This is a genomic window from Pseudomonas sp. OV226 (genome assembly GCF_003148705.1).
GTDB lineage: Bacteria > Pseudomonadota > Gammaproteobacteria > Pseudomonadales > Pseudomonadaceae > Aquipseudomonas.
Genome location: NZ_QGGS01000032.1, coordinates 1 through 55,198, shown reverse-complemented (window position 1 = coordinate 55,198; position 55,198 = coordinate 1). Strand labels below are relative to the sequence as shown.

The 55,198-nt window shown below is 59.4% G+C and carries 51 protein-coding genes; 28 read left to right on the top strand and 23 right to left on the bottom strand.

Annotated elements, in window-relative coordinates; all coding sequences use genetic code 11:
* Window positions 1–232: 232 nt before the first annotated feature.
* Complete coding sequence (locus C7534_RS30425) at window positions 233–1,111, bottom strand: acyl-CoA dehydrogenase family protein (protein WP_109788049.1); 879 nt, start codon at window positions 1,109–1,111, stop codon at window positions 233–235.
* A gap of 154 nt (window positions 1,112–1,265) precedes the next feature.
* Between C7534_RS30425 and olsB the strand changes: the two genes are divergently transcribed.
* Together olsB and C7534_RS30415 are read left to right on the top strand one after the other, a co-directional pair.
* Window positions 1,266–2,021: an L-ornithine N(alpha)-acyltransferase gene (gene olsB, locus C7534_RS30420; RefSeq protein ID WP_046029403.1), complete on the top strand. Its 756-nt coding sequence runs from the start codon at window positions 1,266–1,268 to the stop codon at window positions 2,019–2,021.
* Entirely contained in the window at window positions 2,021–2,815 is a 795-nt protein-coding gene (locus C7534_RS30415) for a lysophospholipid acyltransferase family protein (RefSeq protein WP_109788048.1), read from the top strand. The genes olsB and C7534_RS30415 overlap by 1 nt, the downstream gene beginning before the upstream one ends.
* A 107-nt stretch (window positions 2,816–2,922) precedes the next feature.
* Here the strand turns inward: C7534_RS30415 and C7534_RS30410 are convergent, their stop codons facing one another.
* Entirely contained in the window at window positions 2,923–3,492 is a 570-nt protein-coding gene (locus C7534_RS30410; protein WP_109788047.1) for an acyl carrier protein phosphodiesterase, read from the bottom strand.
* A 171-nt stretch (window positions 3,493–3,663) separates the two neighbouring features.
* Here C7534_RS30410 and C7534_RS30405 point away from each other — a divergent pair, with 171 nt between their 5' ends.
* From C7534_RS30405 to C7534_RS30395, 3 genes are read left to right on the top strand one after another with little or no spacing between them, the layout of a single operon-like run.
* On the top strand, window positions 3,664–3,966 hold the full coding sequence (locus C7534_RS30405) for an ArsR/SmtB family transcription factor (protein ID WP_046029399.1): 303 nt from the start codon (window positions 3,664–3,666) through the stop codon (window positions 3,964–3,966).
* A 35-nt stretch (window positions 3,967–4,001) separates the two neighbouring features.
* A complete protein-coding gene (locus tag C7534_RS30400) occupies window positions 4,002–5,168 on the top strand; it encodes an MFS transporter (RefSeq protein WP_109788046.1) in 1,167 nt (388 codons plus the stop codon).
* 21 nt (window positions 5,169–5,189) lie between these two features.
* Window positions 5,190–6,239: an alkene reductase gene (locus C7534_RS30395; RefSeq protein ID WP_109788045.1), complete on the top strand. Its 1,050-nt coding sequence runs from the start codon at window positions 5,190–5,192 to the stop codon at window positions 6,237–6,239.
* Between the two features lie 244 nt (window positions 6,240–6,483).
* Here C7534_RS30395 and emhR read toward each other — a convergent pair whose 3' ends face one another.
* A complete protein-coding gene (emhR, locus tag C7534_RS30390) occupies window positions 6,484–7,116 on the bottom strand; it encodes an efflux system transcriptional repressor EmhR (protein WP_046029395.1) in 633 nt (210 codons plus the stop codon).
* Between the two features lie 265 nt (window positions 7,117–7,381).
* Between emhR and C7534_RS30385 the strand changes: the two genes are divergently transcribed.
* From C7534_RS30385 to C7534_RS30370, 4 genes are all read left to right on the top strand, one after another.
* Complete coding sequence (locus C7534_RS30385) at window positions 7,382–8,539, top strand: efflux RND transporter periplasmic adaptor subunit (protein ID WP_046029394.1); 1,158 nt, start codon at window positions 7,382–7,384, stop codon at window positions 8,537–8,539.
* A 3-nt stretch (window positions 8,540–8,542) separates the two neighbouring features.
* On the top strand, window positions 8,543–11,707 hold the full coding sequence (gene emhB / locus C7534_RS30380; protein ID WP_046029393.1) for an efflux RND transporter permease subunit EmhB: 3,165 nt from the start codon (window positions 8,543–8,545) through the stop codon (window positions 11,705–11,707).
* Window positions 11,704–13,164 carry an efflux RND transporter outer membrane subunit EmhC gene (emhC, locus tag C7534_RS30375; protein ID WP_046029392.1) on the top strand — a complete coding sequence of 487 codons (1,461 nt, stop codon included), beginning with the start codon at window positions 11,704–11,706 and terminating at the stop codon, window positions 13,162–13,164. Before emhB ends, emhC begins: the two co-directional genes overlap by 4 nt.
* Window positions 13,165–13,576: 412 nt before the next feature.
* On the top strand, window positions 13,577–14,836 hold the full coding sequence (locus C7534_RS30370) for an OprD family porin (protein WP_109788044.1): 1,260 nt from the start codon (window positions 13,577–13,579) through the stop codon (window positions 14,834–14,836).
* A 136-nt stretch (window positions 14,837–14,972) separates the two neighbouring features.
* Here C7534_RS30370 and pcaC read toward each other — a convergent pair whose 3' ends face one another.
* The 11 genes from pcaC to pcaR form a co-directional block, all read right to left on the bottom strand.
* Window positions 14,973–15,365, bottom strand: a complete 393-nt coding sequence (pcaC, locus tag C7534_RS30365) for a 4-carboxymuconolactone decarboxylase (RefSeq protein ID WP_046029390.1) — start codon at window positions 15,363–15,365, stop codon at window positions 14,973–14,975.
* Window positions 15,366–15,375: 10 nt separating this feature from the next.
* Window positions 15,376–16,167, bottom strand: a complete 792-nt coding sequence (gene pcaD / locus C7534_RS30360; protein WP_109788043.1) for a 3-oxoadipate enol-lactonase — start codon at window positions 16,165–16,167, stop codon at window positions 15,376–15,378.
* Between the two features lie 11 nt (window positions 16,168–16,178).
* Window positions 16,179–17,543 carry a 3-carboxy-cis,cis-muconate cycloisomerase gene (locus tag C7534_RS30355; protein ID WP_046029388.1) on the bottom strand — a complete coding sequence of 455 codons (1,365 nt, stop codon included), beginning with the start codon at window positions 17,541–17,543 and terminating at the stop codon, window positions 16,179–16,181.
* 45 nt (window positions 17,544–17,588) lie between these two features.
* A complete protein-coding gene (locus C7534_RS30350) occupies window positions 17,589–18,893 on the bottom strand; it encodes an MFS family transporter (RefSeq protein ID WP_046029387.1) in 1,305 nt (434 codons plus the stop codon).
* A 206-nt stretch (window positions 18,894–19,099) separates the two neighbouring features.
* Window positions 19,100–19,666 carry a protocatechuate 3,4-dioxygenase subunit alpha gene (gene pcaG, locus C7534_RS30345; RefSeq protein ID WP_046029386.1) on the bottom strand — a complete coding sequence of 189 codons (567 nt, stop codon included), beginning with the start codon at window positions 19,664–19,666 and terminating at the stop codon, window positions 19,100–19,102.
* 1 nt (window position 19,667) lies between these two features.
* Window positions 19,668–20,372: a protocatechuate 3,4-dioxygenase subunit beta gene (pcaH, locus tag C7534_RS30340; RefSeq protein ID WP_109788042.1), complete on the bottom strand. Its 705-nt coding sequence runs from the start codon at window positions 20,370–20,372 to the stop codon at window positions 19,668–19,670.
* 37 nt (window positions 20,373–20,409) lie between these two features.
* Window positions 20,410–21,615, bottom strand: a complete 1,206-nt coding sequence (gene pcaF / locus C7534_RS30335) for a 3-oxoadipyl-CoA thiolase (protein WP_175649016.1) — start codon at window positions 21,613–21,615, stop codon at window positions 20,410–20,412.
* On the bottom strand, window positions 21,612–22,391 hold the full coding sequence (locus C7534_RS30330; RefSeq protein WP_046029383.1) for a CoA-transferase subunit beta: 780 nt from the start codon (window positions 22,389–22,391) through the stop codon (window positions 21,612–21,614). The genes pcaF and C7534_RS30330 overlap by 4 nt, the downstream gene beginning before the upstream one ends.
* Window positions 22,391–23,248: a CoA transferase subunit A gene (locus C7534_RS30325; protein ID WP_020798340.1), complete on the bottom strand. Its 858-nt coding sequence runs from the start codon at window positions 23,246–23,248 to the stop codon at window positions 22,391–22,393. Before C7534_RS30325 ends, C7534_RS30330 begins: the two co-directional genes overlap by 1 nt.
* A gap of 280 nt (window positions 23,249–23,528) precedes the next feature.
* On the bottom strand, window positions 23,529–24,875 hold the full coding sequence (locus C7534_RS30320; protein WP_109788041.1) for an MFS transporter: 1,347 nt from the start codon (window positions 24,873–24,875) through the stop codon (window positions 23,529–23,531).
* A gap of 140 nt (window positions 24,876–25,015) precedes the next feature.
* The gene (gene pcaR, locus C7534_RS30315) at window positions 25,016–25,858 is read right to left on the bottom strand and encodes a pca regulon transcriptional regulator PcaR (protein ID WP_008074568.1); all 843 of its coding nucleotides are present in this window, start codon (window positions 25,856–25,858) and stop codon (window positions 25,016–25,018) included.
* 674 nt (window positions 25,859–26,532) lie between these two features.
* Between pcaR and C7534_RS30310 the strand changes: the two genes are divergently transcribed.
* On the top strand, window positions 26,533–26,733 hold the full coding sequence (locus C7534_RS30310) for a hypothetical protein (protein ID WP_007935837.1): 201 nt from the start codon (window positions 26,533–26,535) through the stop codon (window positions 26,731–26,733).
* 377 nt (window positions 26,734–27,110) lie between these two features.
* Entirely contained in the window at window positions 27,111–28,586 is a 1,476-nt protein-coding gene (locus tag C7534_RS30305) for an inorganic phosphate transporter (RefSeq protein WP_046029381.1), read from the top strand.
* Window positions 28,587–28,869: 283 nt separating this feature from the next.
* Here C7534_RS30305 and ccoM read toward each other — a convergent pair whose 3' ends face one another.
* The 3 genes from ccoM to C7534_RS30300 form a co-directional block, all read right to left on the bottom strand.
* Entirely contained in the window at window positions 28,870–28,983 is a 114-nt protein-coding gene (gene ccoM / locus C7534_RS33170) for a cytochrome c oxidase subunit CcoM (protein ID WP_028622453.1), read from the bottom strand.
* A gap of 144 nt (window positions 28,984–29,127) precedes the next feature.
* Complete coding sequence (locus tag C7534_RS32665; protein ID WP_008074569.1) at window positions 29,128–29,289, bottom strand: hypothetical protein; 162 nt, start codon at window positions 29,287–29,289, stop codon at window positions 29,128–29,130.
* Window positions 29,290–29,361: 72 nt separating this feature from the next.
* A complete protein-coding gene (locus C7534_RS30300) occupies window positions 29,362–29,703 on the bottom strand; it encodes a hypothetical protein (RefSeq protein ID WP_046029374.1) in 342 nt (113 codons plus the stop codon).
* 218 nt (window positions 29,704–29,921) lie between these two features.
* Between C7534_RS30300 and rapA the strand changes: the two genes are divergently transcribed.
* Window positions 29,922–32,768, top strand: a complete 2,847-nt coding sequence (gene rapA, locus C7534_RS30295) for an RNA polymerase-associated protein RapA (RefSeq protein ID WP_109788040.1) — start codon at window positions 29,922–29,924, stop codon at window positions 32,766–32,768.
* A gap of 204 nt (window positions 32,769–32,972) precedes the next feature.
* On the opposite strand, the gene C7534_RS30290 is transcribed toward rapA, so the two are convergent.
* Entirely contained in the window at window positions 32,973–34,322 is a 1,350-nt protein-coding gene (locus C7534_RS30290; RefSeq protein WP_109788039.1) for a spinster family MFS transporter, read from the bottom strand.
* Window positions 34,323–34,612: 290 nt separating this feature from the next.
* Between C7534_RS30290 and C7534_RS30285 the strand changes: the two genes are divergently transcribed.
* The gene (locus C7534_RS30285) at window positions 34,613–34,978 is read left to right on the top strand and encodes a YkgJ family cysteine cluster protein (RefSeq protein ID WP_046029369.1); all 366 of its coding nucleotides are present in this window, start codon (window positions 34,613–34,615) and stop codon (window positions 34,976–34,978) included.
* 86 nt (window positions 34,979–35,064) lie between these two features.
* Here C7534_RS30285 and C7534_RS30280 read toward each other — a convergent pair whose 3' ends face one another.
* Window positions 35,065–35,961, bottom strand: coding sequence for an NAD(P)-dependent oxidoreductase (locus C7534_RS30280; RefSeq protein ID WP_046029367.1), 897 nt, complete (start codon window positions 35,959–35,961; stop codon window positions 35,065–35,067).
* A 197-nt stretch (window positions 35,962–36,158) separates the two neighbouring features.
* On the opposite strand from C7534_RS30280, the gene C7534_RS30275 reads away from it, so the two are divergent.
* On the top strand, window positions 36,159–38,354 hold the full coding sequence (locus C7534_RS30275) for a hypothetical protein (protein ID WP_109788038.1): 2,196 nt from the start codon (window positions 36,159–36,161) through the stop codon (window positions 38,352–38,354).
* Window positions 38,355–38,641: 287 nt separating this feature from the next.
* Here the strand turns inward: C7534_RS30275 and C7534_RS30270 are convergent, their stop codons facing one another.
* Complete coding sequence (locus C7534_RS30270; protein ID WP_046029365.1) at window positions 38,642–38,965, bottom strand: DUF2288 domain-containing protein; 324 nt, start codon at window positions 38,963–38,965, stop codon at window positions 38,642–38,644.
* A 350-nt stretch (window positions 38,966–39,315) separates the two neighbouring features.
* On the opposite strand from C7534_RS30270, the gene C7534_RS30265 reads away from it, so the two are divergent.
* From C7534_RS30265 to C7534_RS30225, 9 genes are all read left to right on the top strand, one after another.
* On the top strand, window positions 39,316–40,443 hold the full coding sequence (locus C7534_RS30265; protein WP_109788037.1) for a branched-chain amino acid ABC transporter substrate-binding protein: 1,128 nt from the start codon (window positions 39,316–39,318) through the stop codon (window positions 40,441–40,443).
* Window positions 40,444–40,675: 232 nt separating this feature from the next.
* Window positions 40,676–41,599 carry a high-affinity branched-chain amino acid ABC transporter permease LivH gene (gene livH, locus C7534_RS30260; protein ID WP_109788036.1) on the top strand — a complete coding sequence of 308 codons (924 nt, stop codon included), beginning with the start codon at window positions 40,676–40,678 and terminating at the stop codon, window positions 41,597–41,599.
* Complete coding sequence (locus tag C7534_RS30255; RefSeq protein WP_046029359.1) at window positions 41,596–42,852, top strand: high-affinity branched-chain amino acid ABC transporter permease LivM; 1,257 nt, start codon at window positions 41,596–41,598, stop codon at window positions 42,850–42,852. The genes livH and C7534_RS30255 overlap by 4 nt, the downstream gene beginning before the upstream one ends.
* On the top strand, window positions 42,849–43,616 hold the full coding sequence (gene livG, locus C7534_RS30250) for a high-affinity branched-chain amino acid ABC transporter ATP-binding protein LivG (protein ID WP_046029357.1): 768 nt from the start codon (window positions 42,849–42,851) through the stop codon (window positions 43,614–43,616). The genes C7534_RS30255 and livG overlap by 4 nt, the downstream gene beginning before the upstream one ends.
* A complete protein-coding gene (locus tag C7534_RS30245; protein WP_007947260.1) occupies window positions 43,617–44,318 on the top strand; it encodes an ABC transporter ATP-binding protein in 702 nt (233 codons plus the stop codon). It abuts the gene before it with no gap.
* Window positions 44,319–44,618: 300 nt separating this feature from the next.
* Window positions 44,619–44,927, top strand: coding sequence for a BufA1 family periplasmic bufferin-type metallophore (locus C7534_RS30240; RefSeq protein ID WP_077430767.1), 309 nt, complete (start codon window positions 44,619–44,621; stop codon window positions 44,925–44,927).
* A 25-nt stretch (window positions 44,928–44,952) separates the two neighbouring features.
* Entirely contained in the window at window positions 44,953–45,807 is an 855-nt protein-coding gene (gene bufB, locus C7534_RS30235) for an MNIO family bufferin maturase (RefSeq protein WP_109788035.1), read from the top strand.
* The gene (locus C7534_RS30230; protein WP_109788034.1) at window positions 45,804–46,565 is read left to right on the top strand and encodes an HvfC/BufC N-terminal domain-containing protein; all 762 of its coding nucleotides are present in this window, start codon (window positions 45,804–45,806) and stop codon (window positions 46,563–46,565) included. The genes bufB and C7534_RS30230 overlap by 4 nt, the downstream gene beginning before the upstream one ends.
* Window positions 46,562–47,044: a DoxX family protein gene (locus C7534_RS30225; protein ID WP_046029349.1), complete on the top strand. Its 483-nt coding sequence runs from the start codon at window positions 46,562–46,564 to the stop codon at window positions 47,042–47,044. Before C7534_RS30230 ends, C7534_RS30225 begins: the two co-directional genes overlap by 4 nt.
* 146 nt (window positions 47,045–47,190) lie before the next feature.
* Here the strand turns inward: C7534_RS30225 and C7534_RS30220 are convergent, their stop codons facing one another.
* Window positions 47,191–48,117, bottom strand: a complete 927-nt coding sequence (locus C7534_RS30220; RefSeq protein WP_109788033.1) for a LysR family transcriptional regulator — start codon at window positions 48,115–48,117, stop codon at window positions 47,191–47,193.
* A 104-nt stretch (window positions 48,118–48,221) separates the two neighbouring features.
* Here C7534_RS30220 and C7534_RS30215 point away from each other — a divergent pair, with 104 nt between their 5' ends.
* On the top strand, window positions 48,222–48,821 hold the full coding sequence (locus tag C7534_RS30215; protein WP_109788032.1) for a short chain dehydrogenase: 600 nt from the start codon (window positions 48,222–48,224) through the stop codon (window positions 48,819–48,821).
* Window positions 48,822–48,833: 12 nt separating this feature from the next.
* On the opposite strand, the gene C7534_RS30210 is transcribed toward C7534_RS30215, so the two are convergent.
* Window positions 48,834–49,190: a hypothetical protein gene (locus C7534_RS30210; protein ID WP_109788031.1), complete on the bottom strand. Its 357-nt coding sequence runs from the start codon at window positions 49,188–49,190 to the stop codon at window positions 48,834–48,836.
* A 173-nt stretch (window positions 49,191–49,363) separates the two neighbouring features.
* Between C7534_RS30210 and C7534_RS30205 the strand changes: the two genes are divergently transcribed.
* Together C7534_RS30205 and C7534_RS30200 are read left to right on the top strand one after the other, a co-directional pair.
* Window positions 49,364–50,029 (top strand): COG3650 family protein, encoded by a 666-nt coding sequence (locus tag C7534_RS30205; protein WP_109788030.1) that lies wholly within the window; start codon window positions 49,364–49,366, stop codon window positions 50,027–50,029.
* 94 nt (window positions 50,030–50,123) lie between these two features.
* On the top strand, window positions 50,124–51,737 hold the full coding sequence (locus C7534_RS30200) for an NAD(P)/FAD-dependent oxidoreductase (RefSeq protein WP_109788029.1): 1,614 nt from the start codon (window positions 50,124–50,126) through the stop codon (window positions 51,735–51,737).
* Between the two features lie 143 nt (window positions 51,738–51,880).
* On the opposite strand, the gene C7534_RS30190 is transcribed toward C7534_RS30200, so the two are convergent.
* Entirely contained in the window at window positions 51,881–52,978 is a 1,098-nt protein-coding gene (locus C7534_RS30190; RefSeq protein ID WP_177412306.1) for a PLP-dependent cysteine synthase family protein, read from the bottom strand.
* A 248-nt stretch (window positions 52,979–53,226) separates the two neighbouring features.
* Here C7534_RS30190 and nhaA point away from each other — a divergent pair, with 248 nt between their 5' ends.
* Together nhaA and C7534_RS30180 are read left to right on the top strand one after the other, a co-directional pair.
* Window positions 53,227–54,414, top strand: coding sequence for a Na+/H+ antiporter NhaA (gene nhaA, locus C7534_RS30185; protein WP_109788027.1), 1,188 nt, complete (start codon window positions 53,227–53,229; stop codon window positions 54,412–54,414).
* A gap of 119 nt (window positions 54,415–54,533) precedes the next feature.
* The coding region (locus C7534_RS30180) for an S-type pyocin domain-containing protein (protein WP_177412304.1) at window positions 54,534–55,198 on the top strand (665 nt) is incomplete at its 3' end.

Genomic DNA, 55,198 nt, shown 5'->3' with positions numbered 1-55,198 from the left:
CAACCGGCCTGACGACAACCCTGAGCTCCTACACGGCTGTAAGGCCGTTCCACTAATTAGGGTCGTTGGGCATCGATTCTCATCGAGGCGCGGGGCGACACCCCCACTCAGACGCCGGATAGATGAAAGCAAGCCAAACACGACATCAAAAACAGTATTGCAGAAAAGGGGGTAACCATAGATGTAGGAGCCGGGCTTGCTCGCGATGGCGGCGTTCCGACGATGAGGCCCGTCAGTTCACCGCGAGTGCCTTGGCCAACCGCTTCCCCCGCGCGCCCGCAGCCAGATCCATCACCGCCCGATCGCGCTGCCACATCTGCGCCCAATGCGCCGGACCATCGGCCATTGCCTGATCAATCTCGGCCTTGAGCCCGTCGAATTGTGCAAACAACCCGCCCAGCAATACATGCCCGGCGGCATTGTTCGGTGCCTGACGGCTGGCTTCCGCGCACCCGGCCAGCAACGCCAGTAACCGCAACTGCAAGGCTTGCGGCCAGTCGCAGTCCTGGCCGACGCCATACAGCCACGACGTCATCGCACTCAGCACATAAACGTCTTCAAGGGTGCGGAACGGTTTGACGTACGCATCCCAGCCATCCCCCCCCAGCAACTCGCACAGGGTGTTGTCGAGAAACAACCGGCCATGGCTGATGTCCGGCATCAATGGGATCGCCGGGAGTTTTTCCAGACGTACGCCCGGTTCGCCGGGATAGACCACCGCCAGGCTCAGGCGCGGCGATTCACCGGTTTCTTCGCTGCGTGCAGCGATCAACAGCCATTCCGCGGCATCACCGGCCGTGACGAAATCCTTGCGCCCGCTCAGGCGCAGGTCGGTAAGGCGGGTTTGCATGTCTGCCGGTCGCAGGCTGCGCTGTTCGGTTGCACACAACGCGCCGAGGCTCAACGGTGCGCTCGGCCAGAGCACGCGCAACGCCGCCTGATACCCCACCAGAAATGCCAGCCCCGGCGTCGCCATCAAACGCCCGCCAGCGACGGCCAACTCAAACGGCGTCACCGTGCCCAACTGGTGCAACAAGGTCACGAAACCTTCCGCCAGATCCGGGTTGGCGGGCAGGCGGTCGTGGCGGTTCAACAGGTTTTGCCAGGGCATAAGAGGCTCCTCGTGGGCTGTCATATAAGCATCACCAAAGCTTAATGGCGATGACACCGGGGCTACATAGCCTGACCTTGCACAAAACGGCTGCATAAAGAAAGTCGATCCGCTGTAACCCAAGACGGGTGAGCAGCCCGCACGGAGAATCGCCATGACTCAGATCGCCCGCATCCGCGACACCGGCAACGACCGCCGCCTGCAAGCCGAACGCCTGATCGGCAGCCAAGCCTTGCAGGAAGCCCAGGCCTTACGCTTCAACGTGTTCAGCGGCGAGTTCAACGCCAAGCTGAAGGGCGCAGAGTTGGGTCTGGACATGGATGACTATGATGTTCACTGCGCCCACATTGGCGTGCGTGACTTGAACACCGGACGTCTGGTGGCGACCACACGTTTACTCGATCACACGGCGGCCAGCAGCCTGGGCAAGTTCTACAGCGAAGAAGAATTCAGCCTGCATGGCCTGGTTCACCTCAAAGGCCCGATTCTGGAAATCGGCCGCACCTGTGTCGACCCGGCGTACCGCAACGGCGGCACCATCGCGGTGCTGTGGGGCGAACTGGCCGAGGTGTTGAATCAGGGCGGCTACAGCTATTTGATGGGCTGCGCGAGCATTCCAATGCAGGACGGCGGCATCCAGGCCCACGCGATCATGCAGCGTTTGCGCGAACGCTACCTGTGCACCGAACACCTGCGCGCCGAACCGAAAAAGCCACTGCCGACCCTGGATATTCCTTCCAACGTCATCGCCGAAATGCCCCCGCTCCTCAAGGCCTACATGCGCCTGGGCGCGAAAATCTGCGGCGAGCCGTGCTGGGACGAAGACTTCCAGGTGGCCGATGTCTTCATCCTGCTCAAGCGCGATGAACTCTGCCCGCGTTACGCCAAGCACTTCAAGGCGGCCATGTGATGATCCGTTTGCGGGTGTACGCGCGGATTGCGCGAGTGCTTGTCGTGGTCGCACTGGGTTTGAGCATGGCCAGTATATTTGGGGCTTTCGAGCGTATGGGCATCGCCCATTCGATGGTCCGCCGCCAGCGCTGGTCGCGATTTTTCATGGCGCGGTTGAGCAATGCCCTGCCCTTCCAGGTCACCGTTCATGGTGAACTGCCCAAGCAACCGATGCTCTGGGTCAGCAATCACGTGTCCTGGACCGACATCCCGCTGCTGGGCATGCTTACGCCGCTGTCGTTTCTGTCCAAGGCCGAAGTGCGCACCTGGCCGGTCGCCGGTTGGTTGGCAGCCAAGGCCGGCAGTCTGTTTATCCGTCGTGGCTCGGGTGACAGCCAGTTGATCCGCAAACAAATGACCCGCCACCTGGAACAAGCGCATCCGCTGTTGATGTTCCCGGAAGGCACCACCACCGATGGCCGTTCGCTGCGCACCTTCCATGGTCGCTTGCTGTCAGCGGCGATTGATTCCGAGGTGCAACTGCAACCGGTGGCGATCCGTTACCTGCGTGACGGTCAACTCGACACGCTGGCACCGTTCATTGGCGATGATGATTTGCTCTCGCACTTGATGCGTTTGTTCGCCAACGACCGGGGGGATGTGGAGATTCACCTGCTCAAGCCGATTGCTTGCGAAGGTCGCGAGCGCGCGGCGCTGGCGTTCGAAGCGCAGCAGGCGGTGCAGAAGGCGTTGTTTGGTGAAGTGGCGAAACCTGCCGAACCGCGTCGTGCTGGCGAACTGATCGCCGCCTAACCGCTTTTCTGTAGGAGCAAAGCTTGCTCGCGATTGGGGCACCGCGGTTTGACTGATGACCGCGTTATCGTTCATCGCGAGCAAGCTCTGCTCCTACAAAATTTGTGTCAGCGGTTTTGGGCGAAATCCTGGAGTTGTGGGTAGAACAACCTGAAGTCCTCGCTCAACGGTTCATACAACCGTCGCAATTCCTGCATCGCCCCCGCCAGTTCCTCAGGTCGGGTCAACCGCTGAGAAATCCCCCGCAGCACCTGCTCCAGCACCTCGAATTCCCGGTAAGAACCCAACCAGTCATTGGCCACCATGTGCGGTGCGATCCTGGCCAGGCGTTCCGGCAATTGCGGCTCGGCGGTCAGTATCCGGTACACATCTGACGTGAACAGTTCCAGCGGCCGATCGGCGTATAGCGTCCAGTCCCGTGCCAGGCAATGGTCGAAAAACACATCGAGCACGATCCCGGCGTAACGCCGGCGCGTCGTGGAGAACCGCGACAACGAGGCATCCACCAGCGGATGGCGATCCGTAAACACGTCAATGCTGCGATGCAGCTGGATGGCTGCTTCGACGTCGGGTTCAAACTGCCCCTGCAACCGTCCTTTGACGAAATCGCCATACAGACTGCCGAGCAATTGGCCGGGACGCTGGCCACCAAGGTGAAGATGTGCGAGATAGTTCATGGGCGCAGCTTAGCACTGCGCCTTTGTTTCTTTACACCCAACGTATCGTTATAACCCGATATACCGATTTACACGATCATCAGATCGAATGCGTATTGGTATATCGTGAAATACCGATTTAAAGTTCGCTTCATCGCGATATAGCGTTTTACACATCACGAGCCCCCGACCATGAACCTTGACCTCGACGAAATAATAAAAGCCCTGGCACACCCGGTACGGCGAGAAATCCTGCACTGGCTCAAAGACCCGACCGTCGAATTCCCTGACCAGTCCCACAGCAACGAGCACGGCGTTTGCGCCGGGCAGATCGATCAACGTTGCGGCTTGTCGCAGTCCACGGTGTCCGCGCACCTGGCCACCCTGCAACGCGCCGGCCTGATCAGCAGCCGCAAAGTCGGCCAGTGGCATTTTTTCAAACGTAATGAGGAAACCATTCAGGAGTTCCTCAAAACCTTCAGTAAAGAGCTCTGACCCTTAACGTCAGCCAGCCCAAAAGGAATTCAACAATGCCCCTCTCGCTCCTCATCCTGGCCTTGAGCGCCTTCGCCATCGGCACCACCGAATTCGTCATCATGGGCCTGCTGCCCGACGTGGCGGCGGATCTCGGCGTGTCGATCCCCGGCGCCGGCTGGTTGGTGACCGGTTACGCCTTGGGCGTGGCCATTGGTGCGCCGTTCATGGCACTGGCCACCGCCAGGCTGCCGCGCAAGGCTGCGCTGATCGCGTTGATGGGCATTTTCATCATCGGCAACTTGCTCTGCGCCCTGGCCAGTGACTACAACGTGTTGATGTTTGCGCGAGTCGTCACCGCGCTCTGCCACGGTGCCTTTTTCGGTATCGGTTCGGTGGTGGCAGCAGGCCTGGTGCCGGCCAACAAACGTGCGTCGGCCGTGGCGTTGATGTTCACCGGTCTGACCCTGGCAAACGTGCTCGGTGTGCCGCTGGGTACTGCGCTGGGTCAGCAAGCCGGCTGGCGTTCGACTTTCTGGGCCGTGACCGTGATCGGTGTCATTGCCCTGATCGGCCTGATCCGCTTCCTGCCGGCCAAGCGCGACGAAGAAAAACTCGACATGCGCACCGAGCTCGCAGCCCTCAAGGGCGCCGGGATCTGGTTGTCCCTGAGCATGACGGCGCTGTTCGCCGCCTCGGTCTTCACCCTGTTCACCTATGTCGCGCCGCTGCTGGGCGAAGTCACCGGCGTCTCGCCCCGTGGCGTGACCTGGACGTTGATGCTCATCGGCCTGGGCCTGACCGTCGGCAATATCATCGGCGGCAAACTGGCTGACAAAGGCATGGCCGCGACGCTGATCGGCGTGTTCATCACCATGGCCGTGGTCTCCACCGTACTGACGTGGACCAGCGTTGCGCTGATCCCGACCGAAATCACCCTGTTCCTCTGGGCCACGGCGTGTTTTGCCGCCGTACCCGCCCTGCAAGTGAACGTGGTGACCTTCGGCAAAGCGGCACCGAACCTGGTGTCGACCCTGAACATCGGCGCTTTCAACATCGGCAACGCACTCGGTGCCTGGGTCGGCGGCAGCGTCATCGCCCACGGCTTCGGCCTGACCAGCGTGCCACTCGCCGCAGCGGCACTGGCGATACTCGCCCTGCTGGTGACCCTGATTACTTTCCGTCAGAGCGGCAATCCCGAACTGGCACCTGCTACCAACTGATCTCCATAAGAGAGCTACTTCATGACGACTATTTTCGATCCGATCAAACTGGGCGACGTTGAGTTGGCCAACCGCATCATCATGGCACCGCTGACCCGCTGCCGCGCCGACGAAGGCCGCGTGCCGAACGCGCTGATGGCCGAATACTACGTCCAGCGCGCCTCCGCGGGCCTGATCCTCAGCGAAGCCACCTCGGTCACGCCAATGGGCGTCGGCTACCCGGACACCCCGGGCATCTGGTCCAACGACCAGGTACGTGGCTGGGCCAACGTGACCAAGGCAATCCACGGCGCGGGCGGCAAGATCTTCCTGCAACTGTGGCACGTCGGCCGGGTTTCGCACTCCTCGTACCTGAACGGCGAAGCACCGGTCGCACCGAGCGCCATCCAGCCTAAAGGCCACGTCAGCCTGGTTCGCCCATTGGCTGACTACCCGACGCCGCGGGCCCTGGAAACCGCAGAAATCGCCGACATCGTCGACGCTTACCGCACCGGTGCCGAGAACGCCAAAGCCGCTGGTTTTGACGGTGTCGAGATCCACGGTGCCAACGGTTACCTGCTCGACCAGTTCCTGCAAAGCAGCACCAACCAGCGCACTGACAATTACGGCGGCTCCCTGGAAAACCGTGCGCGCCTGCTGCTGGAAGTGACCGACGCGGCCATCGAAGTCTGGGGCGCCGGCCGTGTCGGTGTGCACCTGGCACCGCGCGCCGATTCCCATGACATGGGCGACGACAACCTGGCAGAAACCTTCACCTACGTCGCCCGCGAACTGGGCAAGCGCGGTATCGCGTTCATCTGCTCGCGCGAAAAAGAAGCCGGCGACAGCCTCGGTCCACAATTGAAAGAAGCGTTCGGCGGCCCGTACATCATCAACGAACGCTTCACCAAGGACAGCGCCAACGCGTGGCTGGCCAGCGGCAAGGCCGATGCGGTCGCCTTCGGTGTGCCGTTCATTGCCAACCCTGACTTGCCTGCCCGCTTGAAGGCCGACGCGCCGCTGAACGAAGCGCGTCCGGAGTTGTTCTACGGCAAAGGCGCGGTTGGCTACATCGACTATCCGACGCTGTAAACGTTAGCCATTGAAATGCAAAAGCCCCGACTCGTGAGAGCCGGGGCTTTTGGGTTTTCGGAGTGGAGTGCTCACGCTCATTCACACCCAAGACACAATTTCCCTACAAAATACGTAGCTCGCTACCTGTCAACCTGGCGAGCGTCCGTATATAAAAGCACCCCTGGCCATAAATCGAGCCGGCGAAGGATTCAGCGCCCGCCTTGATCGTTGATACAAACGAAGCCAATGACTGACTTTTGTTTCATTTGCGCAGGCTTGGGCTCAAGCGCAGCATGTCCAGCCCGGCCTCGACCCAGCGTTCGGCTTCGGTGTGCAATTGAAAACTGTCGGGCGCCAGCAACCACTGGTACAGGATGCCATCGATGTAAGCGTGCAGGCTGATGGCAGCGCGCGCCGTGTCAAGGTCTTCGGGCATTTGCCCCCGATTCACGGCATTACTCAGGGCCAGGCTGATGCGCACATTGCAATCAAGGCTGGCCGTTCGACGCTGCTGACGCAGGTCACACATTTCATCGGTGAATTCGCACTTATGAAACAAAATCTCATTAATGCGTCGGGTTTTCGGGTCCAGTGCAATTTGATGAAACAAATGAATCAGCAGCTTGCGCATGCAGCCCAGCGGATCGAGTTCCTCTTCGCTTTCACTGGCCCTGGCCAATTCATCCAGTGGCTCATGCAAGGTATCCAACATGGCCTGCACCAGATCGGCCTTGTTGCTGAAATGCCAGTAGATAGCACCGCGAGTCACGCCGGCCAGGGTAGCGATGTCCGCCAGCGTCGTGCGCGCCACGCCCCTTTCATAAAAGGCTTTCTCTGCCGCTTCAAGTATCTGGCTGCGGGTTTCTTGAGCTTCCTCTTTGGTACGACGGACCATGGCAGTAAAACCTCAATCAGGATGCTTCAGCGATGTCTGAACATCAGCTGAATAAAAGTGGAGCGAGCGCTCTTGGGCGCAGTCCCCGTCTTACAATTCGAAGCTTTGAACGGCTTTTGTAATGAATCGGGTACGCAGCCAAGGTGTTTACAAACAACCATGAACGTAAGTATATTCCTTAGCAAGCTACTTATCCACTCAGCACCCTATTTTTAACCTTCCACCTTTCTAGTGCGCATGATGCGCGCCTGACCCGAGGATTTTCATGCAATTCAAGCCAGCTGTTACCGCTCTGGTCACTGCCGTCGCCTTGGCATCGCTGCTCAGCGGATGCAAAAAGGAAGAAGCGCCACCAGCCGCACCGCCTCCTCAGGTCGGCGTCGTTACCCTGCAACCTCAAGCCTTCACCCTGACGTCCGATCTTCCGGGTCGTACCAGCGCGTACCGCATCGCCGAAGTTCGCCCTCAGGTGAACGGCATCATTCTCAAGCGCATGTTCAAGGAAGGCGGCGACGTCAAGATTGGCCAGCAGCTGTACCAAATCGATTCGTCGGTCTATGACGCCACGCTGAAAAGCGCAGAAGCCAACCTGCAACAGACCAAGTCGATCGCGGACCGCTACAAGCAACTGGTCAACGAACAAGCCGTGAGCCGCCAGGAATACGACACCGCCGTGTCTAACCGGATGCAATCGGAAGCGGCCCTGCAAACGGCCCAGATCAACGTGCGCTACACCAAGGTTTACGCGCCGCTCACCGGTCGTATCGGTCGCTCAAATGTGACCGAGGGCGCGCTGGTCACCAGCGGCCAGGCCGACCCGATGGCGGTGATCCAGCAACTCGATCCGATCTACGTCGACGTGACGCAGTCTTCGGTGGAGTTGCTGCAACTGCGCCGCGAACTGGAAAGCGGTCGCCTGCAAAAGTCGGGCGACAACGCGGCGAAGGTCAAGCTGACCCTCGAAGACGGCAGCGAGTACAAGCTGGACGGCAAGCTCGAGTTCTCCGAAGTCTCGGTTGACCAGACAACAGGTTCCGTCACCCTGCGCGCCGTGTTCCCCAACCCTGACCACACCCTGCTGCCGGGCATGTTCGTGCACGCGCAATTGTTGGCCGGTGTGAACGCCGCAGCAATCCTGGCCCCGCAACAAGGCGTGACGCGCGACCTCAAAGGCACCCCGACCGCTCTGGTCGTTGGTCCTGACAACAAAGTCGAGCTGCGTCAGCTCAAGGCCAACCGCACCGTCGGCAACCAATGGCTGATCGAAGATGGCTTGAAGGCAGGCGATCGCCTGATCACCGAAGGGCTGCAATTCGTCAAACCTGGCATCGAAGTCAAAGCCAGTGAAGCGACTAACGTTGGCACAAAGAACCCGGCCCCCGCACAGACAGCTGATAAGGCGTCCAGCGGCAAAGGGGAGTAACCCATGTCGAAATTTTTTATCGACCGTCCGATTTTCGCCTGGGTAATTGCCCTGGTGATCATGCTGGTCGGGGCTCTATCGATCCTCAAGTTGCCGATCAACCAATACCCGAGCATTGCGCCTCCGGCCATCGCCATTTCCGTTGCCTATCCGGGTGCTTCGGCACAAACCGTACAGGACACCGTGGTGCAGGTGATCGAGCAACAGCTCAACGGTATCGACCACCTGCGATATGTGTCCTCGGAAAGTAACTCCGACGGCACCATGACCATCACCGCGACCTTCGAGCAAGGTACCAACTCCGATACCGCGCAGGTTCAGGTCCAGAACAAGCTGAACCTGGCCACCCCGCTGCTGCCGCAAGAAGTACAGCAGCAAGGTATCCGCGTGACCAAGGCAGTGAAGAACTTCCTGTTGGTGATCGGTGTGGTCTCGCGTGACGGCAGCATGACCAAGGACGACCTGTCCAACTACATCGTGTCGAACATGCAGGACCCGATCTCGCGGACCGCCGGTGTCGGTGACTTCCAGGTATTCGGCTCCCAGTACGCCATGCGTATCTGGCTCGACCCGGCCAAGTTGAACAACTTCAACCTGACCCCGATCGATGTCAAAACCGCCATCGCCGCGCAGAACGTCCAGGTGTCGTCAGGCCAGCTCGGCGGCTTGCCTGCCCTGCCCGGCACACAGCTGAACGCGACGATTATCGGCAAGACCCGTCTGCAGACCGCCGAGCAATTCGACAAGATCCTGCTCAAGGTCAACAAGGACGGCTCTCAGGTTCGCTTGAAAGATGTCGCCGATGTCGGTTTGGGTGGTGAAAACTACAGCATCAACGCCCAGTTCAACGGTGCTCCGGCGTCCGGCCTGGCAGTGAAGCTGGCCACTGGCGCCAACGCCCTCGATACTGCCAAGGCCTTGCGCACCACCATCGACAGCCTCAAGCCGTTCTTCCCGCAAGGGATGGAAGTGGTGTTCCCGTACGACACTACTCCGGTGGTGACCGAGTCGATCAAGGGCGTGGTTCACACCCTGGTCGAAGCGGTCGCGCTGGTGTTCCTGGTGATGTTCCTGTTCCTGCAAAACTTCCGCGCCACCATCATCACCACGATGACCGTGCCGGTGGTGTTGCTGGGGACGTTCGGCATCCTTGCGGCAGCCGGTTTCAGCATCAACACCCTGACCATGTTCGGTATGGTCCTGGCCATCGGCTTGCTGGTGGACGACGCCATCGTTGTGGTGGAAAACGTCGAGCGGGTGATGAGTGAAGAAGGCCTGTCGCCCAAGGAAGCCACCAAGAAATCGATGGGGCAGATCCAGGGTGCATTGGTGGGTATCGCCCTGGTGCTGTCGGCGGTTCTGCTGCCGATGGCATTCTTCAGCGGCTCCACCGGCGTGATCTACAAGCAATTTTCGATCACCATCGTTTCGGCCATGGCGCTCTCGGTTCTGGTTGCTCTGATTTTCACCCCGGCGCTTTGCGCCACCATGCTCAAGCCTATTCCCAAGGGTGAGCACGGCATGCCAAAACGCGGCTTCTTCGGCTGGTTCAACCGCAACTTCGACCGTGGCGTCAAAAGCTACGAGCGCGGCGTGGGCAATATGCTCACCCAGAAGGCGCCGTACCTGCTGGCCTATCTCATCATCATTGTTGGCATGATCTGGCTGTTCACTCGTATCCCGACGGCGTTCCTGCCTGAAGAAGACCAGGGTGTACTGTTCGCCCAGGTGCAGACGCCGGCCGGTTCGACCTCCCAGCGCACCCAGGTGGTCGTGGACGAGATGCGTGAATTCCTGTTGCGTCCGGGTAAGGATGGCGGTGAAGGCGATGCGGTGAACTCGGTGTTTACCGTCACCGGCTTCAACTTCGCCGGTCGTGGCCAGAGCTCGGGTATGGCGTTCATCATGCTCCGTCCATGGGACGAGCGTAACGCCGACAACAACGTGTTCAAGGTGGCGGCCCGTGCCCAGCAGCACTTCTTCACCTTCCGTGATGCCATGGTGTTTGCCTTCGCGCCACCGGCGGTACTGGAACTGGGTAACGCCACCGGTTTCGACGTGTTCCTTCAAGACCGTGCCGGTATCGGTCACGAAAAACTGATGCAAGCGCGCAACCAGTTCCTCGGCATGGCAGCGCAAAGCAAGATTCTGACTCAGGTGCGTCCGAACGGCCTGAACGATGAACCGCAATACCAACTGGAAATCGATGACGAGAAGGCCAGTGCCCTGGGCATTACCATCGCGGACATCAACAACACCCTGTCGATTGCTCTGGGCAGTAGCTACGTCAACGACTTCATCGATCGTGGTCGAGTGAAGAAGGTTTACGTGCAAGGTCAGCCCGGCTCGCGTATGAGCCCTGAAGACCTGAAGAAATGGTATGTGCGCAACAGCGCCGGCACCATGGTTCCGTTCTCGGCGTTTGCCAAGGGTGAATGGATTTACGGCTCGCCGAAGCTGGCCCGTTACAACGGCGTCGAAGCGATGGAAATCCTCGGTTCCCCGGCGCCGGGCTACTCCACCGGTGAAGCCATGGCCGAAGTCGAGGCCATTGCCGCCAAACTGCCGGCGGGTGTCGGTATTTCCTGGACCGGCCTGTCGTACGAGGAACGGTTATCCGGTTCGCAAGCGCCCGCGTTGTACGCCCTGTCGTTGCTGATGGTGTTCCTGTGCCTGGCAGCGCTGTATGAAAGCTGGTCGATCCCGATCGCGGTGATGCTGGTGGTGCCTTTGGGGATCATCGGTGCGTTGATGGCGACTAGCCTGCGTGGTCTGTCCAACGACGTGTACTTCCAAGTGGGCCTGTTGACGACTATCGGTCTGGCGGCGAAAAACGCCATTCTGATTGTCGAATTTGCTAAGGAGCTGCATGAGCAAGGGCGTAGCCTGCGCGATGCCGCGATCGAAGCCAGCCGCATGCGTCTGCGACCGATCATCATGACCTCGCTCGCGTTCGTTCTCGGTGTGGTACCCCTGGCGATATCCACGGGTGCGGGTTCCGGTAGCCAGCATGCCATCGGCACCGGCGTGATTGGCGGTATGATCACCGCCACCGTTCTGGCGATCTTCTGGGTCCCACTGTTCTTCGTCACTGTGTCGTCCATCGGTCAGCGCAAAATAGTCGACCAGGATGACGCCACTGAAACTCCTAAAGAGGCTGGCCAATGAGCAAGTCGCTACTCTCCCTAGCCGTCGCCGCGTTCGTGCTCGGTGGTTGCTCGCTGATACCCGATTATCAGCAGCCTGAGGCACCGGTGGCGGGCCAATACCCGCAAGGTCCGGCGTACTCGCCGGCCCAGGCGCCGAGCCAGGCTGCTGCGGAGCAAGGCTGGAAGCAGTTTTTCCATGACCCGGCACTGCAACAGCTGATCCAGGTTTCCTTGGAAAACAACCGGGACCTGCGTGTCGCGGCCCTGAACATCGACGCCTTTGCGGCCCAATACCGCATCCAGCGTGCGGATCTGTTCCCGGCCGTATCGGCCAATGGCAGCGGCAACCGCCAGCGCGTTCCGGAAAACTCTTCGCAGACCGGTCAGTCAGGCATTGTCAGTTCGTACTCGGCCACCGTCGGCATCAGCGCCTATGAACTCGATATGTTTGGTCGGGTTCGCAGCCTGAGCGAAGAAGCGCTGCAGAAGTACTTCGCCACTGAAGAAGGTCGTCGCAGCACGCAGATCAGCCTGGTGGCCAGCGTGGCCAATGCCTACCTGACCTGGCAAGCCGACAAGGAACTGCTGAAAGTCACCCAGGACACCCTCGGTGCGTTCGAGGAGAGCTACAAGCTCACCGCGCGCAGCGCCGAAGTCGGTGTAGCGTCGGCGCTGGACCTCGCTCAGTCGCGGACCTCGGTAGAGAACGCCCGGGCACAACTGGCGAAGTACACCCGTCAGGTCGCGCAGGATGAAAACAGCCTGGTGCTGCTGCTCGGCACTGGCATCCCGGCCAATCTGCAAGCAGCCAAGCCGCTGTCTGACGATTTGCTGAGCGACGTGCCGGCCGGTCTGCCATCGGACTTGCTGCAACGTCGTCCGGACATCCTCCAGGCCGAATACAATCTCAAGGCCGCCAACGCCAACATCGGCGCGGCACGGGCTGCATTCTTCCCGAGCATCAGCCTGACAGCCAACGCTGGCACGCTCAGCCCGGACTTGTCCGGTCTGTTCAAGGGCGGTTCCGGCACCTGGTTGTTCCAACCGCAAATCAACCTGCCGATCTTCAACGCCGGCAGCCTGCGCGCCAGCCTGGATTACTCGAAAATCCAGAAAGACATCGGCGTGGCGAACTACGAGAAGTCCATTCAAACGGCCTTCCAGGAAGTCGCCGACGGCCTGGCCGCCCGCCAGACCTACACCGATCAGTTGCAGGCCCAGCGTGACTTCGTCACCGCCAACCAGGACTACTACCGCCTGGCTCAACGTCGCTACCTCATTGGTGTCGACAGCAACCTGACCTTCCTCGATGCCCAGCGTCAGTTGTTCAGCGCCCAACAAGTGCTGATCACCGACCGTCTGGCGCAGTTGGTCAGCGCGGTCAATCTGTACAAGGCGTTGGGTGGTGGCTGGAATTCGCAGACTGCCAAGCTCGAACCGCTGAAAGAAGAAGCGCCGAAGATGAAGTTGTTCTGATAGCGCTGTGAACACAAGAAGCCCACCGATTGGTGGGCTTTTTGTTGGCTACGGGAAAATGTGTGGCGTGATCACTGCCCTCATCGCGGGCAAGCCCGCTCCCACCCCTTCAAGTCTAAACATACAAGCGGGCTTGCCCGCGATGTGGCCAGTACAGCCACCCAAAAAACCAGGCTAATGTTACGTTCGATAATCGCCCAAAACCCGCTTTCGCCGATTGAACCATTCAGTACATTCACCGCACCATTCGCCCCACAAAACCAATAACAACAGGTTCGATGTCATGCCCCCACGCCCTGTCCTGTCCGGCTGATCTTCAGGTTTCACCCTCATATTTCGATCATTTGTCCGCACCTTCAAAAGTCGCGGCATCGCCCCGTTTCATCCCCAAGAATTAGAGAGACCCGAGCTCATGAAGCCTTCCACCGCGCAGTATTTGTTTCCCGGCCTGATCGCCATCGCCGTGGCCTCAGCGGTCTTGCCCGCCCAGGCCGAGGAATCGGGTTTTGTCGAAGGTGCCAAGGTCAACCTGAACCTGCGCAACTTCTACATCAACCGCAACTTCACCAACCCGACCAAGGCTCAGGGCAAGGCTGAAGAGTGGACACAAAGCTTCATCCTCGACGCCAAGTCCGGTTTCACTCAGGGCACCTTCGGTTTCGGCATGGATGTGCTGGGGCTCTACTCGGTGAAACTCGATGGCGGGAAAGGCACTGGCGGTACGCAGTTGCTGCCGCTGGATCACGACGGACGCCCGGCGGACAATTTCGGGCGCACCAACGTCGCGTTCAAAGCCAAGCTGTCGCAGACCGAAGTGAAGGTTGGCGAATGGATGCCAGTGCTGCCGATCCTGCGTTCGGACGACGGTCGTTCGCTGCCGCAAACCTTCCGTGGCGGGCAGATCACGTCGAAGGAAATCAATGGCCTGACGCTCTACGGCGGCCAGTTCCGCCAGAACAGCCCACGGGACGACAGCAGCATGGACGACATGTCGATGACCGGCAAAGCCGCGTTCACCTCTGACCGTTTCAACTTTCAGGGCGGCGAGTACGTGTTCAACGACAAGCGCACCCAGGTCGGCCTGTGGAATGCCGAACTCAAGGACATTTACAGCCAGCAATTCATCAACCTGACGCACAACCAACCGATTGGCGACTGGACCCTGGGTGCCAACCTTGGTTATTTCTACGGCAAGGATGACGGCAGTGCCCGCGCCGGCGAGCTGGACAACAAAACCATGTACGGTCTGTTCTCGGCCAAATACGGCGGCAACACCTTCTACGTCGGCCTGCAAAAACTCACCGGCGACAACGCCTGGATGCGCGTCAACGGCACCAGCGGCGGGACCCTGGCCAACGACAGCTACAACTCCAGCTACGACAATGCCCAGGAGAAATCCTGGCAAGTACGCCACGACTACAACTTCGTCGCACTCGGCGTACCGGGCCTGACCTTGATGAACCGCTACATCAGCGGCGATAACGTGCACACCGGCACGATCACCGACGGCAAGGAATGGGGGCGCGAATCAGAGCTGGGCTACACCGTACAAAGCGGCGCGCTCAAGGACCTCAACGTCAAATGGCGCAACTCGACCATTCGCCGCGACTTCAGCAACAACGAGTTCGACGAGAACCGGGTGATCATCAGCTACCCGATCAGCCTGCTGTAAATCTCAAGTACGCCATCGCGGGCAAGCCCGCTCCCACAGGTTTTGTGTGTGCCCCAAGATTTGGACATGACATAAAACTTTGTGGGAGCGGGCTTGCCCGCGATGGCGTTAGTTCAATCAACGCAAATCACCGGGATCACTCCCGGGATTCAACTCCCAACTCATCCCAAACCGACTCGGCCAGATGGAACGTCGCATTTGCCGCCGGGATGCCGCAATAGATCGCGCTCTGCATGATCACTTCCTTGATCTCGCCACGGCTCACGCCATTGTTGGCGGCGGCGCGCAGGTGCAGTTTCAGCTCTTCGTTGCGGTTCATGCCGATCAGCATGGAAATGGTGATCAGGCTGCGGGTGTGGCGTGGCAAGCCTGGACGGGTCCAGATGTCACCCCAGGCGTGACGGGTGATCATCTCCTGAAACTCCGAGTTGAACTCGGTCAGGGCATTCAGGCTGCGGTCGACGTGGGCGTCGCCGAGCACCGCGCGACGGACTTTCATGCCTTCGTCGTAACGTTGTTTCTCGTCCACAACAATCCCCTTAATGAGCGTTCAAAAACGCCAAGACGCGCTCGCTGAACGCTGCGCCGGCCTGGACGTTGGACAAGTGCGCAGCGTAGAACTCGGCGTACTCGGCGCCCTGCACATGCTCTTGAATGAAGTGCCCGCCGGACGGCGGTGTCACGGCGTCTTCGGTGCCGGCGATCACCAGCAGCGGTACCTTGATCGAAGGCAACTGATCACGGAAATCGGCATCGCGCACTGCTGCGCAATTGGCCGCATAACCTTCAGGCGAAGTGGCCGCGAGCATGTCGGTGATCCGCTTGGCCGCTGCCGGGTTGGCCTGCGCGAAGTCCGGGGTAAACCAGCGCGCAATCGAGGCATCGCGCAGGGCGACCATGGCCGCTGGACCGTCGCGCAGCACCGTTTCAATGCGCGGGTTCCAGATCGACGGATCGCCGATTTTCGCGGCGGTATTGCACACCACCAGCTTATGCAAACGCTGTCCGGCGTTGATCCCCAGCCACTGGCCGATCAAACCGCCCATGGACAAACCACAGAAATGCGCACGCTCGATGTGCAGCGAATCCAGCAGTGCCAAAACGTCTTGGCCCAGTTGCTCGATGCTGTACGGCCCCGGCGTCACCAGCGATTGACCGTGACCACGGGTGTCGAAACGCAGCACGCGAAAATGCTCGCTGAACGCCGCAATCTGCGCATCCCACATATGCAGGTCAGTGCCCAACGAGTTGGACAGCACCAGCACTGGCGCATCTTTCGGGCCATCCAATTGGTAATGCAGTTCGCCCTCGGCGAGTTGTACAAAAGCCACAGCAATCTCCTTCAGGCAGTCAACGCAATATGTTCAGCCACCGCTCGCTCGACCCAGGTACGGGCCTGACCGAGGTAATGGGCGGGGTCCAGCAAATGATCGAGTTCAGCGCCAGAAAGCTCGGCGGTCACTTGCGGCTCGTCACCGAGGACGGCACGCAGATGACGCTGTTCAGCCACCGCACGCTTGCAGCACTGTTCCAGCAGATGATGCGCAGTGTCGCGGCCGACCCGCTGGGCGAGGACAATGCTCACCGCTTCGGCCAGCACCAGGCCCTGGGTCAGATCGAGGTTGCGCGCCATGCGCTGCGCATCCACTTCCAGGCCCTGCGCGACCAGCAGCGCTTGCTTCAGGCTGCCGGACACCAGGCAGCAAATCTCGGGCAGGGTTTCCCATTCGGCATGCCACAAACCGAGGCTGCGCTCGTGTTCCTGCGGCATTGCGCTGAACAGCGTCGAGAGCAAGCCGGGAACCCGAGTCGCCGCGCCGATCAGCACCGCCGCGCCCACCGGGTTGCGCTTGTGCGGCATGGTCGAGGAACCGCCCTTGCCCGGCGCCGACGGCTCGAACACTTCGCCGGCTTCGGTCTGCATCAGCAAGCTGATGTCGCGGCCGAGTTTGCCCAGGCTGCCGGCGATCAATCCCAGCACGGAGCCGAACTCCACCAGACGATCGCGCTGGGTGTGCCAGGGTTGTTCCGGCAAGGTCAGTTGCAACTCGCCGGCCAGCGCTTCGGCAATCGGCATCGCTTGCGCGCCAAGGGCTGCCAGGGTTCCAGAGGCACCGCCGAATTGCAGCACCAGCAGACGTGGCTTGAGCTCTTGCAAGCGCTGACGGCTACGGGTGACCGCGCCCAGCCAACCGGCGATTTTCATGCCGAGGGTGACCGGCGTTGCGTGCTGCAACCAGGTGCGTCCCGCCAGCGGAGTGGCGATATATCGCTTGGCTTGAGTGGCGAGGGTATCGCCCAGTTGCGCGAGATCGCTTTCGATCAATGCCAATGCCAGACGCAGTTGCAACACCAGGCCGGTGTCCATCACGTCCTGGCTGGTCGCGCCCAAATGCACATAGCGCTCAGCTTGCGCATCACGGGTTGCGATCTGTTTGCCCAATGCCTTGACCAATGGAATGGCGGAATTGCCCGCCGTGGCAATCGCCTCGCCGAGGGCGGCGAAGTCGTAATGCCCGGCCGCACACGCCGCTTCAATCGGGGCGACCGCGGTTTGCGGAATCAGACCGACACGCGCCTCGGCCCGGGCCAGCGCGGCTTCGAAATCGAGCATGGCCTGAACCCGGCCTTGATCGCAAAACACGTCACGCATATCGCGGGCAGTGAAGTAGGCATCGAACAATTGATTGCCCGGTCGCTCGTTCATAAACAGTCCCTGGAGGCGCGGGCCGGTCAGGCCCGCGCGTAAAGATCAAAGGTCGTGGTGCAAATATTTCGCCTGCCGGGGCAGACGCAGACTGAACAGGAACGCCACCGCCATCATCACCGTGACGTACCAATAAAAGGAGTTTTCCATGCCAACAGCCTTGAGGCTCAGCGCCACGTATTCCGCCGAACCACCGAAGATCGCGTTCGCCACCGCGTACGCCAGGCCAACGCCCAGTGCGCGCACTTCCGGCGGGAACATCTCGGCTTTTACCAGGCCGCTGATCGAGGTGTAGAAACTCACGATCGCCAGCGCTAGGGTAATCAGCCCGAAAGCCATGAACGGACTGCTGACACTTTTCAGGCTCAACAGAATCGGCACGGTGCACAAGGTCCCGAGGGCACCGAACCAGAGCATCGAGTTACGCCGGCCGATCTTGTCGGCGAGCATGCCGAAGAACGGCTGCATGCACATATAGAGGAACAGTGCGCCGGTCATGATGTAACTGGCGGTCTTGGCCGGCATGCCGGCGGTGTTCACCAGGTACTTCTGCATGTAGGTAGTGAATGTGTAGAAAATCAGCGAACCACCGGCGGTGTAACCGAGCACGGTAATGAACGCGGCTTTGTGGTCACGGAACAGCGCGCTGATGCTACCGGCGTCCTTGTTTTCGCGCATTTCCTTGCTGGAGGTTTCTTTCAGCGAACGCCGCAGGTACAGCGAAATCAGCGCCGCGCACGCACCGACCACGAATGGAATCCGCCAGCCGTAGGCACGCAGGTCATCCTCGGTGAGGAACTGTTGCAGGATCACCACCAGCGACACCGCCAGCAACTGCCCACCAATCAGCGTCACGTATTGGAACGAGGCGAAAAACCCGCGCTGGCCCTTGAGGGCGACTTCACTCATGTACGTGGCGGTGGTGCCGTATTCGCCGCCCACCGACAAACCTTGAATCAAACGCGCGAACAGCAGCAGGATCGGGGCCCAGACGCCGATGTCCTTGTAGGTCGGCAGGCAAGCGATGAGCAACGAACCGAAGCACATCATCAGAATCGAAATCATCATCGAGCTCTTGCGCCCGTGCTTGTCCGCCAACCGGCCGAAAACCCAGCCGCCAATGGGGCGCATCAGGAACCCGGCGGCGAATACGCCAGCGGTGTTGACCAACTGCACCGTGGGGTTGTCAGACGGAAAAAAGGCCGGCGCAAAAAAAATCGCGCAAAAGGCATAGACGTAGAAGTCGAACCATTCCACAAGGTTGCCGGACGAGGCACCGACAATGGCAAAGATCCGCTTGCTGCGTTCTTCACCGGTGTAGTGATCTGTAATAGCCGTGGGTGTTGTCATTGTTTTTCACTCAATGGGGACAGTGAGAGTCTAGACACACTTCGCAACAGTCCCGTTCCGCAGATTCAGTCCTCACATCGATCGTTCCCACGCTCTGCGTGGAAATGCATCCCGTGACGCTCCGCGTCACAGTGGACGCGGAGCGCCCCTGGCGGCATTCCCACGCAGAGCGTGGGAACGATCAGCACAGGTTCTGTGGTGTTCGATCAATAATCGAAGAACACCGTCTCGGCATCAGTGCCTTGCAGGATCACATTCCACTGGTAAACACCGGACGCATCCTGCTTCGCCAACAAGGTACTGCGGCGCTCGGCCGGCACGCACTCCAGCAACGGGTCCGACACGTTCGCCGGCTCGCCATCAAAGTAAATCCGCGTCAGCAAGTGCTTCACCAATCCACGAGCAAACACCAGCACCACCAGGTGCGGTGCCTGGGTCGAGCCTTTCAGGCCTTCAACCGTGCCCGGCTTGATGGTGGTAAAACGAAAGCGCCCTTCGGCATCTACCGGCACCCGGCCAAAGCCTTCAAAGTTCGGGTCCAGCGGCTTGTCCTGATCATCTTCCGGGTGGTCGTACTTGCCGGCCGCGTTGGCCTGCCAGACTTCCAGCATCGCATCATTGACGAAGTCGCCATTGCCATCGACGACTTGCCCGGTGATCGCCACGCGCTCACCCAGGGTTTGTGCGACGGTCAGGTCTTCGCGGTTCAGCCAGGTCAGGCCGATGTGGTAATACGGCCCGACGGTGTGGGACGTGGTCGCATTCAGCGTCATCTTATTTCTCCATCGGCGTGGCATCGCGGCCGCGCAAGACGATGTCCCAGCGATAACCGAGGGCGTAGGAAGGGACGGTTTTTTCCAGATCGAACGTGGCGATCAAACGCTCCTTGGCGCGGGTGTCGGGTACGCAATTGTAGATCGGGTCATACGCCAACAGCGGGTCGCCGGGGAAATACATTTGCGTCACCAGGCGCGTCAGGATGCTCGGCCCGAACAGCGAGAAATGGATGTGCGCCGGGCGCCACGCGTTGTGGTGGTTACCCCACGGGTAGGCGCCGGGCTTGATGGTCTGGAACTGATACCAGCCATCGGCGTCGGTCACGGTGCGGCCGGTGCCAGTGAAGTTCGGGTCCAGCGGCGCGTCGTGCAGGTCGCGAGCATGGTTGTAGCGACCGGCGGCGTTGGCCTGCCAGATTTCCACCAGAATGCCCGGCACCGGTAGACCGTTTTCATCCAGCACGCGGCCGTGAATGATGATGCGCTCACCCAACGGCTCGCCTTTGTGCTGAGCCGTCAGGTCGTTGTCCGTCTCGTTAACGCGTTCAGCGCCAATGGTCGGTCCGGTGATTTCCGACAACGAATGAGGCAAAAACACCAACGGTTTGGACGGTGAGCGCAGGTTGGTGGATTGATACGTCAGGTGCAGGTACTCGGGCTGGGTGCCCTCCTGCGGACGACGGTAACCAGGCTTGTCAGTCATTTCGCTTTCCTCTGTTCTTATTAGTCGACGCAGCGTGTCAGACGCGTTCGATCGCCAGGGCCAGACCCTGACCGACGCCAACACACATGGTCGCCAGACCTTTCTTGCCACCGGTTTTTTCCAGCTGATGCAACGCGGTCAGCACCAGACGCGCACCGCTCATGCCCAGCGGATGGCCGAGCGCAATGGCGCCGCCGTTCGGGTTAACTTGGGCTGCATCGTCGGCAATTCCCAATTCACGCAGCACCGCCAGGCCTTGGCTGGCAAAGGCCTCGTTGAGTTCGATCACGTCGAAATCGCTGACAGCCAGACCGAGGCGCTCGGTCAGTTTGCGCACCGCCGGCACCGGGCCAATACCCATTACCCGAGGGGCAACGCCGGCGCTGGACATGCCCAGCACTTTGGCGCGGGCGGTCAGGCCATGTTTCTTCACCGCCTCACCGGAGGCGAGAATCAACGCCGCCGCGCCGTCATTCACACCGGACGCATTGCCAGCCGTGACGGTTTTGTCAGGGCCGTTGACCGGCTTGAGTTTGGCCAGGGTTTCCAGGGTGGTATCAGCGCGAGGGTGTTCGTCCTGCGTCACCACGGTTTCACCCTTCTTGTGGGCAATGCGCACTTCGACGATTTCTTCGGCGAAAAATCCTGCGGCTTGCGCGGCAGTGGCGCGTTGTTGGCTGCGCAGTGCGAAAGCGTCCTGATCCTCACGGGACACTTCGTAATCGTCCGCCACGTTGTCAGCGGTCTGCGGCATCGCATCCACACCGTATTGCGCTTTCATCAACGGGTTGATGAAACGCCAGCCGATGGTGGTGTCTTCCAGCTTCATGTTGCGCGAGAACGCTGCGTCAGCCTTGCCCATTACGAACGGCGCGCGGGACATCGACTCGACACCGCCGGCAATCGCCAGCTCCATTTCGCCACTGGCGATGGCGCGGAACGCGGTGCCGATGGCATCCATGCCCGAGGCGCAGAGGCGATTGAGGGTCACGCCCGGAATGGTTTCCGGCAGGCCCGCCAGCAACAACGCCATGCGTGCGACGTTACGGTTGTCTTCGCCGGCCTGGTTGGCGCAGCCGAGGAACACCTCGTCCACTGCGTTCCAGTCCACCGACGGATTGCGCTCCATCAGGGCCTTGATCGGCACGGCGGCCAGGTCATCGGCACGAACGGTCGACAGCCCGCCGCCAAAACGGCCAATGGGGGTGCGAATGGCGTCGCAGATATAAACGTCACGCATCAGGCTTCTCCGGGGGCTTGGCCGTGGGCGGCAGCGGTACGAGCTTCCAGATCGCGCAGCGCGGTCAGCTCGACTTCAGTCGGCTCGGCGGTTTGCTCAACAGTGTCGGCAAAGCGAATCGCCCAACCGGTGGCGGCGACCACTTGCTCGCGGGTCACGCCCGGGTGCAGTGCGGTGACCACGAATTCATGGGTACCGACTTCCGGTTCCATGATGCACAGGTCGGTAATAATGCCGACCGGCCCGGCGCCCGGCAGACCGAGACGTTTGCGCGAATCACCGCCCTCGCCATGGCCGACTGAGGTGATGAAGTCGAGTTTATCGACGAAGGAACGCGCCGACTGCTTGAGGATGATCAGCACGCTCTTGGCCGAGCCGGCAATTTCCGGCGCGCCACCGGCACCCGGCAGACGGACTTTCGGCGAATGGTAATCGCCGACCACGGTGGTGTTGATGTTGCCGAAGCGGTCGACTTGCGCGGCGCCGAGGAAGCCGACGTCGATGCGCCCACCCTGCAGCCAGTAACGGAAAATCTCGCCGGTCGGCACCACGGTGTCGGCGGTTTCGGCCAGTTCGCCGTCACCAATCGACAGCGGCAGTACGCTCGGCTTGGCACCGATCGGACCCGATTCGTAGATCAGGACAACGTCCGGCGACGAGGTCAGACGTGCCAGGTTGGCTGCTTTCGATGGCAGGCCGATGCCGACGAAGCACACCGAACCGTTCTTCAAACGGCGTGCGGCGGCGACGGTCATCATTTCATTGGTGGTGTAAGTCATTACTTGGCCTCCGAAGCAGCGGCCAGCTTGGCCTGGAACTCGCTGAAGTCAGCGCTACCGTGGATGTATTCGTTGATCCATGCGGTGAAAGTTTCACGGTCGCGGGCAATCGGATCCCAGGCCTGGTAGAAGCGGTTGTCACGCTCGTTGTAACCGTGCGCGTAGGAAGGATGCGCGCCGCCCGGTACGTGGCAGACCGCGCTCAGCGCCCAGGTCGGCAGCACACAGGAGTTCATCGGGGCATTGAGGTCGTCGACAATTTCCTCGACGGTGACGATGCAGCGCTTGGCGGCCAGTGCGGCTTCTTTCTGCACACCGAGAATGCCCCAGAGCAGCACGTTGCCTTTACGGTCGGCTTTCTGTGCGTGAATCACGGTGATGTCCGGACGCACCGACGGTACGGCGGCCAGCACTTCACCGGTAAACGGGCAGGTGACGCTCTTGATCAGCGGATTGACCTTCGGCAAGTCGGAACCGGCGTAGGCCCGCAGCACCGCGAACGGTAAGCCAGAGGCGCCAGCGACGTAGGCATTGGCCAGGTCGGCGTGGCTGTGCTCTTCGATCTCCAGTGGATGCGGCCACTGTTTCTCGACAGCGTCGCGCAGACGGTGCAGCGACCCCACGCCCGGGTTGCCACCCCAGGAGAAAATCAACTTGCGAGCACAACCGGCGCCGATCAACTGGTCGTAGATCAGGTCAGGAGTCATGCGCACCAGCGTCAGGTCTTTCTTGCCCTGACGAATGATTTCATGACCCGCCGCCGTAGGAATCAGATGAGTAAAGCCTTCGAGCGCGACCGTATCGCCGTCGTTTACGAATTGCTTCACCGCGTCGTGCAGCGAAAGAATTTCAGCCATGGGGCAGGCTCCCGTTTTGTTATGAACCGACAGTGGAAGAAAAAGGCGCGATGCGCAGCGCCGGAATGCCTGAAGGTTAAGCCTGTGCAAAACGCCAAACAATCCGATAATCGACTGAGTGTTCGTTTATCGAACAGATTGTTGTCTGGCTACCTACCTGCCTGATCGTTCCCACGCTCCGCGTGGGAATGCAGCCCGTGACGCTCCGCGTCACTGGACGCGGAGCGTCCCTTGAGGCGTTCCAACGCGGAGCGTGGGAACGATTATGTGGAGCCTGGTGTCAGGTCGCATCCGCATGACTGACCATGCCTTTGATCACCACAGCCGTGGTCGCCAACGCCGCCGGAATCACCAGCGCGGTCAGCACTTGCTCGAAGTTCCAGCCAAGGCCCAGCAGCGTCGCGCCCATCCATGCGCCGAGAATCGCGCCGAAACGGCCAATCCCCAGCATCCACGAGACGCCGGTCGCCCGCCCTTGCGTCGGATAGAACCGCGCCGCCAGCGACGGCATTGCCGATTGCGCACCGTTGACGCACATACCCGCCACCAGCACCAAGGTCGCCAACAAGGTGATGTTGCCCAGGCTCTGCCCCACTGCGTAGGCAAACACCCCGGCCATCAAGTAGAAAATGCCGATGACCTTGTGCGGATTGAACCGGTCCATCGCCCAGCCCACGCCCACTGCACTCAGCACGCCACCAAACTGGAACAATGCGCCAATGAACGCGGCCTGCTCCATGCTGGCGCCACTGTCGCGCATCAGCGTCGGCAGCCAACTGGTTAGCAGGTACACAATCACCAGCCCCATGAAGTAGGTCAGCCACAGCAATAACGTGCCGGCGCTGTAGGTGCCCGAGAAAATCACCGCCAGCACGTTGCGGGCCTTGACGGTTTTCTGTTCCGGCACGCTGAAGCTCGACGCTTGGGCGACGACGCTCGGGTCGATCGGCGCCAGGGCCTTGCGTACTTTGTCGGTGCCGCGATTGCGCACGACCAGGTAACGCGCCGATTCCGGCAGCCATAACAGCAGAACGACGGCGAGGATCAGCGGCAGAACCCCACCGATCAGCAGCAGGCTGTGCCAGCCGAACGCCGGAATTAGTTTGGCGGAAATAAACCCGCCGCCGGCCATGCCGAGGTTGAAGCCGCAGAACATGCTGGTCACCAGCAAGGACTTTTTGCGCTCCGGGGTGTATTCCGACAGCAATGTCGTGGCGTTGGGCATGCCCGCGCCAAGACCCAGGCCAGTGAGGAAGCGCAACACCAACAATTGATCGACGTTGGTGCTGTAGGCCGACGCCAGACTGAAGGCACCAAACAGAAACACCGCGCCGACCAGTACGACTTTTCGCCCGAAACGGTCAGCCAACGGGCCGGAACCCAATGCGCCGAAGACCATGCCGATCAGCGCCGCACTCATGACCGGGCCGAGACTGGCGCGGTCAATCCCCCAATCCTGCGACAACGCAGGCGCAATAAAGCCCATGGCCGCGGTGTCGAGGCCATCGAGGAAGACAATCAGGAAACACAGGATCACCACTCGCCACTGATAGCGCGAAATGGGTTGAGCATTGATGAAGGACTGCACGTCGAGGCAGTTACCTACAGCAGACTGGGGCTGGTTCATTATTTTTATTCCACGCAAGAACGCAGTCGGACAGGTGCCAGCCAAGGGCTGGCGCTGCCGCGACAGTAATGATCAAGGGGAAAGAGCGTCAATTCGATAAACGCGAGTCTGTGCGTTTATCGAACAGCTTAAACGGACGCTTAAGCGAAAAGCTGTGCGCTGAGGTCGCGGCTGGCGCTGAGCAGCCCTGGCAGAAACCGTTGTTCCAGCTCATTACGACTGACACGGCCAGCATGAGTGCTGACGTTCAAGGCGGCCACCACCTGGCCGGAGGCGTCATACACCGGTACGGCAATCGAACGCAGGCCCTGCTCCAGTTCCTGATCGACGATGCACCAACCCTGTTGCCGCACTTCTTGCAGGCATTCGAGCAACGCCTCGGGCGTGTGCAATGTGCGGCTGGTCTTGGCTTGCAGCTCGGCATGATCGAGGTACTCGCGCAGCGAAGTGTCATCCAGTGCGGCGAGCAGAATGCGGCCCATTGACGTGCAATAGGCCGGCAAGCGACCGCCCACTGAAAGGTCGACCGAGATCAGGCGCTGAGTGGTGGCCGAGCGTGCGATATAGAGAATATCGTCACCTTCCAGCGTGGCCATGTTGCACGCCTCATGCAGTTGCTCACTCATGCGGTCCAGATACGGCTGGGCAGAAACCGCCAGCGGCGTCGAAGACAAATAGGCATGGCCCAGCGTCAGCACTTTGGGAAGCAACGAATAGGTGCGACCGTCAGTGGTGGCGTAGCCGAGTTTGATCAACGTATGCAGGCAGCGTCGCACGGCGGCGCGGGGAATTTCGGTACGGTGGCTGATCTGGGCAATCGTCAGGTGTCGCTTGCGCTCTTGAAACGCCTGCACCACCGCCAACCCACGGGCCAGGGACGTCATGAAATCGGGATCACCGGTCAGGGCCTGGATTCGCTTGGCGGGCGAGGCGACGATGGGTGGCGCCACTGAAGCGAAGGAGTTGCGCATTTGATCGTTCATATCAGGTCCTTTCCTACACGGATCAGCGACTATTACAGGCGGTTCCAGGCCTGACACACAAGACAGGCAACGCCAAGATTGGGCGATTATCGAACCATCGACCGGTAATCGCAATCCATGCTACGCCGGGCTTGCCGCCACTCACACCATCCAGTGCCTGCTTTTGTTCTTGACTGCACGCCCTCTAAAAGGTCGAAGTAACAATCAAACTTATTCACTTTAGTGACGTCAGAATGACAACGTCGCACAGTCAGCTGCATCGACGTTATAGTTGCCGCCGAAACTTGTGAGTAACAAAACAATCACACATGACGAACTACTTTTAACGCCTCGGAGATAGTGTTCTTCGAATCGACCGCTATAATGCAATTAGTGGCGTAACGGTTTTTTATCCGCCGAGTCCGCCACCCGGCAACACGATCTCCCATCGTCGTTGCCCACAGCAAGCGCCTGACGCTCATTTCATATGCACCGCCAATGCGCTTGCTGAAACAGGAACCTGATGCTGCGTCAGCTGTTTTCTCTGGTGTCGTGGCCGCCTGCAACATGGAAGTATTGTTCGCATGCCGTCAAAAAGGTTGCCTTCTTTGGCAATAGCCTTTCTACGAGCGTGGTCAATCGACTCGATGCAGCGCGATTCACCGGAATTTATCTCAACTCAAACAGGTAGCACTGTGACGAAAGACGAACTGCGCGCGGAACTTGAGCGCCAGGAACAACGTTACAAGGAAGTTTACGGCGGAGAAGTCACCACCTACGCCGCCCAGCCCGAGCCGGAACGTAAACCCTGGCGTAAACGCGCCACCGTTCAGGATCAGGCGTTTACTCAGGAATTGCAGAAGATGGAAAAGGAACTCAAAGCCGAAGAGCCCTGACTGCCTCGGCCCGAATCCCTTCAAGGGTCTGCGTCTGCTCCCGTTAAAAGCGGGTTGCATCAATGAAGCCTTTCGCGCCTGCTACAAGCGGGCAGCGGCTCCCTCACCCATCGGATGAGGCAAAAGGCTCATTTCTGACCCTCTTCTCAGATATTTCACACAAGCGTTCAAGCCTCTCGACTTCACGGGAGAAACCCTTGTGGCTGCTGCATTCCCCAATGAATTCAATGGTTTGAAAAACCCGGTAAAACGCTGGGAGATAGGCGTTCGTCACAAACTATTTCGTTGAAGAATGTTACCGATGAGCACCTAGTGCATTGATTAGCAGTCTTTTCTGGCATAATCGCGCCCCCTTATGACCGGGTCAGAAAACCTTCATGATCGATTTATTCAGCGGACTGGATGCTTGGGTGCTTGTGAGCCTCTTGCTCGCCCTGGCCTTTGTCCTCGCCTTCGAGTTCATCAACGGCTTTCATGACACCGCAAACGCGGTGGCCACCGTTATCTACACCAAAGCCATGCCGCCTCACCTGGCGGTGTTCTTTTCCGGTGTGTTCAACTTCCTCGGCGTGCTGCTGGGCGGTGTTGGCGTGGCGTATGCCATCGTCCACCTGCTGCCGGTAGAACTGCTGATCAATGTAAACACCGGTCACGGACTGGCGATGGTGTTCTCGTTGCTCGCCGCCGCCATCACCTGGAACCTGGGCACCTGGTACTTCGGTATCCCCGCCTCCAGCTCCCACACCCTGATCGGTTCGATCCTCGGTGTCGGACTGGCCAACGCATTGATCAACGACATTCCGTTGGCCGATGGCGTGAACTGGCAGAAGGCGATCGATATCGGTGCTTCCCTGGTGTTCTCACCAATGGCTGGCTTCCTTGTCGCGGCCTTGGTGTTGATCGGCCTTAAATGGTGGCGTCCCCTGTCCAAGATGCACAAGACACCGGACCAGCGCCGCAAGCTCGATGACAAGAAGCACCCACCGTTCTGGAACCGCCTGGTATTGGTGATCTCGGCCATGGCCGTGAGCTTTGTGCACGGCTCGAACGACGGCCAGAAAGGTATCGGCCTGATCATGCTGGTGCTGATCGGTATCGTGCCGGCTCAATTCGTACTCGACCTGAGCAGCACGACTTACCAGATCGAACGGACTCGCGATGCGACCCTGCACCTGAGCCAGTTCTACAAGCGCAATGCCGACACCCTGGGTGAATACCTGGCGCTGGGCAAAAGCATAGAAGGTGATCTGCCGGAGAAATTCCGTTGCAACCCGCAACAGACCGAACCGACCATCACCGCCCTGCTCGGCACCCTGAATGGTGTATCGGACTACCACTCGTTGACGTCGGAAAGCCGCATCGAAGTACGTCGCTACCTGCTCTGCCTGGATGACACCGCAAGGAAAGTCGGCAAGCTGCCTAATCTCAATGCCCGCGAAAAGGCTGACCTGGACAAACTGCGCAAAGACCTGACCACGACCACCGAATACGCGCCATTCTGGGTGATTCTGGCGGTAGCACTGGCGTTGGGCCTGGGCACCATGGTTGGCTGGAAACGCGTAGTACTGACCATCGGCGAGAAAATCGGCAAGCAAGGCATGACTTACGCACAAGGCATGTCGGCGCAGATCACCACCGCGTGCATGATCGGCCTGGCCAACATCTTCAGCCTGCCGGTCTCCACCACCCATGTGCTGTCCTCGGGCGTGGCCGGTACCATGGTCGCGAACAAAAGCGGCCTGCAAGGCGGCACGGTAAAAACCATCCTGTTGGCCTGGGTCCTGACCCTGCCTGCGACCGTGGCCCTGTCGGCCGGCCTGTTCTGGCTGGCGTCGAAGGCACTCGGCAGCTGATACACAGCCGCACAAAAAAAGGCGCGTTCCGTGAGGTTCGCGCCTTTTTATTGCCTCCGGAACCCCCAAAAAACCCCATAACCTGTAGGAGCCGAGCTTGCTCCGGGCGGCGTTCCGACGATCGCGGCCTTACAGGCAACATGAATGTTGAATGGTATGGCCCCATCGCGAGCAAGCTCGGCTCCTACAATAGGTCGGCTTATTCCGATAGATTTGCAGGCAAAAAAAAAGGGCAACCGAAGTTGCCCAAAATGCCTTGCGTGCTCATTACATCCAGAAGGAACTACGGTTTGCGCTTATGCGAATCCTTCCAGATAAAAAATCCAAAACCTGCGAAAAACACAACCATGAGGCTGACAGTCAGCACCCCGGCGATCACCACGTTGTCGAAAAACATGACTGGCCTCTTGGACTTGCCCTGTTGCGATAGGGCTAAGTTAACCAAACAGGCGGAAGAAGAAATTGACTTGGATCAAGATCGCCCGAGACCGGACTTAAAGGAGGGGTAACAGCTGACCTGCATCAATAAGTGCAGGGTACTTCAACGCTTTTTCGGCTTGTTCTTCGGTTTCTTCTTGGCTTTACCCAATGGCATCGCCTGCTCAAACGCCTGACGAACTTCGTTCAGACGTTTTTCATTAAGGTCGTGAACCCGTTTTGCGCGTTCAGCGTTGAGATCAATCAGTTTGTCGTCTTGGCTCATGGTGCTCAATGCATCGTTTGGCAGGTGTGTCGCAATAATGCGGTCTGGCGGTCGCGCTGACCAGCCACAACCTCAAATCTGGATATCGACCCACAAGCCCTGGCGCGGTTGATCTTCCATCAATGGCGCCACCGGTACCGTGTTGTCGGCATTCAACTCATCACCGGGTATCGCCAGGTGTTCTTCAGGGTCTTCATCGGCTTCGCGACGACGGCGCTCGCGCTCCAGCTGGCGGCGCTGCTCCTCTCGCAGCTGAAACGCCGCTTCTTCAGGGTCGCGCTGCTGCAGGTCGATCGTGCTCTCGTTCGAGCTCTCCTGTACCGCCACCACCGGCGGAATATCCGGGCGCTGGCGAATCGGGTCCTGCTGTGAGGTGATCGGCACGGCACTCAAGGGGAGCATCGGTAGCAGCATGATTATTGGTCTCCTGTCAGCAAGCTGTCGGCTGCGGCGATGGCGACTTGAGCCATCGGTCGCAAACTGTGACCCGTTTGGCACGATTTGGTGCCCCGACCTGCGGGCGCGGCATCGTTGGGCTAACGTAAGACTGCGAGTTTTTATGAGAGTCCTTTGGCCCTGAAGGTCTCATTCCGTTAAGATAGCCCGCTTTTTCAAGGTGGGAGTCAGGCAGCATGGCGCAGCAGTATCAACCGGGGCAACGCTGGATCAGTGACAGCGAAGCCGAGCTGGGTTTAGGCACCGTTCTGGCACAGGACGGCCGCTTGTTGACCGTGCTCTATCCGGCCACTGGCGACACTCGCCAGTACGCGCTAAGGAATGCGCCTCTCACCCGTGTGCGGTTTTCGCCCGGTGATTCCATCACTCACTTCGAAGGCTGGAAACTGACCGTCCAGGAAGTCGACGATGTCGACGGCCTGCTGGTCTACCACGGCCTCAACGCGCAGAACGAAGTGGTGACCCTGCCGGAAACCCAACTGTCGAACTTCATTCAGTTCCGCCTGGCCAGCGACCGCCTGTTCGCCGGGCAGATCGACCCGCTCGCCTGGTTCTCCCTGCGCTACCACACGCTGGAACACACCAGCCGCCAGTTGCAGTCCTCGCTTTGGGGTCTGGGTGGCGTGCGTGCGCAACCTATTGCACACCAATTGCACATCGCACGCGAAGTTGCCGACCGCATTGCGCCGCGGGTTCTGCTGGCGGACGAAGTAGGCCTGGGTAAAACCATTGAAGCCGGTCTGGTGATCCATCGCCAACTGCTCTCGGGTCGCGCCAACCGCGTGCTGATTCTGGTTCCCGAGAACCTGCAGCACCAGTGGCTGGTCGAGATGCGCCGCCGCTTCAACCTGCAAGTCGCGCTGTTCGACGAAGAACGCTTCATCGAAAGCGATGCCACCAACCCGTTCGAAGACACTCAGCTCGCACTGGTTGCGCTTGAGTGGCTGGTGGAAGACGAGAAGGCCCAGGACGCGCTGTTTGCCGCCGGCTGGGACCTGATGGTCGTCGACGAAGCCCACCACTTGGTATGGCACGAAGACAAGGCCAGCCCGGAATATACCCTTGTCGAGCAACTCGCCGAGACCATTCCCGGCGTCCTGCTGCTGACCGCGACCCCGGAACAACTGGGCCAGGACAGCCACTTTGCCCGTCTGCGCCTGCTCGACCCGAACCGCTTCCATGACCTGGCCGCCTTCCGCGCCGAGAGCGAAAATTATCGCCCGGTGGCCGAAGCCGTTCAGGAACTGCTGGACAAGGGGCGCCTGTCGCCTGAAGCACACAAAACCATTCACGGTTTTCTTGGCAACGAAGGCGAAGCCCTGTTGACGGCCGTGAATGACGGCGACACCGAAGCCAGCGCCCGCCTCGTGCGCGAACTGCTGGACCGCCACGGCACCGGCCGCGTGCTGTTCCGTAACACCCGCGCCGCCGTGCAGGGTTTCCCGGAGCGCAAACTGCACCCGTACCCGCTGCCATGCCCTGACGAATACCTCGAATTGCCATTGGGCGATCACGCCGAGCTGTACCCGGAAGTCAGCTTCCAGGCCCAGCCGGACGCCAGCGAAGAAGAGCGCTGGTGGAAATTCGACCCGCGCGTCGAGTGGCTGATCGACCAGCTGAAAATGCTCAAGCGCACCAAAGTGCTGGTGATTTGCGCCCACGCCGAAACCGCCATGGACCTGGAAGACGCCCTGCGCGTGCGCTCCGGCATTCCGGCCACGGTGTTCCACGAAGGCATGAACATCCTCGAACGTGACCGCGCCGCCGCTTACTTCGCCGACGAAGAATTCGGTGCACAGGTGCTGATCTGCTCGGAAATCGGCAGTGAAGGTCGCAACTTCCAGTTCTCGCACCACTTGGTGCTGTTCGATCTGCCATCGCACCCGGACCTGCTGGAGCAGCGTATCGGTCGTCTGGACCGGATCGGTCAGAAACACGTGATCGAATTGCACGTGCCGTATCTGGAAACCAGTCCGCAAGAGCGCCTGTTCCAGTGGTACCACGAAGCGCTGAACGCGTTCCTCAACACCTGCCCGACCGGTAACGCCTTGCAGCATCAGTTCGGTCCACGCCTGCTGCCGTTGCTGGAAGAGGCCGACGACGGTGAGTGGCAAGCGCTGATCGACGAGGCCCGCACCGAGCGTGAGCGTCTGGAAGCCGATTTGCACACGGGTCGCGATCGCCTGCTGGAACTCAACTCTGGCGGTGCCGGCGAAGGCGACGCGCTGGTTGAAGACATTCTTGAGCAAGACGATCAGTTCGCCCTGCCGATCTACATGGAAACCCTGTTCGACGCGTTTGGCATCGACAGCGAAGACCATTCGGAAAACGCACTGATCCTCAAGCCGAGCGAAAAAATGCTCGACGCCAGCTTCCCGCTGGGCGACGACGAAGGCGTGACCATCACCTACGACCGCAACCAGGCGCTGTCTCGCGAAGACATGCAGTTCATCACCTGGGAACACCCGATGGTTCAGGGCGGCATGGACCTGGTCCTGTCCGGCTCGATGGGCAACACCGCCGTGGCGCTGATCAAGAACAAGGCACTGAAACCTGGCACCGTATTGCTGGAACTGCTCTACGTGAGCGAAGTGGTTGCACCGCGCTCGTTGCAACTGGGCCGTTACCTGCCGCCGGCCGCCCTGCGCTGCCTGCTCGATACCAATGGCAATGACCTCTCGGCCCGGGTGTCGTTCGAGACCTTGAACGATCAACTCGAAAGTGTGCCGCGTGCCAGCGCCAACAAGTTCATTCAGGCTCAGCGTGACCAGCTGACGCCACGGATCAACGCGGGCGAAGACAAGATCTTCCCGCGTCATGCCGAGCGTGTTGCCGAGGCGCAGCGTCGCCTGGCCGCCGACACCGACGAAGAACTGGCTCGCCTGACAGCGTTGCAAGCCGTGAACCCGACGGTGCGCGACAGCGAACTGGTTGCCCTGCGCAAGCAACGCGAACAAGGCTTGGCCATGCTTGAAAAAGCGGCGTTGCGCCTGGAAGCGATTCGGGTGTTGGTGGCGGGTTAAGCCCCCTGCTCTACCCGGCTAAATAAAAAAGGCCCGCAGTGATGCGGGCCTTTTTTTGTCTGCTTGATTGTTAAGTTGTTGCTGATTGCCTCATCGTCGGAACGCCGCCCGGAGCAAGCTCGGCTCCCACAGGAGGTCTGAGTTGCCCACAATTTTGTGGTTCCACTCGATCAGTGTGGGAGCCGAGCTTGCTCGCGATGGCGATTAGGCAGTCGCCACAGAAATACCCGGCTCAACCACCGCCACCAACCCCGCCTTCATCCGCTTGGCATCGCGCACAAAACACCGCGACGCCAGAAACAGAAAGACCATGGTGAAGAACAACGCCACCGGGATCAGGTACATCGCATCGTGCAAGCCGACCGCTTTGAACGCCTCGGTCATCTGTTCGGCTCCTGCCGCCAGCATCGCCGTGTGCGCAAAGTGATCGGACAAACCGCCCACCACCACCGGCCCCAATCCACCGCCCAACAGGTACAGCCCGGCAAAGAACAGCGCCATCGCCGTGGCCCGCAAACGCGGCTCGACCACATCCTGAATCGCGGTGTAGACGCAGGTATAGAAGTTATAGGCAAACAACCAGCCCACGCTGAAGACCGCCACAAACACGCCGATCTCGATGCGCCCGGAGTGCAGCGCCCAAGCCGTGCACACGGTGGAGATAATCAAGCTGAACGCTGCAAACAACAGCCGCCCGCTGGCTACCCGCTGGTGAATATTGTCAGCCACCCAACCGCCAATCGTCAGGCCGAACAAACCGGTCACACCGACGATCACTCCCGTCGCCACCGCCGCTTCCTGCAATGGCATCAGGAAGTAGCGTTGCAACATCGGCACCAGGAATGAGTTGCAGGCGTAAGTCGCGAAGTTGAAGCACAACCCCGCCATCACCAGCCACAGGAACGTCGGCACCGCCAGTACCCGGCGGATCGGCCGGTCTACGCGCTCCTGCGAAACCTGTACGGTTTCTGCTGCACCGCGTTTCGGCTCTTTAATGAAGAACATGAAAATCGCCAGGATCAGCCCCGGCACTGCCGCGATAAAGAACGGCGCGCGCCAGCTGTCGAACGCCTTGACCATGGCGCCAATGGTGAAGAATGCCAGCAGCAGCCCCAACGGCAGACCCAGCATGAAAATGCCCATCGCCCGCGCCCGGCGGTGGGCCGGAAACAGGTCGCCGATCAGCGAATTGGCGGCCGGTGCATAACTGGCCTCACCGATGCCGACGCCCATGCGCACAATCAGGAAACTCCAGAAGCTGCCCACCAACCCATTGACCGCCGTCAACCCGCTCCACACCGCCAGCCCCCACCCCATCAATTTTCTGCGCGAACCGGTATCGGCCATCCGCCCCAGCGGCAGACCGGCAATCGCGTAGACCAGGGTGAACGCGGTACCGACGATCCCCAACTGAAAGTCGCTGAGGTGCCATTCCATGCGGATCGGCTCGATGATGATCGCGGGAATGGTGCGGTCGAAGAAGTTGAACAGGTTTGCCAGAAACAACAGGAACAGAATGCGCCAGGCATTCGCCGCTTGGGTCGAGTTCTGCATGGGTCCGTCTCTTTTATTGTTATTGGGGCCTCACTGCCCCCGGAATCTTCAATCTAGAGAGGCCCGGCAAAGCTGTCTGTCATTATTTGTAAGGCTGATATCAGCCCATGGCATTCACGCAACTCATGCCGACCGCCAGGCCCGGAATTCACGGGCATCCAACGGCACTTTCACGGTACCGACAGCCGGTAAAAAATACCTTTCGCCCCCCCTTCCAAAGCCCGTTGCGAAGCCTAGAATAGCGACCTTCGCCGCCCCCCTGCGTGCCCACTCCTCTTAGATAATCGCCCATGTCCGAAGTCAGTCCGTGTCTGAATTGCGGTGCCTGCTGTTCCCATTTCCGTGTGTCTTTCTTCTGGGGTGAATGCACCTCGGCCGGGGGAACGGTGCCTGACGATCTGGTCGCTTCAATCAGCCCCAGCCGGGTAGCGATGCTCGGAACAGACTGCAAACCCACCCGCTGCGTCAGCCTGGTGGGCAACGTCGGCAGCGAAACGAAATGCTCGATTTATGATCAACGCTCCAGCACCTGTCGGGAGTTCGAGGCATCGTGGGTCAACGGTGAAGCCAATGTCGATTGCGACGCCGCCCGGGCTGCATTTGGCCTGCCGGCCCTGCAACCCGAGTTCGAAATCCCCTACGAACAAAGTGCCTGAGACTTAGTACACAACGCGATTAGCGCCGCGGGGTGATTTGCGTCCAGCGCGGAACGAAATCAACCAGCGCAAGCAAACGTGCAATGTCATGCCTTTGAATTTGGCTCGCGGTACATCTGCACCAGCGTCGACGGATCTTTTTCCAGGAAACCCTGGCTCCCATGCAGTCGCATCAATTGCGCAGCCAATCCGCTGAGTGGCGTCGCCGAGCCCTGTTCGCGGGAAAACTTCACCGCAGTGTCGAGATCCTTGAGCAGCGTGCGCACATGCCACTTCACCGGTTCGAATCGGCTTTCGGCCATTTGCGGGGCGAGAATTTGCAAGGGTTTTGAATCGGCAAAGCCACCGGCCAACGCTTCGGCGATCAACCGCGCGTCTACCCCGGAACACTCGGCCAGCGCCACCACTTCAGCAATGACCAGCGCATTGCACGCCACGATCATTTGATTGCACGCCTTGGTCACCTGCCCGGCCCCGACGCCGCCCATGTGAGTAACACGCTGGCCCAGGTTCATTAACACCGTATGCACTCGCTGCAAGTCCTCGGTCTCGCCGCCGACCATGATCGCCAGGCTGCCGGCCTCGGCACCGATCACGCCGCCAGACACCGGCGTATCCAGCCAACTCATTCCGGTTGTGTCACTCAGCTGTTTGGCCATGTCTCGTGTCGCGCCGGGCTCGAGGCTGGAAAAGTCCACCAGCAACTGGCCGCTTTTCGCTCCCGCCGCCACCCCGGCCGGGCCAAAAACCACTTCACGTACAACGGCGGTGTCCGCCAGGCACAGCATGACGATGTCGGCGTGCTGACCCAGCTCAGCCGGAGTTGCCACTTGTCGGACACCGGCCTCAACCAGCGGCGCGCACTTGGCCGGATTGCGGTTCCACACGGTCAGCGGATAGCCCGCAGCCAGCAGGCGCCGGCACATTGGCAGGCCCATCAAGCCGATCCCGGCGAACCCCAACGAAGGTAGCGTTGACATCATTTAGCCTCCTTTTGGATTAAAGATCGCCGAATAGTGGCCGATTCATCATGACTAAGGAAAGGATTCCCCCCAGTGTTGCTCAGGCCCGTTCCTGAGTCTTGGGCCAAATACGCGCAAAAAAAGACGCGAGATCCCATTCCGTGAATGGTTCGACGACAGCTGTCGCTCAGCCAACAAGTCCAGGTAGATGGCGCACAATGACTTCTAAAAATAACCCGGCCACTACGGTCTCCGATCTGACACTGAGCCCCGCGGCGAACAGCCCCTCATCGTCGAAGCCATTGACCCCGGCGCGCCCGCTGGCCACTCAGCAGTACCTGTATTTCACCGAAACCAACACCGACCGTATCCTCGATAACCTCGATGGCCTGCGCGACATGGTGTTCCCGCGTCCGCCCCATCTCGAGGGCATCAGCGAACAGCACAACGACCAGGAATTCCCGTCGGTGTGCCTGATTGGCCTGGGTCGTTGCGGCTCCAACATCGCCCTGGACGTCGCGGAGCTGGTGTACAACGCCCGCAAGTTTTATCTCAACGAATTCAATAACGAAGACCGTCTATCGCCGGACAAACGTTTTGCGGAAAAGGGCTACAGCCCGGCGCAATGGATTCGTAACAACCTGCGCCTGGGTACCAACAAGGGTGCCAAACCGGTGTTCCTGGTAGAGCCGCTGGTCATGCTCGGCGACCTGGACAAGGACATTGCCGGTCGCATCCGTTTCTCGCGCAAAGGCGAAAAGAGCGGCTTCCTGCGCGACTACAGCAAAATGAAAATCATGGACTTGTCGGAAGTCCACGCCGGTGGCGCCGGTAACGCGCCGATTCTCGGTCAGTACCTGGCCAAGATCATCCTGAACAAGGACACCCAGCGTTTCTCCAGCCCTGACTGGAAGATGATTCACTCGTACCTGATCGACAGCTGCGGGATCAAAGCCAACCAGTCGCGCCTGTACTTCTCGATCTTCAGCGCCGGTGGCGGTACCGGTTCGGGCATGGCTTCGGAATTCGGCCTGGCCCAGCAACACTCGTACATGAACAAGACGTTCGACACCAAGCCGATGGATGAACACGACGGCAAAAGCGGTCACTCCTTCGTCTTCGAGCCGATCTTCACCAGCGGCATTTGCGTGCTGCCGAACATTTCCGATCACCGCAGTGAAATGTCTGAGGCGCTGCACATCAACGCCGGTCGCCTGCTGTGCAAATACCTGTCAGAAGAGTGGGACTTCTCCTACAACTTCGCCAACGAAGACAGCAGTGAAGCCAGTGTCATGGGGCGTATCCGCCCATGGAACGCCATGATGCTGATCTCCAACGACATCATGCGTTATGCCGAAGAAAGCGATGACGGCAACATCCAGAACATTGACGTCAATGCGATGGAAAAGCACGCCAACCAGTACATCTCGCAACAGATCTTCAACATTCTGACGGCGCAGGCGGTCACCACTGACTACGACCAGAACTATTTCCGTCGTGCCGGCATCGACATCGGCGAAACCATTCGCCTGGACGCCAACGACCTGTTCATGAGCCTGGCCGGCCCGGTGGCGATTGCCTACGCCGAATCCGTCGTCCCGGAAACCCCGCCGCCGAGCAGCGACAAGTTCAAGGTGTTCGAGAAAGAGCCGCAGCGCCTGAACATCGACGACCTGTTCTTCCGCTCCATCGACCTGCCGCACTTCAACAAGGTGACCCAGGCGATCGAAGGCATCAGCCTGCTGCCGATCGAGTCCAAGCGCTATCGCGCCTCGCTGGAGCAGTACAAGAATTCGGGTTACGACGCCGCGGCGCTGCACGACCTGCACTTCTTCAAGAACTGCTCGTCGGTGGTGTCGATTGTTTCGCTGCCAAAAGACTACAAGCTGTCCTACATGGACCTGAACCGGTTGAAGACTCACCTCAACAGCCTGTTCCCGAACACCACGCTCAAGCGTTATGCGCTGGTGATTGGCGCTTCGGCCAACTTGTCGCTGACCACCCTGATCGCCAAGAGCCCGTGCCTGTCGGACGACTTCCTGACGCTGATCGTGGCCTTCATCAAGCGCTGCTTTGCGAAAAACCCGTACCGCTTCGACGAGACGCTGGACAACTCGATCCTCGATTTCATCATTAATGAAGAGTTCGACGAAGACCGGATCGATGATTTGCTCAACGAGTTCGAAAACCCGGCGAAGATCCTCGATACCAACTGGTACGCGATCAAACCGATGTACGAGAAGAAGTACCGCGAGCTGATCAATGACAAAGACAAGTTTGTCTCGATCAACGACATTCGTCTGTCACGCGATTGCGTGAAGAAGGCGATCAAGTACCTGCGCGAGATCTACCGTCACCGCATCGGCAAGACCAAGGTTATTTCGCTGAATAACCATACGGGCAAAACCGCTTAATCGGCGGCGCCCCAATCGCGAGCAAGCTCGGCTCCTACAGGGACGATGTCGATCACAAATTTTGTGAACGCCAACGAACTCTGTAGGAGCCGGGCTTGCCCGCGATTGCGGTTTCGAATTCAGCTAAATCCAATATCCAGAAACAATTGAGCAGCCCTTCGGCTGCTCACTGAACTGTGCCCGTTACGTTTACGTTACCGTGATGCTGGCCCTGTACGTGGCCTTTCTCCACGGCAACGTGCCATCACGCTACTCACCTACACACTTTTTATCATCGGGACTAAGCACTACTTTGGTGCGACGCTTTCGCTCGCTGCCCTTTCCTGGATCAGAATCCACGGCGAAACCACCACAGCCCACAGCTGCGGATCACGTTCAAAAAGATCCAGCGCCCGCGTTTCAGAGAGCTTGGCGACCTTGTCGGCGGCCAACCAGGCAGCCACTTTCTCGCCTTCATCCTGGGCCAAGGCCTCCGCGGCGGCGATCAAATCCAGGCCGGGGTCGACCCACAATAGGGCACCCTTGGCGAAGAACGGCTCCAACTCTTTCCAGGTAATAGATGCGGTTTCACCAAGCAGCTTGGCATAGAGGGTGCTAGGTTCTTGATTCATGGGACTGTCCGGAAATGAAATCGACGCAAATGATAACGTCGATAATCTGGCAGAAAAACCCGGATGCAATTGAGTCACTGAATTGAAAAGCGCAGGAATGCCAAGGAATGCACTGGATCCGGCTATAAGCCCCTCAATGCCCCGCCGCAATTCTGTCTTTTTCATTCAAAAAAGCGACACTCGCAGGATTTGCCCCCCGGCGCCGCCTTCCCAGGCTGACAATCGGCGCTCTACACTGTACCGGTACAGTTGCCGAGGGGCTTTTCCGGGGAATGTCGCAGATATCTGACCCGGTTCTGCTGCTTTCGGCGCCAGGACTATAAAAACTACAACAGTAAGAGTGGAGCACTATGACTAAGGCTACTAAGCAGATTTCCAAACTGTTTGCCGCTATGGTTCTGGCCGGGGTTGCCAGCCATTCGTTCGCAGCTGACACCATCAAGATCGGCATCGCCGGCCCTAAGACCGGTCCTGTAGCCCAATACGGCGACATGCAGTTCAGTGGCGCCAAAATGGCCATCGAACAGATCAACGCCAAAGGCGGCGTAGACGGCAAGAAACTCGAAGCCGTTGAATACGATGACGCCTGTGATCCGAAACAAGCGGTAGCGGTAGCGAACAAAGTCGTCAACGACGGCGTCAAGTTCGTGGTCGGTCACCTGTGCTCCAGCTCCACTCAACCGGCTTCGGACATTTACGAAGACGAAGGCGTGATCATGATCACCCCGGCTGCCACCAGCCCGGACATCACCGCTCGTGGTTACAAAATGGTATTCCGTACCATCGGTCTGGACAGCGCCCAAGGCCCTGCCGCCGGTAACTACATTGCCGATCACGTAAAACCGAAAATCGTTGCTGTTCTGCACGACAAACAGCAATACGGTGAAGGCATCGCCACCGCCGTGAAGAAAACTCTGGAAGGCAAAGGCATCAAGGTTGCCGTGTTCGAAGGCATCAACGCCGGCGACAAAGACTTCTCTTCGATGATCTCCAAGCTCAAGCAAGCCAATGTCGACTTCGTTTACTACGGCGGCTACCACCCAGAGCTGGGCCTGATCCTGCGTCAATCCCAGGAAAAAGGCCTGAAAGCCAAGTTCATGGGTCCGGAAGGCGTGGGTAACGACTCCATTTCGCAGATCGCCAAAGACGCTTCCGAAGGTCTGCTGGTAACCCTGCCGAAATCCTTCGACCAGGATCCGGCCAACGTTGCCCTGGCTGACGCGTTCAAGGCGAAGAAAGAAGACCCGAGCGGTCCGTTCGTGTTCCCGGCCTACTCGGCTGTGGAAGTGATCGCCGACGGCATCAAGGCTGCCAAGTCCGAAGACACCGCCAAAGTGGCTGCTGCCATCCACGCTGGCACCTTCAAAACCCCGACTGGCGACCTGGCGTTCGACGACAAGGGCGACCTGAAAGACTTCAAATTTGTGGTTTACGAGTGGCACTTCGGCAAACCAAAAACTGAAGCTTCGCCTCAGTAAGGCTTTGCCTGACTGACTGCCAATAGAGCCCACGGCGTGCCGTGGGCTTTGTTTTACGAACGTTTTGGGCCGCGCTGGCGTGATCCGCCAGTCTCCCCACCTGAAAATCTCAAAACCGTCATCAGCGGTTCGCTGGCAAACCTCGCGTTCGAAGTGGATGCAGATCCACGGGGCTCGAGCGGGAAAATGACTCCACCAGTGAAATGCGTATCAGGTTTTTAGGAGCGCTGTAATGCCTGACATCTATCACTTTTTCCAACAGCTGGTTAATGGTCTGACCATTGGCAGCACGTATGCCCTGATCGCCATCGGCTATACGATGGTTTACGGCATCATTGGAATGATCAACTTCGCCCACGGCGAGGTGTACATGATTGGTTCCTACGTGGCGTTCATCGCCATCGCGGGCCTGTCCATGATGGGACTCGACAGCGTTCCGCTGTTGATGACTGCCGCTTTCCTCGCGACCATCGTCGTGACCAGTGCCTACGGCTACAGCATCGAACGGATTGCCTACCGCCCCTTGCGCGGCAGCAACCGTCTGATTCCGCTGATTTCCGCCATCGGCATGTCGATCTTCCTGCAGAACACGGTTCTGCTGGCGCAAGACTCCAAGGACAAATCCATCCCCAACCTGATCCCCGGCAACTTTGCCATCGGGCCAGGTGGTGCACATGAAGTGCTGATTTCCTACATGCAAATCGTGGTGTTCGTGGTGACGTTCATCGCCATGCTCGGCCTGACGCTGTTCATCTCCCGCTCTCGCCTGGGTCGCGCCTGCCGTGCCTGTGCCGAAGACATCAAGATGGCCAACCTGCTGGGTATCAACACCAACAACATCATCGCCCTGACCTTCGTCATCGGTGCTGCACTGGCGGCCATCGCGGCTGTGCTGCTGAGCATGCAATACGGTGTGATCAACCCGAACGCCGGTTTCCTCGTCGGCCTCAAGGCCTTCACCGCAGCGGTATTGGGCGGTATCGGCAGCATTCCCGGCGCCATGCTCGGCGGGATTGTGCTGGGGGTAGCGGAAGCCTTTGGTGCCGACATTTTCGGCGACCAGTACAAGGACGTCGTGGCTTTCGGTCTATTGGTTCTGGTGTTGTTGTTCCGGCCAACCGGCCTGTTGGGCCGTCCGGAGGTTGAAAAAGTATGACTAGGAATCTTAGACAGGCGTTGTTCAGCGCACTGTTAGTTTGGGCTGTGGCGTATCCGGTACTCGGGCTGAAGTTGACCATCGTCGGCATCAACCTGGAAGTCCATGGCACCAGCACCACCACGCTGATCACCATTGCCCTGTGCTCGGTACTGATGTTCCTGCGAGTGTTGTTCGACAAGTCGATCAGCGCGGCATGGAAATCCTCGCCGAACATGCCGGTGATGCCGGCCAAGGCCAGTAATTTCCTGACCCTGCCGACCACCCAACGCTGGATCATCATTGCGCTGATCATCGGTGCGCTGGTCTGGCCGTTCTTCGGCTCGCGCGGTGCGGTGGATATTGCAACGCTGGTGCTGATCTACGTGATGCTGGGCCTGGGCCTGAACATCGTGGTCGGCCTGGCCGGCCTGCTCGACCTGGGTTATGTCGGTTTCTATGCCGTCGGTGCCTACAGTTATGCGTTGCTGTCGCACTACTACGGTCTGAGCTTCTGGATCTGCCTGCCGATTGCCGGCCTGATGGCGGCCACGTTCGGTTTCCTGCTGGGCTTCCCGGTGTTGCGTTTGCGTGGTGACTACCTGGCCATCGTGACCCTGGGCTTCGGTGAAATCATCCGGCTGTTCCTGCGTAACCTGACCGACCTCACCGGTGGCCCGAACGGCATCAGCAACATTCCCAAGCCAACACTTTTCGGACTGACCTTCGATAAAACGGCCGCAGAGGGATTGCAGACCTTCCACGAGTACTTCGGTCTGACCTACAACCCGGTGAACAAGGTGATCTTCCTTTACCTGATCGCGGTGTTGTTGTCGCTGTTCGCCCTGTTCGTCATCAATCGCTTGCTGCGCATGCCTCTGGGCCGTGCCTGGGAAGCACTGCGTGAAGACGAAATCGCCTGCCGGGCGCTGGGGCTGAACCCGACGGCGATCAAGCTTTCTGCGTTCACCCTGGGTGCCTGCTTCGCCGGTTTCGCCGGCAGCTTCTTCGCTGCGCGTCAGGGCCTGGTGACACCGGAGTCCTTCACCTTCATCGAGTCGGCGACCATCCTCGCCATCGTGGTGCTGGGCGGCATGGGTTCGCAACTGGGCGTCGTACTCGCCGCCACGGTGATGATCCTGCTGCCGGAAATGATGCGAGAGTTCAGTGAATACCGCATGTTGATGTTCGGCGCCTTGATGGTGCTGATGATGATCTGGCGCCCTCAAGGCCTGCTGCCCATGCAACGTCCTCACATGGAGCTGCGCAAATGAGCCGCGAGATCCTGAAAGTAGAAAACCTGAGCATGCGCTTCGGCGGCTTGCTGGCGGTCAACGGCGTGGCCCTGACCGTGAAGGAAAAACAGGTGGTTGCATTGATCGGCCCCAACGGCGCCGGCAAGACCACGGTGTTCAACTGCCTGACCGGATTCTACAAGCCGAGCGGCGGTAGCATCCTGCTGGACGGCGAGCCGATCGAAGGCCTGCCGGGCCACAAGATCGCCCTCAAAGGCGTGGTGCGCACCTTCCAGAACGTGCGGTTGTTCAAGGACATGACCGCGGTCGAGAACCTCTTGATCGCCCAGCACCGTCATTTGAACACCAACTTCCTGGCCGGCCTGTTCAAGACGCCGGGCTTTCGCAAAAGCGAACGCGAAGCCATGGAATTCGCCGAGTACTGGCTGGAGAAGGTCAACCTCAAGGCCTTCGCCAACCGCCCGGCCGGTACCCTGGCTTACGGTCAGCAACGTCGTCTGGAAATCGCTCGCTGCATGATGACCCGTCCGCGGATCCTCATGCTCGACGAACCGGCTGCCGGCCTGAACCCGAAGGAAACCGAAGACCTCAAGGCGCTGATCAGCGTGCTGCGTGAAGAGCACAACGTCACTGTGCTGTTGATCGAACACGACATGAAACTGGTCATGAGCATTTCCGACCACATCGTCGTGATCAACCAGGGCACGCCTCTGGCCAACGGCACGCCGGATCAGATCCGCGACAATCCCGAAGTGATCAAAGCCTACCTGGGGGAAGCGTAAATGCTGCAATTCGAAAACGTTTCCACCTTCTACGGCAAGATCCAGGCCCTGCACAGCGTCAACGTCGAAGTCCGTCAGGGCGAAATCGTGACGTTGATCGGCGCCAACGGTGCCGGCAAGTCGACCCTGCTGATGACGCTTTGCGGTTCGCCGCAAGCCCACAGCGGCAGCATCCGCTACATGGGTGAGGAACTGGTCGGCCAGAGCTCGTCGCAGATCATGCGCAAAAGCATCGCCGTGGTCCCGGAAGGTCGTCGGGTGTTCTCCCGCCTGACCGTGGAAGAAAACCTCGCCATGGGCGGTTTTTTCACCGACAAGGGCGACTATCAGGAACAGATGGACAAGGTTCTCGGACTTTTCCCACGCCTGAAAGAACGCTTCGCCCAACGCGGCGGCACCATGTCCGGTGGCGAACAGCAAATGCTCGCCATCGGCCGTGCGCTGATGAGCAAACCCAAGCTGCTGTTGCTCGACGAACCCTCGTTGGGTCTGGCGCCGATCATCATCCAGCAGATCTTCGACATCATCGAACAGCTGCGCAAAGACGGTGTGACAGTGTTCCTGGTTGAGCAGAACGCCAACCAGGCACTGAAAATTGCCGACCGTGCGTACGTTCTGGAGAACGGCCGGGTGGTGATGCAAGGCACGGGTGAAGCCCTGCTGACCGATCCGAAAGTGCGTGAAGCGTACCTCGGCGGTTAAGCCATTGCGGTAAACAGAAAACGGCCTTCGGGCCGTTTTTTTGTGCCTGCCATTTACATTGCAGACAATGCATCCCTGTAGGAGCCGAGCTTGCTCGCGATAGCGGTGGATCAGACAACAGTGATGTCGAATGACAAACCGCTATCGCGAGCAAGCTCGGCTCCTACAAGGGGTTGATGGTGTTTTGAGGTTTTTTTAAAAATTTTGGGCGCGGCTGTAACGCATCGCCATGACCTTTCTCTAGTGGGGTAAGCAAGCACAAACGCGTTCTTGCCAATCCTCAAAAACCGGAGAAACACCATGACTGCTACCACCCGCACCCTGTCCGCCACCGCCCTGGTTCTGGCCCTCGGTTCTGCTTTGAGCATGGCCGCTGTTTCCACCGCCCACGCCGCCGACGACATGGAAAAATGCTTCGGCGTTGCCATGAAAGGCCATAACGATTGCGCAGCAGGCGCTGGCACCACGTGCGCCGGCACCTCGAAAACCGACTTCCAGACTAATGCCTGGAAACTGGTCCCTAAAGGCACCTGCGCGACGACTGCAAGTGAGACCTCGCCGACCGGTTTCGGTCAGATGGAAGCCTACAAAGCTAAAGCCAAAGCCTGATCTGAACCCCGCCTGAGTGTCGACCATGAACGCTTCAACGTTCGGGCTCCCGCCCCGCGCCGGGCTGGGGCTCAAGACCGAGCACTTCCGTGAAGTGCTCGGTTCACACCCGGACATCGGTTTTTTCGAAGTCCACGCCGAAAACTACATGGTGGCCGGCGGCCCGTTTCATCACTTCCTGGGTTTGATTCGCGAGCAATACCCGCTGTCATTGCATGGCGTAGGCTTGTCGATCGGTGCTGAAGGTCCGCTGGACACTCAGCACCTCAAGCGCCTCGCCGCACTGATTGAGCGCTATCAACCCCACTCTTTTTCCGAACACCTGGCCTGGTCCAGTCATGGCCCGGCGTTTTTGAATGACCTGTTGCCTCTGGCCTATGACAACGCAACGCTAGACCGCGTCTGCGAACACATCGACCAGGTGCAGAGCACCCTGAAACGCCCGATGTTGCTGGAGAATCCGGCCACTTACCTGGCGTTCGAGCGTTCGACCATCGATGAAGCCGACTTCATCGGCGAAGTCATCCACCGCACGGGCTGCGGGCTGTTGCTGGACGTGAACAATGTCTACGTGTCGTGCATCAATCATCGTCGCGACCCTTTGGCCTACCTCAACGCCCTGCCCCTTCAAAGCATCGGCGAGATTCACCTGGCCGGGTTTGCCGAAGACACCGACAGCCTCGGTGACCGCCTGCTGATAGATGATCACGGCGCCCCCATCGATAACGCCGTCTGGTCGCTGTACCAGCACGTGCTGGAGCGAACAGGCCCGATAGCCACCCTGATCGAACGCGACAATCAGCTGCCGGCCTTCAGCGTCTTGCACGCCGAGGCGCGTCAGGCCGATGAGCTCTTGCTGTGTGCCCGGGGTCGACCATGAGCACTCAAGCCGCATTTGCCGCCGCCCTGCTTGATCGCCAATTGACGTGCCCCGAGGGCTTGTTCAGCGTCAACGGTGCCGATCCCGCCAGCCGTTTCGCGGTGTATCGCAACAATGTGCAGAGCTCGCTGATCAACGCCTTGGCGCACAGCTACCCCGTAGTGGCGCAATTGGTCGGCGGTGAATTCTTCCGCGCCATGGCCGGGATCTATTTGCTCGGCAATGCGCCTCAGAGCCCGCTGATAAAGGATTACGGCGACGATTTTGCGGACTTCGTCGAAGGCTTCGAACCGGCGGCCAGCCTGCCCTATCTGGCCGATGTCGCGCGATTGGAACGCTTGCGCACTGTCGCTTACCACGCCGCCGACGCTCAACCGCTGAGCCACCAACAGATCGGCGCAGCACTCGCCAATCCGCAAGCCCTGGTCGAATTGACTGTCGAATTTCATCCCTCCTTGCACCTGTTGACGTCAGCCTTTGCCGTGGTTTCGATCTGGGCGGCACATCAGCAAGACGCAACGCTGGCGGGGATCGATCTGAACGTTGGGCAACACACGCTGATCGTGCGCAACGAACTGGACGTGGAAGTCTTTGCCATCGACCCCGGCGCCAGCGCTTTCATCCAGAACCTGCAAAACGGCCAGCCCCTGATTCAGGCCGTGGAGTCCGCTCCCGCGTTCGACCTCAACCAGACCCTGAGCCTGTTGATCACCCACAACGTCATTACTCACCTTCATCACAACAAGGTAACGCCATGAACACTCAGAACCCGATCAGCCGCGCCATTGCGCTGCTGGAAATGATTCCACAGAGCCTGATCGCCTTCATTGCGCGGTTCTCCATCGCGGCGGTGTTCTGGAAGTCCGGGCAAACCAAGGTCGAAGGCCTGGCCATCGACTTGATCGATGGCACGTTCGAGATCAGTTGGCCACGCCTGGCCGACTCAACCATTCCATTATTCAAGAGTGAGTACCCCGTGCCGCTGCTCTCGCCCGAGGTCGCGGCACACATGGCGGCGTTCGCCGAACACTTCTTCCCGGCCCTGATTCTGATTGGCTTCGCCACGCGATTTTCGGCGCTGGCGTTGCTGGGCATGACCCTGACTATTCAACTGTTTGTGTACCCGGATGCTTACCCGACGCACGGCACCTGGGCGGCAGTGCTGCTGTATCTGATGGCAACCGGGCCGGGTAAATTGTCGATCGATCATCTGATCGCCCGGCGCTACTCCCGCTAACTCAGATCCCCTGTAGCAGCTGCCGAAGGCTGCGTTCGAACGCGAAGCGGTCGCAAAACCTGCAAACGCGGTTTACGTGTCAGACCACGGTGACTGACTTCACGACTGCTTCGCAGTCGAACGCAGCCTCGCAAGCTCGACAGCTGCTACAAAGGCCGTGCGAGGCTAAGCCGATCCAGCGCTTCGCCGCTGCGCTTGAACCAGCCGATCAGGTAATCCGCCAGCACTTGAGTACGTTTTGGCAGCCCGCCCTGATACGGGTGAACCAGGTACATCGGCATACGCCGCGTCTGATAATCGCGCAGGAGCCAGCGCAAACGCCCGTCAGCCAATTCCGCCTGCAACAAGTAGGACGGCAAGCGGGCGATACCGGCGCCGGCCAGTGCCGCTTTCTTCAGCAAGCTGTAGTGATTGCTGGCAAACGGCCCCGACACCCGCACCCGCAACAGTTCGTGTTGCTGGTGATACAACCATTCTTCGCGACCGCTGTAATGGCTGTTGAGCAGGCAACGATGTTCGGCCAAGGCCTGGGGCGTTTGTGGCTCTCCATACTGTTCAAGATACGCCGGGCTGGCACAGGTCATTTCGTGCCAGGCCAGTAGCGGCCGGGCCACCAGACGCTCGTCGTTACCCACCTCGGAGCGAATCGCCAGGTCGAAACCATCCCGGGACAAGTCGTGAAACTGGTTGTTCAGATCAAGCTCGATCTGCACGTCAGGGTACTTGCCGGAGAACTCCAGCAATAAGCCATCGAAGAACGTTTCTCCCAGCGATACCGGCACCGTCATACGCACCGGCCCCGCCATATCGTCCTTCAACCGTGCCAATGCCTGACGCGCCCTCTCCACTTGTACGACCAGCGCCTGAGCTTGCGGCAACAGCGCCGCCCCCGCTGCTGTCAGACTCAAACGTCGAGTGGTGCGTTGCAACAGCACCACCGAAAACCGCGTCTCCAACAGGCTGATGCGCTTGGATAATTGGCCCTTGCTGCAACCCAGTTGCTGCGCCGCCAACGTGAAACTCCCGGCTTCAATCAATACCGCAAACGCCGCCAGATCATCCATCTCACTCATGGATTGTTTCCATTTGAAAACCAAAGGTTGCCTATTAGTGCGCTTATCAACGAAAAAAACCACTCTAGACTGAGACCTCATTCAACCCATCGAGGAACAGCATGATGAAAATTCTATTGATCGGCGCAGGCGGCACCATCGGCTCGGCAGTCGACAAGGAACTGTCCCAGCGTCACGAGATCATTCGTATCGGTCGCAACAGTGGCGACTTTCAGGTGGACATCAGCGACAGCGCCTCGATCCGCAAGCTGTTCGAACAGACCGGCAGGTTCGATGCCCTGATCTGCGCCGCCGGCAACGTTACCTTCGCACCGTTGAACGACATGACCGAAGAAAGCTTCGCGCTGGGCCTGAAAGACAAACTGATGGGCCAGGTCAATTTGGTGCTGATCGGCCGTGAGTTCGCCAACGATGGCGCCTCGTTCACCTTGACCACCGGCGTGCTCAGCCACGACCCGATTTACAGCGGCGCCTCGGCGGCGCTGGTCAACGGCGCGCTGGACAGCTTCGTCCGCGCCGCCGCCATCGAACTGCCCCGCGGCCTGCGCGTGAACTCGATCAGCCCGAATGTGCTGGTGGAAGCCATGGGCAAATACGCGCCTTACTTCCGTGGTTTCAAACCGGTTCCTGCAGCCGATGTGGCATTGTCTTACGCCAAAAGCGTGGAAGGCTTGCAGACAGGTCAGACTTTTCACGTCGGCTGAGCCGGTTCAGGCTCAATCAACTAACGTGGGCAAGAGGTCTTTGGCGATGGCTGTCGGGATGGACACTCTGAACTGCGAGCCCAAGACCGATTGCACTGTCGCCGTAGAAACCTTCCAACCATTGATCAATAGCGTCAATTTCTGGCCTATCGACTCACGGGTAATACACTGCATACGCTCAGTTGCTTCAGGACTGAGCGTGACATTCATTTCAAATTCTGAATGAAGTCTGTCGTTGTCCTTCAATAACAACTCCATTCGAGTGAAGTCGGTTGCCGAAGAAAAATTGATCTCGGCAGCCTGAGTGCCCGTGGCCCCCGTCATCACAATTAAAAACAACCAGAACTTCCAGCCCATTGTGTTCTTCATATCCGCTCCCTGTAAAAACGTGGCAGCTTACCTTTGGCACTCTGATACTCGGCATCGAAATCATTCACAAGATGTTGCCGGAAATCACCCTCTACTTTGTCTGAGAACAACTCCAGCCTTGTGATGAACGGTCAGGCTGAGTAACGTGACGGCACTTGTCTGGAGAGCCAAAGATGCGTGTTGCCCGTTCCTTAGTCCTTGTTGCCCTGCTGCCGCTGTTTGCCGCCTGTCAGTTGTTTGATGGCCCGCGTGAAAGCGCCTCCCACGTGGGCCAGACCCGCATGCAGGGCCAGTTGACGGCGGCGGGCGGCAACTTGCTGTTCCAGCCATGCAATGAACAGCGCAGTTATGTGGTCAACGACACCGGCGGCACCAGCGTTCTGCAACAGGCCGCGTCCCTGGCTGATAAACAGGGCAAGTTGTTCGCCGATGTGCGTGGGCGCATTGTGGCCAGTGGTGCCGAGAGTCGCCTCGATCTGGAACAGCTCTACCGCGTCGAGCGCTCGGGCACGGCGTGTGACGATCCCAATTTCAAACTGCTGATTTTGCGCGCGGCCGGCCACTCGCCAGAGTGGAGCGTCAAAGTCAGCGGTAAAGGCATGGTGATTGATCGCGCCGGTCAACCGCCTCTGGCCCTACCGTACGTGGAAGAACAACTGGGCGATGGCCGTTTCAACCTCGGCACCGAAGCCAATAACCAGCACATCGAACTGTGGGTCACGCCGCAACGTTGCGTCGACAGCACCACCGGCAGCGTCCAGCACATGAGCGCAGAACTGCGCATCAATGGTCAGGTCCAGCGCGGTTGCGCGTATTTCGGCGGTTCGCGTAACGACTGATCGTTTAAGCCTCACGGGAATCTCCTTTGGGGCTTATAATCACCGGTTTCAAACGCCTTGGCGCAGTTGTGCGCCCCGCGAACCGGGTCCTGCCATGTTACGAATCACTGAACTCAAGTTGCCGATCGACCATCCCGAAGAAGACCTGCGCCCTGCCATCGTGCAGCGCCTGGGCATCGCCAGTGATGACCTGCTCGATTTCACCTTGTTCAAGCGCAGCTACGATGCGCGAAAAAAGTCCTCCGAACTGTGCTTCATCTACACCATCGACCTCACCGCCAAGGATGAGGCGACACTGCTGCACAGGTTCGCCGATGACCGTAACGTCAACGTGGCGCCGGATGTCAGTTACAAAGTGGTCGGCCAGGCACCGGCCGATTTGCAGCAACGCCCCGTGGTTGTGGGTTTCGGGCCGTGCGGGATTTTCGCCGGGCTGTTGCTCGCGCAAATGGGCTTCAAGCCGATCATCCTCGAACGTGGCACCGAAGTGCGCCAGCGCACCAAGGACACTTGGGGCCTGTGGCGTAAAAGCGTGCTCAACCCTGAATCCAACGTCCAGTTCGGTGAAGGCGGCGCAGGGACGTTCTCCGACGGCAAGCTCTACAGCCAAATCAAAGACCCGAAATTCATCGGCCGTAAAGTGCTGCACGAGTTCGTCAAGGCCGGCGCCCCGGAAGAGATTCTCTACGTCAGCAAGCCACACATCGGTACGTTCCGTCTGACTGGCGTAGTGGAAAACATGCGTGAGCAGATTCGCGCACTGGGCGGCGAAGTCCGCTTCCAGCAACGTGTCACCGATGTGTTGATCGAGGATGGCCAACTGGTCGGCGTCGAGCTAAATGGCGGCGAGCAGATCCACTCCAAACACGTGATTCTGGCCCTCGGCCACAGCGCCCGGGACACCTTCCGCATGCTCCACGGCCGTGGCGTGTTCATGGAAGCCAAGCCGTTCTCGGTGGGTTTCCGCATTGAACACCCGCAGTCGCTGATTGACCGCGCGCGGTTGGGCAAGTACGCCGGCCACCCGAAACTCGGGGCGGCCGACTACAAACTGGTGCACCACGCCAAGAACGGTCGTTCGGTCTACAGCTTCTGCATGTGCCCGGGCGGCACCGTGGTCGCGGCGACGTCCGAGCCTAATCGCGTGGTCACCAACGGCATGAGCCAGTACTCGCGTAACGAGCGCAATGCCAACTCCGGGATCGTCGTCGGCATTACCCCGGAAGTTGATTATCCGGGCGGCCCGCTGGCCGGTATCGAGTTGCAGGAACGCCTGGAATCCCACGCCTTTGTGCTGGGCGGCAGCAACTACGAAGCGCCGGCGCAACTGGTCGGCGACTTTATCGCCGGCAAGCCGTCCACCGAACTGGGCAGTGTCGAACCCTCCTACAAGCCAGGCGTTGCCCTGGGTGATCTGGCCCTGGCCTTGCCGGAATTTGCCATTGAGGCGATTCGTGAAGCGTTGCCAGCGTTCGAGAAGCAGATCCGCGGTTACTCGCTGCATGACGCCGTATTGACCGGCATCGAGACACGCACCTCGTCACCGTTGCGCATTACCCGTAACGAGTCGATGCAGAGCCTGAACGTGAAGGGCTTGTTTCCGGCGGGTGAAGGCGCGGGTTATGCGGGCGGGATTCTGTCGGCGGGTGTGGACGGTATTCGGATTGCCGAAGCTGTGGCCCGCGACATCCTGGGCCTTGAGGCCTGACATAATTCTTTGCCACAACACAAGACCTGTGGGAGCCGGGCTTGCCCGCGATGGCGGCAGATCAGTCAACATCTTTGTTGAATCTGAATCCGCCATCGCGGGCAAGCCCAGCTCCCACAGGGATCTTCAGTGTTTGAAAGATCTCAGATATTGGCGCGCAACACGCTGGCCGGCAGCGGCTCACCGCGCTCGACACTCGCCGCCACGGCAGCCATCAAGCCACTCAACTCATACCCCTGGCCCTTGAGCCAATCCTGATCGTAATAGGTGGTGGCATAACGCTCGCCACCATCGCACAGAATCGCCACGATCGATCCCGACTCCCCCGCCGCGACCATCTGCTGCGCCGCCATCAGGGCGCCGATCAGATTGGTCCCGCTCGATCCGCCAACCCGTCGCCCCAGGCGCTGTGCCAGGTAGTGCATGGCCGCCAGCGACAACGCGTCCGGCACTTTGACCATGGCATCAATCACCTTGGGCAGGAACGACGCTTCCACCCGAGGCCGGCCGATGCCTTCGATCCGCGAACCGCACTCCAGGCGCAGGCTGGCATCGCCCGTCTGGTAGTAATCGAAGAACACCGAACGCTCGGCATCGGCGCACAGCACGCGGGTGCAATGCTGGCGATAACGCACGTAACGACCCAGCGTTGCGGTTGTACCACCCGTGCCAGGGCTGGAAATCAGCCAGCTCGGCTCGGGGTGCTGCTCGAAACGCATCTGGTGGAAGATCGATTCCGCAATGTTGTTGTTCGCTCGCCAGTCAGTGGCGCGTTCGGCGTAGGTGAACTGGTCGATGAAATGCCCATCATGCTCTCGCGCCAGCCGTTCGGACTCGGCGTAGATCTGAGTCGGGTCGTCGACCAGATGACTCTTGCCGCCATAGAAAGCAATTTGCGCGATTTTTTCCTTGGAGGTGGTCGCCGGCATCACCGCAATGAACGGCAGTCCCAGCAAACTGGCGAAATACGCCTCGGAAATTGCCGTCGAACCGCTGGACGCCTCGATCACCGGTGCACCGGGCTTGAGCCAGCCGTTACACAGCGCATACAGAAACAGCGAGCGCGCCAGGCGATGTTTCAGGCTGCCGGTGGGGTGGCTGGATTCATCCTTGAAATACAGTTCGATGCCCGGAAAACCCGGCAGCGGCAAGGGGATCAGGTGGGTATCGGCGCTGCGCTGGAAGTCCGCTTCAATGATCCGGATAGCTTCGCGGGCCCACTGTCGATTGTCGCTCATGATGGTTTTCTCGTGGAGTCAGGCAAAAGTCGGCCTTTGCGTAAGGCCTATCCCTCGAAGCTTAGGAAAAAACCTACATCACGCACAGGTACAGCTGAGGCCCAATACGGCCGACAACTGCTAGGCTCAAGTCCGGCCCCGTCCTCCACCTTGTTACGCCATATAACAAAAAAGAATATAACTTTTGTTTTAACAACTAACAGTACGGGTTAGGGTGTGCCACCTTTTGAATTCATCGATGGAGAGCGACCTTGCCTCTGCGTAGCACTTTCACGCGTTTCTTTCAGTTGGAAGCTGCCAGCGGTCTGTTACTGATCGCCGCGGCAGCCCTGGCTTTAATCATCAACAACTCGTCCCTGTCGTGGCTCTATAGCGGGCTGCTGGACACCCCTGTCGTCGCTCAGATCGGCGCACTGAAAATCGCCAAACCGTTGCTGCTGTGGATCAACGACGGTCTGATGGCGATGTTCTTCCTGCTGATCGGCCTGGAAGTCAAACGCGAAGTCCTCGACGGCCAGTTGTCGCAGCCCTCGCAAATCGTCCTGCCGGGCGCCGCTGCCATTGGCGGGATGGTCGTGCCGGCGCTGGTCTACTGGTTCTTGAACCGTGACGACCCGACCGCCTTGGGCGGCTGGGCCATCCCGATGGCCACCGACATTGCCTTTGCCCTCGGCGTGCTCGCCTTGCTGGGCAAGCGGGTACCGGTGTCGCTGAAGTTGTTCCTGATGACCCTGGCGATCATTGACGACCTGGGCGCGATCATCGTCATCGCCATCTTCTATTCTGGCACGCTGTCGACGCTGTCCCTGGCACTGGCTGCCGCCTGCATCATCGCGTTGATCACCATGAACCGACTCGGTGTGGTGAAGCTCGGGCCGTACATGATCATCGGTTTGATTCTCTGGGTCTGTGTGCTCAAGAGCGGCGTCCACGCAACACTCGCCGGTGTGACGTTGGCGTTCTGTATTCCGCTGCGCACCAAAAACGCCGAGCCTTCACCGCTGCTGACCCTTGAACACGCCCTGCACCCGTGGGTGGCTTACGGCATCCTGCCGCTGTTCGCCTTCGCCAACGCCGGCTTGTCCCTGAGCGGCATCACCGTTGAAAGCTTTACCCACCATGTGCCGATGGGCATCGCGATTGGCCTGTTGCTGGGTAAAACGGTGGGCGTTTTCGGCCTGACCTGGCTGGCCGTGAAAATCGGCATTGCCACCCTGCCCCAAGGTGCGAACTGGGGCCAGGTGCTGGGTGTGGCGATGCTCTGCGGGATTGGTTTCACCATGAGTCTGTTTGTCGGTTCCCTGGCATTCGAACCAGGCGTCAGTGACTACGCCGGGATGGACCGGATGGGCATCTTGACCGGCTCGATTCTGGCCGCACTGATCGGATACGCGGTGACGGCAATGGCCAGTCGCAAGAGCGCCGTTCTGCAATTCTGAGAAAGCGAACAGTCTTAGCGACATTCAGGACTCGTCCTACAGCCACGATTAACCTCCTTCGTTAACGTCGCACAGCTCCTTTTTCGGGAGCTGTCGACGGACGAACGCAAGGAAGATCAGTGGCTGGCAACAAGGAAGTTCCCAGGGTTAAAAACCCACCCTCCGGTGACGGTCATCACGTCACCCACCGCTTCATGACGGATACTGAACTGGCCGAGCGGGATGCACGACAATCCGCTTACGACGCCATGCTCGCCCGCCAGCAAGCCTTTGAAGATCGCCTTCAAGGCTCGGCGAAAAAGGACGAAACCGTTCGCGCCGGATGCGTCTTCGCCAAGTCCTGCAACTTGCCGGACGCCATCATTGATTACTCGAACCCTTCTGGCGTCGTTCCGACTGACAGCCTCAAGGATTACGGTGAAATCGCCTGGCTTGGCGCTCGTGACGTAGGCGATGCCGGGCTACTGAATCTCGAAACCATCAGTGGCAGTACCCTCTCGCTCGGCATCGGCCGGCTCGCCCTAAGCGCCCCCGCTCTTACTGCTCCGGTCCTGGGCCTTGGCGCTGCCGGGGCCGCGACATTGGCCGGTGTTGTTGTCTTGTTCTGGACACCTAGCCTGGGTGACAGCGCGCTGTATACCGAAGACCAACTGCGTGCCCTGAAACAGGCCAGAACCCGCGTTCGATTGCAGGTCGAGCAACAGGCTGATGGCAGTCTCAAGGGCTACGGGTTCTACACCGGGAAAAATCGCGATTGGGAAATGGTGGATGTCGTGCAGTTCAC

Excerpts from the sequence above, each read along its gene's own strand:
- C7534_RS30265 (WP_109788037.1), top strand. The coding sequence starts at position 39,316 with ATGACTAAGGCTACTAAGCAGATTTCCAAACTGTTTGCCGCTATGGTT.
- C7534_RS30285 (WP_046029369.1), top strand. The coding sequence starts at position 34,613 with ATGTCCGAAGTCAGTCCGTGTCTGAATTGCGGTGCCTGCTGTTCCCAT.
- C7534_RS30425 (WP_109788049.1), bottom strand. The coding sequence starts at position 1,111 with ATGCCCTGGCAAAACCTGTTGAACCGCCACGACCGCCTGCCCGCCAAC.
- C7534_RS30385 (WP_046029394.1), top strand. The coding sequence starts at position 7,382 with ATGCAATTCAAGCCAGCTGTTACCGCTCTGGTCACTGCCGTCGCCTTG.
- C7534_RS30320 (WP_109788041.1), bottom strand. The coding sequence starts at position 24,875 with ATGAACCAGCCCCAGTCTGCTGTAGGTAACTGCCTCGACGTGCAGTCC.
- emhR (WP_046029395.1), bottom strand. The coding sequence starts at position 7,116 with ATGGTCCGTCGTACCAAAGAGGAAGCTCAAGAAACCCGCAGCCAGATA.
- C7534_RS30225 (WP_046029349.1), top strand. The coding sequence starts at position 46,562 with ATGAACACTCAGAACCCGATCAGCCGCGCCATTGCGCTGCTGGAAATG.
- C7534_RS30290 (WP_109788039.1), bottom strand. The coding sequence starts at position 34,322 with ATGCAGAACTCGACCCAAGCGGCGAATGCCTGGCGCATTCTGTTCCTG.
- C7534_RS30245 (WP_007947260.1), top strand. The coding sequence starts at position 43,617 with ATGCTGCAATTCGAAAACGTTTCCACCTTCTACGGCAAGATCCAGGCC.
- C7534_RS30200 (WP_109788029.1), top strand. The coding sequence starts at position 50,124 with ATGTTACGAATCACTGAACTCAAGTTGCCGATCGACCATCCCGAAGAA.
- C7534_RS30220 (WP_109788033.1), bottom strand. The coding sequence starts at position 48,117 with ATGAGTGAGATGGATGATCTGGCGGCGTTTGCGGTATTGATTGAAGCC.
- pcaH (WP_109788042.1), bottom strand. The coding sequence starts at position 20,372 with ATGACTGACAAGCCTGGTTACCGTCGTCCGCAGGAGGGCACCCAGCCC.
- C7534_RS30215 (WP_109788032.1), top strand. The coding sequence starts at position 48,222 with ATGAAAATTCTATTGATCGGCGCAGGCGGCACCATCGGCTCGGCAGTC.
- C7534_RS30400 (WP_109788046.1), top strand. The coding sequence starts at position 4,002 with ATGCCCCTCTCGCTCCTCATCCTGGCCTTGAGCGCCTTCGCCATCGGC.
- C7534_RS30255 (WP_046029359.1), top strand. The coding sequence starts at position 41,596 with ATGACTAGGAATCTTAGACAGGCGTTGTTCAGCGCACTGTTAGTTTGG.
- C7534_RS30410 (WP_109788047.1), bottom strand. The coding sequence starts at position 3,492 with ATGAACTATCTCGCACATCTTCACCTTGGTGGCCAGCGTCCCGGCCAA.
- pcaR (WP_008074568.1), bottom strand. The coding sequence starts at position 25,858 with ATGAACGATCAAATGCGCAACTCCTTCGCTTCAGTGGCGCCACCCATC.
- C7534_RS30230 (WP_109788034.1), top strand. The coding sequence starts at position 45,804 with ATGAGCACTCAAGCCGCATTTGCCGCCGCCCTGCTTGATCGCCAATTG.
- C7534_RS30370 (WP_109788044.1), top strand. The coding sequence starts at position 13,577 with ATGAAGCCTTCCACCGCGCAGTATTTGTTTCCCGGCCTGATCGCCATC.
- C7534_RS30405 (WP_046029399.1), top strand. The coding sequence starts at position 3,664 with ATGAACCTTGACCTCGACGAAATAATAAAAGCCCTGGCACACCCGGTA.
- livG (WP_046029357.1), top strand. The coding sequence starts at position 42,849 with ATGAGCCGCGAGATCCTGAAAGTAGAAAACCTGAGCATGCGCTTCGGC.
- olsB (WP_046029403.1), top strand. The coding sequence starts at position 1,266 with ATGACTCAGATCGCCCGCATCCGCGACACCGGCAACGACCGCCGCCTG.
- C7534_RS30395 (WP_109788045.1), top strand. The coding sequence starts at position 5,190 with ATGACGACTATTTTCGATCCGATCAAACTGGGCGACGTTGAGTTGGCC.
- livH (WP_109788036.1), top strand. The coding sequence starts at position 40,676 with ATGCCTGACATCTATCACTTTTTCCAACAGCTGGTTAATGGTCTGACC.
- C7534_RS30325 (WP_020798340.1), bottom strand. The coding sequence starts at position 23,248 with ATGGCTGAAATTCTTTCGCTGCACGACGCGGTGAAGCAATTCGTAAAC.
- rapA (WP_109788040.1), top strand. The coding sequence starts at position 29,922 with ATGGCGCAGCAGTATCAACCGGGGCAACGCTGGATCAGTGACAGCGAA.
- C7534_RS30205 (WP_109788030.1), top strand. The coding sequence starts at position 49,364 with ATGCGTGTTGCCCGTTCCTTAGTCCTTGTTGCCCTGCTGCCGCTGTTT.
- pcaG (WP_046029386.1), bottom strand. The coding sequence starts at position 19,666 with ATGACGCTGAATGCGACCACGTCCCACACCGTCGGGCCGTATTACCAC.
- C7534_RS30300 (WP_046029374.1), bottom strand. The coding sequence starts at position 29,703 with ATGCTGCTACCGATGCTCCCCTTGAGTGCCGTGCCGATCACCTCACAG.
- bufB (WP_109788035.1), top strand. The coding sequence starts at position 44,953 with ATGAACGCTTCAACGTTCGGGCTCCCGCCCCGCGCCGGGCTGGGGCTC.
- C7534_RS30275 (WP_109788038.1), top strand. The coding sequence starts at position 36,159 with ATGACTTCTAAAAATAACCCGGCCACTACGGTCTCCGATCTGACACTG.
- emhB (WP_046029393.1), top strand. The coding sequence starts at position 8,543 with ATGTCGAAATTTTTTATCGACCGTCCGATTTTCGCCTGGGTAATTGCC.
- emhC (WP_046029392.1), top strand. The coding sequence starts at position 11,704 with ATGAGCAAGTCGCTACTCTCCCTAGCCGTCGCCGCGTTCGTGCTCGGT.
- C7534_RS30355 (WP_046029388.1), bottom strand. The coding sequence starts at position 17,543 with ATGAACGAGCGACCGGGCAATCAATTGTTCGATGCCTACTTCACTGCC.
- C7534_RS30280 (WP_046029367.1), bottom strand. The coding sequence starts at position 35,961 with ATGATGTCAACGCTACCTTCGTTGGGGTTCGCCGGGATCGGCTTGATG.
- C7534_RS30240 (WP_077430767.1), top strand. The coding sequence starts at position 44,619 with ATGACTGCTACCACCCGCACCCTGTCCGCCACCGCCCTGGTTCTGGCC.
- C7534_RS32665 (WP_008074569.1), bottom strand. The coding sequence starts at position 29,289 with ATGAGCCAAGACGACAAACTGATTGATCTCAACGCTGAACGCGCAAAA.
- ccoM (WP_028622453.1), bottom strand. The coding sequence starts at position 28,983 with ATGTTTTTCGACAACGTGGTGATCGCCGGGGTGCTGACTGTCAGCCTC.
- C7534_RS30415 (WP_109788048.1), top strand. The coding sequence starts at position 2,021 with ATGATCCGTTTGCGGGTGTACGCGCGGATTGCGCGAGTGCTTGTCGTG.
- C7534_RS30350 (WP_046029387.1), bottom strand. The coding sequence starts at position 18,893 with ATGACAACACCCACGGCTATTACAGATCACTACACCGGTGAAGAACGC.
- C7534_RS30210 (WP_109788031.1), bottom strand. The coding sequence starts at position 49,190 with ATGAAGAACACAATGGGCTGGAAGTTCTGGTTGTTTTTAATTGTGATG.
- C7534_RS30270 (WP_046029365.1), bottom strand. The coding sequence starts at position 38,965 with ATGAATCAAGAACCTAGCACCCTCTATGCCAAGCTGCTTGGTGAAACC.
- C7534_RS30305 (WP_046029381.1), top strand. The coding sequence starts at position 27,111 with ATGATCGATTTATTCAGCGGACTGGATGCTTGGGTGCTTGTGAGCCTC.
- C7534_RS30330 (WP_046029383.1), bottom strand. The coding sequence starts at position 22,391 with ATGACTTACACCACCAATGAAATGATGACCGTCGCCGCCGCACGCCGT.